This is a genomic window from Pseudomonas sp. B21-056, assembly GCF_026016325.1.
In the GTDB taxonomy this organism is placed as follows: domain Bacteria; phylum Pseudomonadota; class Gammaproteobacteria; order Pseudomonadales; family Pseudomonadaceae; genus Aquipseudomonas.
This window is the reverse complement of sequence record NZ_CP087203.1, coordinates 6,400,584-6,448,716: the sequence shown is the minus strand read 5'-3', so window position 1 is coordinate 6,448,716 and position 48,133 is coordinate 6,400,584. Positions and strand designations below refer to the sequence as shown.

43 protein-coding genes and 1 pseudogene (1 of these 44 running past the window's edge) are annotated in these 48,133 nt (G+C 59.9%); 37 read left to right on the top strand and 7 right to left on the bottom strand.

The window, feature by feature from the left end:
• Nucleotides 1–558: 558 nt before the first annotated feature.
• From rpmH to LOY67_RS28215, 22 genes are all read left to right on the top strand, one after another.
• Nucleotides 559–693: a 50S ribosomal protein L34 gene (gene rpmH, locus LOY67_RS28320; protein WP_003213577.1), complete on the top strand. Its 135-nt coding sequence runs from the start codon at nt 559–561 to the stop codon at nt 691–693.
• Between the two features lie 16 nt (nt 694–709).
• A complete protein-coding gene (gene rnpA / locus LOY67_RS28315) occupies nt 710–1,111 on the top strand; it encodes a ribonuclease P protein component (protein WP_265067844.1) in 402 nt (133 codons plus the stop codon).
• Nucleotides 1,104–1,349 carry a membrane protein insertion efficiency factor YidD gene (gene yidD / locus LOY67_RS28310; RefSeq protein WP_010465488.1) on the top strand — a complete coding sequence of 82 codons (246 nt, stop codon included), beginning with the start codon at nt 1,104–1,106 and terminating at the stop codon, nt 1,347–1,349. The genes rnpA and yidD overlap by 8 nt, the downstream gene beginning before the upstream one ends.
• A 2-nt stretch (nt 1,350–1,351) precedes the next feature.
• Nucleotides 1,352–3,034, top strand: a complete 1,683-nt coding sequence (gene yidC, locus LOY67_RS28305; RefSeq protein WP_265065379.1) for a membrane protein insertase YidC — start codon at nt 1,352–1,354, stop codon at nt 3,032–3,034.
• Nucleotides 3,035–3,113: 79 nt separating this feature from the next.
• On the top strand, nt 3,114–4,484 hold the full coding sequence (gene mnmE / locus LOY67_RS28300; protein WP_265065378.1) for a tRNA uridine-5-carboxymethylaminomethyl(34) synthesis GTPase MnmE: 1,371 nt from the start codon (nt 3,114–3,116) through the stop codon (nt 4,482–4,484).
• Between the two features lie 685 nt (nt 4,485–5,169).
• A complete protein-coding gene (gene mnmG / locus LOY67_RS28295; RefSeq protein ID WP_265065377.1) occupies nt 5,170–7,062 on the top strand; it encodes a tRNA uridine-5-carboxymethylaminomethyl(34) synthesis enzyme MnmG in 1,893 nt (630 codons plus the stop codon).
• 5 nt (nt 7,063–7,067) lie between these two features.
• Entirely contained in the window at nt 7,068–7,703 is a 636-nt protein-coding gene (gene rsmG / locus LOY67_RS28290; protein WP_265067843.1) for a 16S rRNA (guanine(527)-N(7))-methyltransferase RsmG, read from the top strand.
• 18 nt (nt 7,704–7,721) lie between these two features.
• Nucleotides 7,722–8,519, top strand: coding sequence for a ParA family protein (locus LOY67_RS28285; RefSeq protein WP_072397510.1), 798 nt, complete (start codon nt 7,722–7,724; stop codon nt 8,517–8,519).
• Between the two features lie 9 nt (nt 8,520–8,528).
• Entirely contained in the window at nt 8,529–9,401 is an 873-nt protein-coding gene (locus LOY67_RS28280; RefSeq protein WP_265065376.1) for a ParB/RepB/Spo0J family partition protein, read from the top strand.
• A 148-nt stretch (nt 9,402–9,549) separates the two neighbouring features.
• A complete protein-coding gene (locus LOY67_RS28275; RefSeq protein WP_139641401.1) occupies nt 9,550–9,957 on the top strand; it encodes a F0F1 ATP synthase subunit I in 408 nt (135 codons plus the stop codon).
• Nucleotides 9,958–9,973: 16 nt separating this feature from the next.
• A complete protein-coding gene (gene atpB, locus LOY67_RS28270) occupies nt 9,974–10,843 on the top strand; it encodes a F0F1 ATP synthase subunit A (protein WP_215000576.1) in 870 nt (289 codons plus the stop codon).
• Nucleotides 10,844–10,977: 134 nt separating this feature from the next.
• Entirely contained in the window at nt 10,978–11,235 is a 258-nt protein-coding gene (gene atpE, locus LOY67_RS28265; RefSeq protein ID WP_003097235.1) for a F0F1 ATP synthase subunit C, read from the top strand.
• Nucleotides 11,236–11,294: 59 nt separating this feature from the next.
• Nucleotides 11,295–11,765, top strand: coding sequence for a F0F1 ATP synthase subunit B (locus tag LOY67_RS28260; RefSeq protein ID WP_030139033.1), 471 nt, complete (start codon nt 11,295–11,297; stop codon nt 11,763–11,765).
• A gap of 12 nt (nt 11,766–11,777) precedes the next feature.
• On the top strand, nt 11,778–12,314 hold the full coding sequence (locus LOY67_RS28255) for a F0F1 ATP synthase subunit delta (protein ID WP_265065375.1): 537 nt from the start codon (nt 11,778–11,780) through the stop codon (nt 12,312–12,314).
• 21 nt (nt 12,315–12,335) lie between these two features.
• Complete coding sequence (atpA, locus tag LOY67_RS28250; RefSeq protein ID WP_024777788.1) at nt 12,336–13,880, top strand: F0F1 ATP synthase subunit alpha; 1,545 nt, start codon at nt 12,336–12,338, stop codon at nt 13,878–13,880.
• A 50-nt stretch (nt 13,881–13,930) separates the two neighbouring features.
• Nucleotides 13,931–14,791: a F0F1 ATP synthase subunit gamma gene (atpG, locus tag LOY67_RS28245; RefSeq protein ID WP_003187188.1), complete on the top strand. Its 861-nt coding sequence runs from the start codon at nt 13,931–13,933 to the stop codon at nt 14,789–14,791.
• Nucleotides 14,792–14,818: 27 nt separating this feature from the next.
• Nucleotides 14,819–16,195, top strand: a complete 1,377-nt coding sequence (gene atpD, locus LOY67_RS28240; RefSeq protein ID WP_024777789.1) for a F0F1 ATP synthase subunit beta — start codon at nt 14,819–14,821, stop codon at nt 16,193–16,195.
• Between the two features lie 45 nt (nt 16,196–16,240).
• Complete coding sequence (locus LOY67_RS28235; protein ID WP_024777790.1) at nt 16,241–16,666, top strand: F0F1 ATP synthase subunit epsilon; 426 nt, start codon at nt 16,241–16,243, stop codon at nt 16,664–16,666.
• A gap of 114 nt (nt 16,667–16,780) precedes the next feature.
• Nucleotides 16,781–18,148: a bifunctional UDP-N-acetylglucosamine diphosphorylase/glucosamine-1-phosphate N-acetyltransferase GlmU gene (gene glmU, locus LOY67_RS28230; RefSeq protein ID WP_265065374.1), complete on the top strand. Its 1,368-nt coding sequence runs from the start codon at nt 16,781–16,783 to the stop codon at nt 18,146–18,148.
• Between the two features lie 205 nt (nt 18,149–18,353).
• Nucleotides 18,354–19,130, top strand: coding sequence for a DeoR/GlpR family DNA-binding transcription regulator (locus tag LOY67_RS28225; RefSeq protein WP_265065373.1), 777 nt, complete (start codon nt 18,354–18,356; stop codon nt 19,128–19,130).
• Nucleotide 19,131: 1 nt separating this feature from the next.
• A complete protein-coding gene (gene glmS, locus LOY67_RS28220) occupies nt 19,132–20,964 on the top strand; it encodes a glutamine--fructose-6-phosphate transaminase (isomerizing) (RefSeq protein ID WP_265065372.1) in 1,833 nt (610 codons plus the stop codon).
• A 146-nt stretch (nt 20,965–21,110) separates the two neighbouring features.
• Nucleotides 21,111–22,268 carry an ATP-binding protein gene (locus LOY67_RS28215; RefSeq protein WP_265065371.1) on the top strand — a complete coding sequence of 386 codons (1,158 nt, stop codon included), beginning with the start codon at nt 21,111–21,113 and terminating at the stop codon, nt 22,266–22,268.
• Between the two features lie 7 nt (nt 22,269–22,275).
• Here the strand turns inward: LOY67_RS28215 and LOY67_RS28740 are convergent, their stop codons facing one another.
• From LOY67_RS28740 to LOY67_RS28200, 4 genes and pseudogenes are all read right to left on the bottom strand, one after another.
• On the bottom strand, nt 22,276–23,160 hold the full coding sequence (locus tag LOY67_RS28740) for a methyl-accepting chemotaxis protein (protein ID WP_413776236.1): 885 nt from the start codon (nt 23,158–23,160) through the stop codon (nt 22,276–22,278).
• Nucleotides 23,134–24,153 (bottom strand): annotated as a pseudogene (locus LOY67_RS28735) (cache domain-containing protein); the annotation flags it as partial. The gene LOY67_RS28740 and the pseudogene LOY67_RS28735, both read right to left, overlap by 27 nt.
• Before the next feature lie 185 nt (nt 24,154–24,338).
• The gene (locus tag LOY67_RS28205; protein WP_265065369.1) at nt 24,339–25,046 is read right to left on the bottom strand and encodes an NUDIX hydrolase; all 708 of its coding nucleotides are present in this window, start codon (nt 25,044–25,046) and stop codon (nt 24,339–24,341) included.
• Nucleotides 25,036–25,593 (bottom strand): adenylyltransferase/cytidyltransferase family protein, encoded by a 558-nt coding sequence (locus LOY67_RS28200; protein WP_265065368.1) that lies wholly within the window; start codon nt 25,591–25,593, stop codon nt 25,036–25,038. The genes LOY67_RS28205 and LOY67_RS28200 overlap by 11 nt, the downstream gene beginning before the upstream one ends.
• A 183-nt stretch (nt 25,594–25,776) precedes the next feature.
• Here LOY67_RS28200 and LOY67_RS28195 point away from each other — a divergent pair, with 183 nt between their 5' ends.
• From LOY67_RS28195 to nudK, 4 genes are all read left to right on the top strand, one after another.
• Entirely contained in the window at nt 25,777–26,424 is a 648-nt protein-coding gene (locus LOY67_RS28195) for a nicotinamidase (RefSeq protein ID WP_265065367.1), read from the top strand.
• A gap of 9 nt (nt 26,425–26,433) precedes the next feature.
• Nucleotides 26,434–27,663: a nicotinate phosphoribosyltransferase gene (pncB, locus tag LOY67_RS28190; protein ID WP_265065366.1), complete on the top strand. Its 1,230-nt coding sequence runs from the start codon at nt 26,434–26,436 to the stop codon at nt 27,661–27,663.
• Nucleotide 27,664: 1 nt separating this feature from the next.
• Nucleotides 27,665–28,498: an ammonia-dependent NAD(+) synthetase gene (gene nadE, locus LOY67_RS28185; protein WP_265065365.1), complete on the top strand. Its 834-nt coding sequence runs from the start codon at nt 27,665–27,667 to the stop codon at nt 28,496–28,498.
• Nucleotides 28,499–28,562: 64 nt separating this feature from the next.
• Complete coding sequence (gene nudK, locus LOY67_RS28180; RefSeq protein ID WP_265065364.1) at nt 28,563–29,159, top strand: GDP-mannose pyrophosphatase NudK; 597 nt, start codon at nt 28,563–28,565, stop codon at nt 29,157–29,159.
• On the opposite strand, the gene ftrA is transcribed toward nudK, so the two are convergent.
• Nucleotides 29,116–30,156: a transcriptional regulator FtrA gene (gene ftrA, locus LOY67_RS28175; RefSeq protein ID WP_265065363.1), complete on the bottom strand. Its 1,041-nt coding sequence runs from the start codon at nt 30,154–30,156 to the stop codon at nt 29,116–29,118. The genes nudK and ftrA overlap by 44 nt on opposite strands.
• An 88-nt stretch (nt 30,157–30,244) precedes the next feature.
• On the opposite strand from ftrA, the gene LOY67_RS28170 reads away from it, so the two are divergent.
• Nucleotides 30,245–30,988, top strand: coding sequence for a hypothetical protein (locus tag LOY67_RS28170; protein WP_265065362.1), 744 nt, complete (start codon nt 30,245–30,247; stop codon nt 30,986–30,988).
• A 64-nt stretch (nt 30,989–31,052) separates the two neighbouring features.
• Nucleotides 31,053–32,042 carry an aspartate-semialdehyde dehydrogenase gene (locus tag LOY67_RS28165; protein WP_265065361.1) on the top strand — a complete coding sequence of 330 codons (990 nt, stop codon included), beginning with the start codon at nt 31,053–31,055 and terminating at the stop codon, nt 32,040–32,042.
• A gap of 17 nt (nt 32,043–32,059) precedes the next feature.
• On the opposite strand, the gene LOY67_RS28160 is transcribed toward LOY67_RS28165, so the two are convergent.
• On the bottom strand, nt 32,060–34,273 hold the full coding sequence (locus tag LOY67_RS28160; protein ID WP_265065360.1) for an LTA synthase family protein: 2,214 nt from the start codon (nt 34,271–34,273) through the stop codon (nt 32,060–32,062).
• 317 nt (nt 34,274–34,590) lie between these two features.
• On the opposite strand from LOY67_RS28160, the gene LOY67_RS28155 reads away from it, so the two are divergent.
• From LOY67_RS28155 to cfaB, 9 genes are all read left to right on the top strand, one after another.
• Nucleotides 34,591–35,493 carry a LysR family transcriptional regulator gene (locus LOY67_RS28155; RefSeq protein WP_265065359.1) on the top strand — a complete coding sequence of 301 codons (903 nt, stop codon included), beginning with the start codon at nt 34,591–34,593 and terminating at the stop codon, nt 35,491–35,493.
• A gap of 125 nt (nt 35,494–35,618) precedes the next feature.
• Nucleotides 35,619–36,245, top strand: a complete 627-nt coding sequence (locus LOY67_RS28150; protein ID WP_265065358.1) for a glutathione S-transferase family protein — start codon at nt 35,619–35,621, stop codon at nt 36,243–36,245.
• A gap of 152 nt (nt 36,246–36,397) precedes the next feature.
• Nucleotides 36,398–37,591, top strand: a complete 1,194-nt coding sequence (locus LOY67_RS28145; protein ID WP_265065357.1) for a DUF3142 domain-containing protein — start codon at nt 36,398–36,400, stop codon at nt 37,589–37,591.
• Nucleotides 37,578–39,740: a hypothetical protein gene (locus LOY67_RS28140; RefSeq protein WP_265065356.1), complete on the top strand. Its 2,163-nt coding sequence runs from the start codon at nt 37,578–37,580 to the stop codon at nt 39,738–39,740. The genes LOY67_RS28145 and LOY67_RS28140 overlap by 14 nt, the downstream gene beginning before the upstream one ends.
• 239 nt (nt 39,741–39,979) lie before the next feature.
• Nucleotides 39,980–41,908, top strand: coding sequence for a protease modulator HflK (gene hflK / locus LOY67_RS28135; protein ID WP_413776158.1), 1,929 nt, complete (start codon nt 39,980–39,982; stop codon nt 41,906–41,908).
• Nucleotides 41,905–42,948 carry a protease modulator HflC gene (gene hflC, locus LOY67_RS28130; protein WP_265065355.1) on the top strand — a complete coding sequence of 348 codons (1,044 nt, stop codon included), beginning with the start codon at nt 41,905–41,907 and terminating at the stop codon, nt 42,946–42,948. Before hflK (LOY67_RS28135) ends, hflC begins: the two co-directional genes overlap by 4 nt.
• Nucleotides 42,945–43,997, top strand: coding sequence for a protease modulator HflK (gene hflK, locus LOY67_RS28125; protein WP_265065354.1), 1,053 nt, complete (start codon nt 42,945–42,947; stop codon nt 43,995–43,997). Before hflC ends, hflK (LOY67_RS28125) begins: the two co-directional genes overlap by 4 nt.
• Nucleotides 43,994–45,901, top strand: a complete 1,908-nt coding sequence (locus LOY67_RS28120; protein WP_265065353.1) for a heavy metal translocating P-type ATPase — start codon at nt 43,994–43,996, stop codon at nt 45,899–45,901. The genes hflK (LOY67_RS28125) and LOY67_RS28120 overlap by 4 nt, the downstream gene beginning before the upstream one ends.
• Nucleotides 45,902–46,073: 172 nt before the next feature.
• Nucleotides 46,074–47,261 (top strand): C17 cyclopropane fatty acid synthase CfaB, encoded by a 1,188-nt coding sequence (cfaB, locus tag LOY67_RS28115; RefSeq protein WP_265065352.1) that lies wholly within the window; start codon nt 46,074–46,076, stop codon nt 47,259–47,261.
• On the opposite strand, the gene cls is transcribed toward cfaB, so the two are convergent.
• Nucleotides 47,258–48,133, bottom strand: the 3' portion of a protein-coding gene (cls, locus tag LOY67_RS28110) for a cardiolipin synthase (RefSeq protein ID WP_265065351.1). Its footprint extends 564 nt past the window's final position; only the last 876 of its 1,440 coding nucleotides appear in the window; its start codon lies off the right edge, out of view; it ends in the stop codon at nt 47,258–47,260. The two genes, cfaB and cls, sit on opposite strands and share 4 nt — an antisense overlap.

The window sequence follows — 48,133 nt, the reverse complement described above, 5'->3', positions numbered from 1 at the left end:
CCCCTAAGTTGAAAGCCGGTGAGGCAAAAACAAGCGGCCATTGTAGCGAGCAGACGTCCACTTATCCACACGCAGGTTCGCCTTCACCCACGATTTATCAATGCGTTAACCCACAAAAAGACGACGGGCGGTCAGTGGATAAGCTCTGTGGATAACCAGCCCTGAGGTCGTTGTACAAGTGGGGTCGAAACTCGGTGGATAAACGCCCTGTGGATAACATCGCTTTCCACACACAGCTTATCCGACCGTGCAGCACAGGCTGGCCACCGCTTTCCCGTGTAGTTGCCATCCTCTGTACATAGCGAAGTACAAGGCCTTGATGCAGTTATCCACAGACAGCTGGCTGCCTAGTCTTTATAAGCTTCACAGAAAAGCTTTAAATAATTCCCTTCTTTATTTCTATATCTGGCGCTGCGTGATGAATCGCTGGGAGCCTGAGCATCTATTTAAAGGAAACGTTGGTTGGAAATTGACCTATGGACTTGCTTTCTCTAGAATCCCCGGTCTCTTAAAACGGGGGCCATTCCGGCCCGTTGTGGACGAACCAGGTAACACGACATGAAACGTACTTTCCAACCAAGCACTATCAAACGCGCTCGTACCCACGGTTTCCGTGCTCGCATGGCTACCAAGAACGGTCGTGCCGTCCTGTCGCGTCGTCGCGCCAAAGGTCGTGCGCGTCTGGCAGTTTGATAATCCGGCACTGGAGGTGAGTCAGGACTTCAGTCGGGAAAAGCGTCTGCTTACACCCCGGCATTTCAAGGCAGTCTTTGACTCCCCTACCGGCAAGGTTCCGGGGAAAAATCTCCTGCTCCTTGCGCGCAGCAACGATCTCGATCACCCCCGCCTAGGGCTGGTTATCGGGAAAAAGAGCGTAAAGCTCTCCGTGCAGCGCAATCGCCTCAAACGTCTGATGCGCGAATCGTTCCGCCTGAACCAGGATTCACTGGTCGGATGGGACATTGTTATCGTCGCGCGCAAAGGTTTGGGGGACGTAGAAAACCCTGAACTGATTCAGCATTTCGGCAAGCTCTGGAAACGTCTGGCCCGCAACAAGCCAGCAGCCCCAGTCAACACCGAAACTGCAGGGGTAGACAGTCCCGATGCGTAAACTGGCACTCGTTCCGATCCAGTTTTACCGTTATGCCATTAGCCCCCTGATGGCCAGTCACTGTCGTTTCTACCCCAGCTGCTCCTGCTACGCGTATGAAGCCATAGAAAATCATGGTCTTCTGCGCGGTGGCTGGCTGACCTTTCGTCGTTTAGGTCGCTGTCATCCGTGGAATCCCGGCGGTTATGACCCGGTTCCGCCTATCCCTACCTCCCGTTCTTCTTCGATGGCCGAGTAATCATGGATATCAAACGCACGATCCTGATCGTCGCCCTGGCAATCGTGTCTTACGTCATGGTTCTTAAATGGAACCAGGACTATGGCCAGGCTGCCCTGCCGACTCAGAATGTTGCAGCCAGCAATACCGCACCGAGCCTGCCGGACACCGCTTCCGGAAACAGTGCAGCCAGCAGTGATGACATTCCACGTGCGGCGAGCGATACCAGTGCTCCAGCCGAAGCTCCTGTGGCTGCAAGCAAGGATCTGATCCAGATCAAGACCGACGTGCTCCAGCTGGCAATCGATCCACAGGGTGGTGACATCGCCCAACTGACGCTGCCGCTTTATCCGCGTCGCCAGGATCATCCGGACATTCCGTTCCAGCTGTTCGATAACGGTAACGAGCGGACCTATCTGGCCCAGAGCGGCCTGATCGGTACCAACGGCCCGGATGCCAGCCCGGCGGGTCGCCCGGTCTACGCTTCGGAGAAGAAGACTTATCAACTGGCTGACGGTCAGGACCAATTGGTCGTGGACCTGAAGTTCAGCAAGGACGGCGTCAACTACATCAAGCGCTTCACGCTCAAACGTGGCCTGTATGACGTAGTGGTGTCCTACCTGATCGATAACCAGAGCGCCCAGCCCTGGTCCGGTGCGATGTTCGCGCAGTTGAAACGCGATGCCAGCGCCGATCCATCTTCCAGCACCGCCACCGGTACCGCGACTTACCTGGGCGCCGCCCTGTGGACAAGTTCCGAGCCGTACAAGAAAGTGTCCATGAAGGACATGGACAAGGCGCAGCTCAAGGAAACCGTCCAAGGTGGCTGGGTTGCCTGGTTGCAGCACTATTTTGTAACCGCCTGGATCCCGCAGAAGGGCGAGAGCAATATCGTCCAGACCCGCAAGGACAGCAAAGGCAACTACATCATCGGCTACACCGGTCCTGCATTGACCGCTGCGCCGGGTGCAAAGGCTGAAACCAGCGCTACCTTGTATGCCGGTCCAAAAAGCCAGGCCGTACTGAAACAGTTGTCCCCAGGTCTGGAATTGACCGTGGACTATGGCTTCCTGTGGTTCATTGCCCAGCCGATCTTCTGGCTGTTGCAACATATCCACAGCATCGTCGGTAACTGGGGCTGGTCGATCATCTTCCTGACCATGCTGATCAAGGGGCTCTTCTTCCCGTTGTCGGCCGCCAGCTACAAGTCCATGGCTCGCATGCGCGCGGTGGCACCGAAACTGGCCGCGCTGAAAGAGCAACATGGCGATGACCGGCAGAAAATGTCCCAGGCCATGATGGAGCTGTACAAGAAAGAGAAAATCAACCCGCTGGGTGGTTGCTTGCCGATTCTCGTACAGATGCCGGTGTTCCTGTCGCTGTATTGGGTGTTGCTCGAAAGCGTGGAGATGCGCCAGGCGCCGTTCATGCTGTGGATTACCGACCTGTCGATCAAGGATCCGTTCTTCATCCTGCCGATCATCATGGGCGCCACCATGTTCATCCAGCAGCAGCTGAACCCGACCCCTCCGGACCCGATGCAGGCGAAGGTCATGAAAATGATGCCAATCATCTTCACCTTCTTCTTCCTGTGGTTCCCGGCAGGTCTTGTGCTGTACTGGGTTGTGAACAACGTGTTGTCCATCACTCAACAGTGGTACATCACGCGTAAGATCGAAGCGGCGACGAAAAAAGCCGAGGCGTAACTTGCACTGTGGATAACCACACAAAACGCCCCCTAGTGGGGCGTTTTGCTATCTGTCACTTTTGTCTGGATACCGGTTTATGAGCGCACCGCGTGAAACCATCGCCGCCGTTGCCACCGCCCAAGGTCGCGGCGGCGTCGGCATCGTCCGTATTTCGGGACCGTTGGCCAGTGTTGCGGCCAAGGCCATCAGCGGTCGTGAACTCAAGCCACGGTTTGCCCACTACGGCCCATTCTTCAGTGACGACCAGCAGGTGCTCGACGAAGGCCTCGCGCTGTATTTCCCGGGACCGAATTCGTTCACCGGTGAAGACGTACTGGAACTGCAGGGTCACGGCGGCCCTATCGTGCTGGACATGCTGCTCAAACGTTGCCTTGAACTGGGTTGTCGCCTGGCCCGGCCGGGCGAATTCAGTGAACGGGCCTTCCTCAACGACAAACTCGACCTGGCCCAGGCCGAGGCCATTGCTGATCTGATCGAAGCCAGCTCGGCACAGGCTGCGCGTAACGCGTTACGTTCGTTGCAGGGTGCATTCTCACAGCGTGTGCAAAACCTCACCGAACAATTGATCGGCCTGCGTATCTACGTCGAGGCGGCGATCGACTTTCCTGAAGAAGAAATCGACTTTCTCGCCGATGGCCATGTGCTGACCATGCTCGATAAGGTCCGCGATGAGTTATCCACAGTACTGCGCGAAGCGGGGCAGGGTGCCTTGTTACGTGACGGTATGACGGTGGTGATCGCTGGACGGCCAAACGCGGGTAAATCCAGCCTGCTGAATGCCTTGGCTGGTCGTGAGGCGGCTATTGTCACGGAGATCGCCGGCACCACCCGGGACATCCTGCGCGAACATATCCACATCGACGGCATGCCGCTGCACGTGGTGGACACTGCGGGGCTGCGAGACACCGATGATCATGTGGAAAAGATTGGCGTCGAACGGGCGCTGAAGGCCATTGGCGAGGCGGATCGCGTATTGCTGGTGGTCGATGCCACTGCACCGGAAGCGGATGACCCATTCGCCTTGTGGCCGGAGTTCCTCGAGGTTCGGCCGGATCCGGCGAAAGTCACCTTGATTCGTAACAAGGCTGACTTGACCGGGGAAGCAATAGTCCTCGAAGTCAGCGTCGATGGCCACGTGACCATCAGCCTGAGCGCGAAGTCGGCTGGGGAAGGCCTGGAGTTGCTGCGCGAGCATCTCAAGGCCTGCATGGGTTACGAGCAGACCTCGGAAAGCAGCTTCAGCGCCCGGCGTCGGCACCTTGAGGCTCTGCGCCATGCCAGCGCCGCCCTGGAACACGGACGCGCACAGCTGACCCTGGCTGGAGCGGGAGAGTTGTTGGCTGAGGATCTCCGTCAGGCCCAGCATTCCCTGGGGGAAATCACCGGCGCATTCAGCTCTGATGACTTGCTGGGGCGGATCTTTTCCAGCTTCTGTATTGGGAAGTGATTTTTACCGAACCTCTTTGCCAGCCATGAGCTGGCCCAGGGTGCAGCTATCCGGAAATTGCGGATAGCTGCCGGCAGTAGAACTACCTGATCCAAGTTGCCAGCGGCCCGCATATTGTAGAAGACGATTGGTGCCTGCGGGGGTGAGCACTCATATCTGCGCCAGCCTCCTGAGCCCCAAATTCCCTCTATCAAACAAACGATTGCCCCTCATGGCGGATTGTCCGTGGGCGCGGCTTCAGCGTTCGGACGCTACGATGCAGTGGATTAAGCCCTGTGAATAACTGCCCCTGAGCGAGGTTGATAAACCCCCTTCAAAACTGAAGACAATTGCCTCTGTGGATAACAACCCCATTAATCCACAGGCTTACACCGGTTATCCAAGCCCCTCATTGGCACCTGAACACAGGGTTTCGAAACTCTGTACATACCGTAGATTATGGCCTGTAGAGATTTATCCACAGATAGGGTGCTCAGTAAGAATAAACATAAAAACAAAGATTTTATAAATTTCTTTCTTTTTTATTTTTTTAACCGCGAGTTCTCCACAGCTGGTTAAATTTTGTGCAAAGGGTTCTTTAGGAAAGGGGAAGTCCCTATACTTGCCGACCTGGTCCAGAAAACGTTTGGGCCAGGCTCATAACCTATTTCCGAATTACCTGAATTAAGCAGGCACGAGGTGCGTGGTGGATTTCCCTTCCCGTTTTGAAGTGATCGTCATCGGCGGCGGTCATGCCGGTACCGAGGCAGCACTTGCATCAGCACGCATGGGTGTAAAGACCCTGCTGTTGACGCATAACGTGGAAACCCTCGGTGCCATGAGCTGCAACCCGGCCATTGGTGGCATCGGCAAAAGCCACTTGGTCAAGGAAATCGACGCCCTCGCTGGCGCTATGGCGATAGCTACCGATAAAGGTGGTATCCAGTTTCGCGTATTGAACAGCCGCAAAGGTCCCGCGGTACGGGCCACTCGTGCCCAGGCCGACCGGGTCTTGTACAAGGCGGCTGTCCGCGAAATCCTGGAGAACCAGCCGAACCTGTGGATATTCCAACAAGCGGCCGATGACCTGATCGTCGAACAAGACCAGGTCCGCGGTGTTGTCACCCAAATGGGCCTGCGTTTCTTCGCTGATTCCGTCGTGTTGACCACCGGGACCTTCCTCGGTGGACTTATCCACATCGGAATGCAGAACTATTCCGGTGGCCGCGCGGGCGATCCGCCGTCGATTGCCTTGGCTCAACGTCTGCGTGAATTGCCGCTGCGTGTAGGTCGCCTGAAAACCGGTACGCCACCGCGAATTGACGGTCGGTCTGTGGATTTCTCGGTCATGACCGAACAACCGGGTGATACGCCGATCCCGGTGATGTCGTTCATGGGCTCGAAAGAGCAGCACCCGCAACAGGTGAGCTGCTGGATTACCCACACCAATGCCCGCACCCACGAAATCATTGCCGCCAACCTGGATCGCTCGCCGATGTATTCCGGCGTGATCGAAGGCGTTGGTCCACGTTATTGCCCGTCTATCGAAGACAAGATCCACCGCTTTGCCGATAAGGAAAGCCATCAGGTCTTTATCGAACCGGAAGGCCTGACCACCCATGAGCTGTACCCGAACGGGATCTCGACTTCCCTGCCGTTCGATGTGCAACTGCAGATCGTGCAATCGATCCGCGGCATGGAAAATGCCCACATCGTGCGGCCGGGCTACGCCATCGAATACGACTACTTCGACCCGCGTGACCTGAAGTACAGCCTGGAAACCAAAGTCATTGGCGGGCTGTTCTTTGCCGGGCAGATCAACGGCACCACCGGTTACGAAGAAGCCGGAGCCCAGGGTTTGCTGGCCGGAACCAACGCTGCACTGCGTGCCCAGGGCAAAGACAGCTGGTGCCCGCGTCGCGATGAAGCGTACATCGGCGTGCTGGTGGACGATCTGATTACCCTCGGCACCCAGGAACCGTATCGGATGTTTACCTCCCGTGCGGAATATCGCCTGATCCTGCGCGAAGACAACGCTGATCTGCGCCTGACCGAGAAAGGTCGGGAGCTGGGGCTGGTGGATGACGTGCGTTGGGCCGCGTTCTGCAAGAAACGCGAAGGCATCGAACTCGAAGAACAACGGCTGAAAAGCACCTGGGTTCGGCCCGGTACCGAACAGGGCGATGCCATCGCGGCGAAATTCGGCACGCCGCTGACGCACGAATACAACCTGCTCAACCTGTTGAGCAGGCCGGAAATCGATTACGCCGGGCTGGTGGAAGTGACCGGCCAGGGCGCAGACGATCCACAGGTCGCCGAACAGGTCGAGATCAAGACCAAGTACGCCGGCTACATCGACCGCCAGCAGGACGAAATCGCCCGCTTGCGCGCCAGCGAAGACACGAAACTGCCTGTGGATATCGATTACACGGTCATTTCCGGCCTGTCGAAGGAAATCCAGAGCAAGCTCGGCGCAACGCGGCCGGAAACCCTGGGCCAGGCATCGCGTATCCCTGGTGTTACCCCGGCGGCAATTTCCCTGTTGATGATTCATTTGAAAAAACGCGGCGCGGGCCGTCAGTTGGAGCAAAGCGCTTGAGTTCGATGGTCACCTCGCAACACGCCGAAGAGTTATCCACAGGCGCCCGTCAGCTCGGGGTCAACCTGAACGAAGCCCAACACACGCAACTGCTGGGTTACCTGGCGTTGTTGATCAAATGGAACAAGGCTTACAACCTGACTGCCGTGCGCGATCCGGATGAAATGGTGTCGAGGCATCTGCTCGACAGTCTCAGCGTGATGTCTTTTATCGAAAACGGTCGCTGGCTCGATGTCGGCAGCGGTGGGGGCATGCCAGGAATCCCACTCGCGATCCTGTTTCCGGATGCGCAAGTGACGTGCCTGGACAGCAACGGTAAGAAAACCCGCTTCCTGACCCAGGTCAAACTCGAGCTCAAGCTGGACAACCTGCAAGTTATCCACAGTCGGGTCGAAGCGTTCCAACCTGCACAGCCGTTCAACGGGATCATCTCCCGGGCATTCAGCAGCATGGAGAATTTCAGCAACTGGACTCGCCACCTGGGCGATGTCGAAACGCGCTGGCTGGCAATGAAGGGCGTTCATCCGGCCGATGAGCTGGTAGCATTGCCGTCGGATTTCCACCTCGATAGCGAACACGCCCTGGCCGTACCTGGTTGCCAAGGCCAACGCCATCTGCTGATACTGCGCCGCACGGCATGATTGGGAACACAAGCAAGAATGGCTAAGGTATTCGCGATAGCGAACCAGAAGGGTGGTGTGGGCAAGACCACCACCTGCATCAACCTCGCAGCATCCCTGGTCGCGACCAAGCGCCGGGTGCTGCTGATCGACCTTGATCCACAGGGCAACGCCACCATGGGCAGCGGTGTGGATAAACATGGCCTGGAAAACTCCATCTACGACGTCCTGATCGGTGAATGCGATCTGGGCCAGGCCATGCATTTCTCCGAACACGGCGGTTATCAACTGCTGCCGGCCAACCGTGACCTGACGGCAGCCGAAGTGGTGCTGCTGGAAATGCAGATGAAGGAAAGCCGTCTGCGCAGCGCATTGGCGCCGATCCGGGAGAACTACGATTACATCCTGATCGACTGCCCGCCGTCGCTGTCGATGCTGACCCTCAATGCGCTGGTGGCCGCCGATGGGGTGATCATCCCCATGCAATGCGAGTACTTTGCCTTGGAAGGGTTGAGTGACCTTGTGGATAACATCAAGCGCATCTCCGAATTGCTGAATCCGGAGCTGAAGGTCGAAGGCCTGCTGCGGACCATGTACGACCCGCGCCTGAGCCTGATGAACGACGTATCGGTCCAGCTCAAGGAACACTTCGGCGAGCAGCTCTACGACACGGTCATTCCTCGTAACATTCGTCTGGCCGAGGCGCCGAGCTACGGCATGCCGGCCCTGGCCTATGACAAACAATCCCGTGGTGCGCTGGCTTACCTGGCCCTGGCGGGCGAAATGGTTCGCCGTCAGCGCCGCAACCCACGCACCGCTGCCGCCCAGCCAACTTAAGGAAACCCCATGGCCGTCAAGAAACGTGGTCTCGGACGTGGACTGGATGCGCTGCTCAGCGGTCCCACCGTCAGTGCGCTGGAGGACCAGGCCGTACAGGCTGATGAACGCGAGCTGCAGCACTTGCCGCTGGACCTGATCCAGCGCGGCAAGTATCAGCCACGCCGGGACATGGATCCGCAGGCGCTGGAAGAACTGGCCCAGTCGATCAAGGCCCAGGGCGTGATGCAGCCGATCGTGGTTCGTTCGATCGGCAGCGGGCGCTTCGAGATCATTGCCGGCGAACGCCGCTGGCGCGCCAGTCAACAGGCCGGGCAGGAAACCATTCCGGCGATGGTGCGCGACGTATCGGATGAAACCGCCATTGCCATGGCGCTGATCGAGAACATCCAGCGCGAAGACCTCAACCCGATCGAGGAAGCGGTCGCCCTGCAGCGTCTGCAACAGGAATTCCAGCTGACTCAGCAACAGGTTGCCGAAGCGGTGGGCAAGTCCCGTGTGACCGTGGCCAACCTGCTGCGCCTGATCGCATTGCCGGAAGTGATCAAGACCATGCTGTCCCATGGCGACCTGGAAATGGGTCATGCCCGGGCTTTGCTCGGTTTGCCGGAAAATCAACAGGTTGAAGGGGCGCGACATGTTGTCGCACGGGGCCTGACCGTGCGCCAAACCGAGGCACTGGTTCGGCAGTGGCTGAGCGGCAAACCAGCCCCGGTCGAAGCACCGAAACCGGACCCGGATATCGCCCGCCTGGAACAGCGCCTGGCCGAGCGGCTGGGCTCTACAGTGCAGATTCGCCATGGCAAGAAGGGCAAGGGCCAACTGGTGATCGGCTATAACTCCCTCGATGAGCTGCAGGGAGTCCTTGCGCACATTCGCTGAAACAATTGCCCTTGTAGCGTGCAGTCGGAAATCACTACCCGGCAGTTGAATAGGGGCAGAACCGCCCCTATACTCTGCGCGCATTTTGTCGGCACAAATTATGCCAAGTTATTGATTTCAGGCAGCCGACCATTGGAGAGCAAAAGCGATGGAAACACGCACGCCAAACCGCCTGCCATTCCATCGTCTGGCTGTTTTCCCGGTGTTGATGACCCAGTTGGTCGTTGTACTGATCGCCTCATTGGCGCTCTGGCAATGGCGCGGTGTCGTTGCCGGATATTCAGGTCTTTGCGGAGGCCTGATAGCCTTGCTTCCCAATATTTACTTCGCTCACAGGGCATTTCGGTTTTCCGGCGCCCGAGCAGCCCAAGCCATCGTCCGGTCTTTTTATGCCGGCGAGGCGGGGAAACTGATTTTGACGGCAGTGCTGTTTGCATTGACGTTCGCAGGTGTGAAGCCATTGGCGCCGCTGGCTGTATTCGGCGTCTTCCTGCTGACCCAGATGGTCAGCTGGTTCGCTCCCCTGCTAATGAGAACAAGACTTTCGAGACCTTAGGGCGTTTGAGGCAACCATGGCAGAGACAACCGCTTCGGGCTATATCCAGCACCACTTGCAGAACCTGACCTTCGGTCAGCTACCCAACGGCGGCTGGGGCTTTGCCCACTCCGCAGCAGAAGCCAAGGAAATGGGTTTCTGGGCTTTCCACGTCGATACCCTCGGCTGGTCGGTCGCGCTGGGCCTGATCTTCGTTTTCCTTTTCCGCATGGCGGCCAAGAAGGCGACGTCGGGCCAGCCAGGCGCACTGCAGAACTTCGTTGAAGTCCTGGTCGAGTTCGTCGACGGCAGCGTGAAGGACAGCTTCCACGGTCGTAGCCCGGTGATCGCACCGCTGGCACTGACCATCTTCGTCTGGGTGTTCCTGATGAACGCCGTCGACCTGGTACCGGTCGACTGGATTCCTCAACTGGCCATCCTGATCTCCGGTGACCACCACATCCCGTTCCGCGCCGTGTCGACTACTGACCCGAACGCGACCCTGGGCATGGCGTTCTCGGTTTTCGCACTGATCATTTTCTATAGCATCAAGGTCAAGGGCCTCGGCGGCTTCATCGGCGAACTGACCCTGCACCCGTTCGGCAGCAAGAACATCCTCGTTCAAGCGCTGCTGATCCCGGTGAACTTCCTGCTGGAATTCGTGACCCTGATCGCCAAGCCAATCTCTCTGGCTCTGCGTCTGTTCGGCAACATGTATGCCGGCGAGCTGGTGTTCATCCTGATCGCTGTGATGTTCGGCAGCGGCCTGCTCTGGCTCAGCGGCCTGGGCGTCGTACTGCAGTGGGCGTGGGCTGTGTTCCACATCCTGATCATCACCCTGCAGGCGTTCATCTTCATGATGCTGACCATCGTCTACCTGTCGATGGCGCACGAAGAAAACCATTAAGGCCAGTCTCGACTAGTCTGATGTCCTTCCCGGTCAAACGGGAAGGGGCCCGAACAGGCCATGATGAAACGATTTGTTTTACCGCTTTAAATTAAAAAAACCTAAACCATACGACGTAAAAGTCGGGAGGAAAGATGGAAACTGTAGTTGGTCTAACCGCTATCGCTGTTGCACTGTTGATCGGCCTGGGCGCACTGGGTACCGCAATTGGTTTCGGCCTGCTGGGCGGCAAGTTCCTGGAAGGCGCTGCGCGTCAGCCGGAAATGGTTCCAATGCTGCAAGTCAAAATGTTCATCGTTGCCGGTCTGCTCGACGCCGTGACCATGATCGGTGTTGGTATCGCTCTGTTCTTCACCTTTGCGAACCCGTTCGTTGGTCAGATCGCTGGCTAATTACTCGGATTCTTTCGAGTAGTTTGATGTGATGGACAACGTAACTGCGAGGTGTTGGCGTGAACATTAATGCGACCCTGATTGGCCAGTCCGTTGCGTTCCTGATTTTTGTACTGTTCTGCATGAAGTTCGTATGGCCTCCGGTCATTGCGGCATTGCACGAACGTCAAAAGAAGATCGCTGATGGTCTGGACGCTGCCAGCCGAGCAGCTCGCGACCTGGAGTTGGCCCATGAGAAAGTGGGTCAGCAACTGCGCGAAGCGAAAGCTCAGGCAGCTGAAATCATCGAGCAAGCCAAGAAACGCGGTACCCAGATTGTCGACGAAGCCCGTGAACAGGCTCGTGTCGAAGCTGACCGTGTGAAGGCTCAGGCTCAAGCCGAGATCGAACAGGAACTCAACAGTGTCAAAGACGCGCTGCGTGCCCAAGTGGGTAGCCTGGCCGTTGGCGGTGCTTCGAAGATCCTGGGTGCCACAATCGATCAAAACGCGCACGCAGAGCTGGTTAACCAACTGGCTGCTGAAATCTAAGCGAGGGCGATCATGGCAGAACTGACCACGTTGGCCCGACCTTACGCTAAGGCGGCCTTCGAGCACGCTCAGGCCCACCAGCAACTGGCCAATTGGTCAGCCATGCTCGGCCTGGCTGCAGCGGTGTCGCAAGACGACACCATGCAGCGCGTGCTCAAGGCCCCGCGACTGACGAGCGCAGAAAAGGCCGCCACGTTCATTGACGTGTGCGGCGAAAAGTTCGATGCCAAGGCACAGAATTTCATTCACGTCGTTGCTGAAAACGACCGTCTCCCGCTTCTGCCGGAGATCGCCGCCCTGTTCGACCTGTACAAGGCCGAGCAGGAGAAATCGGTAGACGTGGAAGTCACCAGTGCTTTTGCATTGAACCAAGAACAGCAAGACAAACTCGCCAAGGTTCTCAGTGCACGACTCAACCGGGAAGTGCGCCTGCAAGTCGAGGAAGACAAGTCCCTCATCGGGGGCGTTGTCATCCGCGCCGGCGACCTGGTTATCGATGGCTCGATTCGCGGCAAAATCGCGAAACTTGCCGAAGCATTGAAATCTTGAGTTTGAAGGGGCAGCAGAGCAATGCAGCAACTCAATCCTTCCGAAATAAGTGAAATTATCAAGGGCCGCATCGAAAAGCTCGATGTGACCTCCCAAGCCCGTAACGAAGGCACTGTCGTCAGCGTATCTGACGGTATCGTGCGGATTCACGGTCTGGCCGACGTCATGTACGGTGAGATGATCGAGTTTCCGGGCGGCGTCTACGGTATGGCCCTCAACCTGGAGCAAGACTCCGTAGGTGCCGTTGTACTGGGCGCCTACACGACTCTGGCTGAAGGCATGAGCGCCAAGTGCACCGGCCGCATCCTCGAAGTTCCGGTTGGTAAGGAACTGCTGGGTCGCGTAGTCGACGCACTGGGTAACCCTGTTGACGGCAAAGGTCCGCTGAACAACACCGAGACCGACGCGGTCGAGAAAGTTGCTCCGGGCGTGATCTGGCGTAAGTCGGTAGACCAGCCTGTACAGACTGGCTACAAGGCTGTCGATGCCATGATCCCTGTCGGCCGTGGCCAGCGTGAGCTGATCATCGGTGACCGTCAGATCGGTAAGACCGCTCTGGCGATCGACGCGATCATCAACCAGAAAAACAGCGGTATCTTCTGCGTATACGTGGCAATCGGTCAGAAGCAATCGACCATCGCCAACGTGGTTCGCAAGCTGGAAGAGAACGGTGCACTGGCTAACACCATCATCGTTGCTGCCAGTGCTTCCGAATCGGCCGCACTGCAGTTCCTGGCACCGTACTCCGGTTGCACCATGGGCGAATACTTCCGCGACCGCGGTGAAGACGCGCTGATCGTCTATGACGATCTGTCCAAGCAAGCAGTGGCTTACCGCCAGATCTCCCTGCTGCTGCGCCGTCCGCCAGGCCGTGAAGCCTACCCAGGTGACGTGTTCTATCTCCACTCCCGTCTGCTGGAGCGCGCATCCCGCGTTTCGGAAGAATACGTAGAGAAGTTCACCAATGGCGCAGTGACCGGCAAGACCGGTTCCCTGACCGCCCTGCCGATCATCGAAACCCAGGCTGGCGACGTTTCCGCGTTCGTTCCGACCAACGTGATTTCCATCACCGACGGTCAGATCTTCCTGGAATCGGCCATGTTCAACTCGGGCATCCGTCCTGCAGTGAACGCCGGTGTTTCGGTATCCCGTGTAGGTGGTGCCGCTCAGACCAAGATCATCAAGAAGCTGTCCGGTGGTATCCGTACCGCCCTGGCCCAGTACCGTGAACTGGCGGCATTCGCCCAGTTCGCATCTGACCTGGACGAAGCGACCCGTAAGCAACTTGAGCATGGTCAGCGCGTTACCGAGCTGATGAAGCAGAAGCAATACGCACCGATGTCGATCGCTGACATGGCGCTGTCGCTGTATGCCGCTGAGCGTGGGTTCCTGACTGACATTGAAATCGCCAAGATCGGCAGCTTCGAACAAGCGCTGATTGCTTTCTTCAACCGCGATCACGCCGATTTGATGGCCAAGATCAACGTGAAGGGTGACTTCAATGACGAAATCGACGCTGGCCTCAAAGCCGGTATCGAGAAGTTCAAGGCCACCCAAACCTGGTAAGCCGCAGCGGGAGCCGCAAGGCTCCCGCTTGCTAACCTGATAGGTGTTACATGGCAGGCGCAAAAGAGATTCGCAGTAAGATTGCGAGCATCAAAAGCACGCAAAAGATTACCAGCGCCATGGAAAAAGTGGCGGTCAGCAAAATGCGCAAGGCACAAATGCGCATGGCTGCTAGCCGTCCTTATGCGGAGCGCATCCGCCAGGTGATTGGTCATCTGGCCAACGCCAACCCGGAATATCGCCACCCGTTCATGATCGACCGCGCCATCAAGCGCGTCGGTTACGTTGTGGTGAGCAGTGACCGTGGTCTGTGCGGTGGCTTGAACACCAACCTGTTCAAGGCCCTGGTCAAGGACATGGCGGTAAACCGCGAACAAGGCGTCGAGATCGATCTGTGCGTGGTAGGTAGCAAGGGTGCGGCTTTCTTCCGCAACTTCGGCGGTAACGTCGTCGCCGCTATCAGCCACCTGGGTGAAGAACCGTCGATCAATGACCTGATCGGCAGCGTCAAGGTGATGCTGGATGCTTACCTGGAAGGCCGGATCGACCGCCTGTCCGTGGTATCCAACAAGTTCATCAACACCATGACGCAACAGCCGACCGTGGAGCAGTTGATTCCATTGGTTGCGACCCCGGAACAGGAACTCAAGCACCACTGGGACTACCTCTACGAACCGGACGCCAAGGAGCTGCTCGACGGCTTGATGGTCCGCTACGTGGAGTCGCAGGTGTACCAGGCGGTGGTCGAGAACAACGCAGCTGAACAAGCCGCGCGGATGATCGCGATGAAGAACGCTACCGACAACGCCGGTGATCTGATCAGCGATTTGCAGCTGATCTACAACAAGGCGCGTCAGGCTGCGATCACCCAAGAGATCTCGGAAATCGTCGGCGGCGCTGCCGCGGTTTAACGGTTCAAATATTCAGAGGATCCAGCTATGAGTAGCGGACGTATCGTTCAAATCATCGGCGCCGTTATCGACGTGGAATTCCCACGCGACAACGTACCGAGCATCTACGACGCCTTGAAGGTTCAAGGCGCCGAAACCACCCTCGAAGTTCAGCAGCAGCTGGGCGACGGCGTGGTTCGTACCATTGCGATGGGCTCCACCGAAGGCTTGAAGCGCGGTCTGGACGTCAACAACACTGGCGCAGCCATCTCCGTACCGGTCGGTAAAGCGACCCTGGGCCGGATCATGGACGTACTGGGCAACCCGATCGACGAAGCGGGTCCGATTGACACCGAAGAGCGCTGGGGCATTCACCGTCCTGCGCCAACCTTCGCTGAACAAGCGGGCGGCAACGAGCTGCTGGAAACCGGCATCAAGGTTATCGACCTGGTTTGCCCGTTCGCCAAGGGCGGTAAAGTCGGTCTGTTCGGTGGTGCCGGTGTAGGCAAGACCGTAAACATGATGGAACTGATCCGTAACATCGCCATCGAGCACAGCGGTTATTCCGTGTTCGCCGGTGTGGGTGAGCGTACTCGTGAGGGTAACGACTTCTACCACGAGATGAAGGATTCCAACGTTCTGGACAAAGTGGCACTGGTCTACGGCCAGATGAACGAGCCGCCGGGAAACCGTCTGCGCGTAGCCCTGACCGGCCTGACCATGGCCGAGAAATTCCGTGACGAAGGTAACGACGTTCTGCTGTTCGTCGACAACATCTACCGTTACACCCTGGCCGGTACCGAAGTATCCGCACTGCTGGGCCGTATGCCTTCGGCAGTAGGTTACCAGCCGACCCTGGCTGAAGAGATGGGCGTGCTGCAAGAGCGCATCACTTCGACCAAGCAAGGTTCGATTACCTCGATCCAGGCGGTATACGTACCAGCGGACGACTTGACCGACCCGTCGCCAGCGACCACCTTCGCCCACTTGGACGCCACCGTCGTTCTGTCCCGTGACATCGCTTCCCTGGGTATCTACCCAGCGGTAGACCCACTGGACTCGACTTCGCGTCAGCTGGACCCGAACGTGATCGGCAACGACCACTACGAAACCGCTCGCGGCGTTCAGTACGTGTTGCAACGTTACAAAGAACTGAAGGACATCATCGCGATCCTGGGTATGGACGAGCTGTCGGAAGCCGACAAGCAGTTGGTAAACCGTGCTCGTAAGATCCAGCGTTTCTTGTCGCAGCCGTTCTTCGTGGCTGAAGTCTTCACCGGTGCCTCGGGTAAATACGTTTCCCTGAAAGACACCATTGCTGGCTTCAAAGGCATCCTCAACGGTGACTACGACCACCTGCCAGAACAAGCGTTCTACATGGTCGGCGGCATCGAAGAAGCGATCGAGAAAGCCAAGAAACTGTAATCCCGGCGCCCGGAAACGGGCGCTAATTTAGGTTGAGGCAATCAGATGGCTATGACAGTCCATTGCGATATCGTCAGTGCGGAAGGGGAAATCTTCTCCGGTCTGGTCGAGTTTGTGGTTGCGCATGGTGAGCTGGGTGATCTTGGTATCGCCCTGGGTCACGCACCGCTGATCACCAGCTTGAAGCCAGGTCCGATTAGTCTGACCAAGCAGGGCGGGGAAAAGGAGGTGTTCTACATCTCTGGTGGTTTCCTCGAGGTTCAGCCGAACATGGTCAAGGTCCTTGCCGACACCGTGCAACGTGCTGCCGACCTGGACGAAGCCTCCGCTCAGGAAGCCGTCAAGGCTGCCGAGAAGGCCCTGCACGAAAAAGGCGCAGACTTCGACTACGGTTCCGCTGCTGCACGTCTGGCCGAGGCTGCAGCCCAGCTGCGCACCGTCCAGCAGATCCGCAAGAAGTTCGGCGGCTAAGCCGTCTGCTTTCTGTGCGATTGATTAAAAAGGGTAGCCTCGGCTACCCTTTTTTCTTTTCGCGACTCTCATCAGTCGGTCGCAGTCATTGACCACCCAGGATTGGTACCCGTCATGTCTCTTGAAATCGTTATCCTCGCGGCCGGCCAAGGCACCCGCATGCGTTCGGCGCTGCCCAAGGTACTGCATCCGATCGCCGGCAACTCCATGCTGGGTCATGTTATCCACAGCGCCCGTCAACTTGATCCACAGCGCATTCACGTGGTGATCGGCCATGGCGCGGATGCTGTGCGGGAGCGCCTGGCGGCCGATGATCTGAATTTCGTCCTGCAGGATAAACAGCTCGGCACAGGCCATGCGGTGGCACAGGCCGTGCCGTTCATTACCGCCGATACGGTGCTGGTTCTCTACGGTGATGTGCCGCTGATTGAAGTCGACACCTTGCAACGCCTGCTCAAGCACGTTGCCCCGCAGCAACTGGGCCTGCTGACCGTCGAACTCGATGACCCTACCGGCTACGGTCGTATCGTGCGCAACGCCGACGGCCAGGTCACCGCCATCGTCGAGCAGAAGGATGCCAACGAAGCCCAACGGGCTATCACCGAGGGCAACACCGGGATCCTGGCATTACCGGCCGAACGGCTGGGTGACTGGATGAGTCGTCTGTCGAACAACAACGCCCAGGGCGAGTACTACCTGACCGATGTGATTGCCATGGCGGTGGCGGACGGCCTGGTGGTCGCCACCGAACAGCCCCTGGATGCAATGGAAGTGCAGGGCGCCAATGATCGTCGGCAACTGGCCGAGCTGGAGCGTCACTATCAGTTGCGTGCGGCTCGCCGGCTGATGGCCCAGGGCGTGACCCTGCGCGACCCGGCCCGTTTCGATGTTCGAGGTGAGGTCCAGGTGGGCCGCGACGTGGTCATCGACATCAACGTCATCCTCGAGGGCAAGGTCGTGATCGAAGATGACGTGGTCATTGGTCCGAACTGCGTGATCAAGGACAGCACCCTGCGCAAGGGCGTGGTCATCAAGGCCAACAGTCACCTTGAAGGCGCGATCATGGGCGAAGGCAGCGACGCCGGGCCGTTTGCCCGGTTGCGTCCCGGCTCCGTGCTGGAGGCCCGTGCCCATGTGGGTAACTTCGTCGAGCTGAAGAACGCCCACCTGGGGGAGGGCGCCAAGGCCGGTCACCTGACCTATCTGGGTGACGCTGAAGTCGGCGCCCGCACCAATATCGGTGCCGGCACCATCACCTGTAATTACGACGGCGCGAACAAGTGGAAGACGGTGCTGGGTGAGGATGTGTTCATCGGTTCCAACAACTCGTTGGTGGCGCCTGTGGATATCTCCAGCGGCGCGACCACGGCGGCCGGTTCGACCATTACCCAGAATGTGGATAACCGCCAACTGGCTGTAGGTCGTGCACGCCAGAAGAATATCGACGGCTGGAAGCGTCCGGAAAAAATCAAGAAACCTTAAAGTTATCCACACCGTCCTGTGTGCGAGCCTGCTCGCGATGGCGTTGTATCAGTCGATGACTACTTGGCTGATGTACCGCTATCGCGAGCAGGCTCGCTCCCACAGGACCTCATTCTTTCTGAATTTTTCTCCCTTCGCCTTGACGATCGCAGCGCAATAGGTTTTGATTGCTTACGTTATCTTTCGAATCGAAACTTAAGCTGCCATGTCAAAGCGCAACACCCCCCAACGCCGCCACAACATCCTTGCCTTGCTCCAAGAGCAGGGTGAAGTCAGTGTGGACGAACTGGCCAAGCGCTTCGAAACCTCGGAAGTTACGATTCGCAAGGACCTGGCCGCCCTGGAGACCAACGGCCTGCTGTTGCGTCGTTACGGTGGCGCGGTCCCGATGCCGCAAGAGTTGGTGGCCGAAAACGCGCAGAGCATCTCCAGGTACAAGCAAGCCATTGCCCGGGCCGCTGTGAAGCGGATTCGCGAACATGCGCGAATCATCATCGACAGCGGCAGTACCACCGCCGCCATGATCCCTGAACTTGGCCTGCAACCGGGATTGGTGGTGATGACCAACTCCCTGCACGTCGCCAGGGCCTTGAACGAACTGGAACACGAACCGGTGCTGTTGATGACCGGCGGCACCTGGGATCCGCATTCCGAATCCTTCCAGGGCCAGGTGGCCGAACAGGTCCTGCGTTCCTACGACTTCGACCAGCTGTTCATCGGTGCCGACGGCATCGACCTGGTCCGTGGTACCACCACCTTCAACGAACTGCTGGGGCTGAGCCGTGTCATGGCTGAGGTTGCCCGTGAAGTGATCGTGATGGTGGAGGCCGACAAGATCGGTCGCAAGATCCCCAACCTGGAACTGCCGTGGAGCAGCGTCCATACCCTCATTACCGATGATCGCCTGCCCGTAGAGGCCCGCGATCAGATTCAGGCCCGCGGCATCCAGGTGATCTGCGCGTCTGTCAGCCAGGAGAAATAACATGTGTGGAATTGTCGGCGCCGTTGCTGAACGCAACATCACAGCCATCCTGCTCGAAGGCCTCAAGCGCCTGGAATACCGTGGCTATGACAGCGCGGGTGTGGCGGTGCTCACCAACGACGGACAGCTTGCGCGCATGCGTCGGCCGGGCAAGGTCAGCGAGTTGGAACAGGCGCTGGAAGCCGAGCCGCTGATCGGTCGCCTGGGCATTGCCCACACCCGTTGGGCTACCCACGGTGCGCCATGCGAGCGTAATGCCCACCCGCATTTCTCCGGCGACCTGGCGGTGGTGCACAACGGCATCATCGAGAACCATGAAGCCCTGCGCGAACAGCTCAAGGCCTTGGGCTACGTTTTCACTTCGGACACCGACACCGAAGTCATCGCCCATCTGCTCAATCACAAGCTCAAGGAACTGATGGACCTGACCGTAGCCCTCAAGGCGACCGTCAAGGAACTCCACGGCGCCTATGGCCTGGCGGTGATCAGCGCGAAACAACCGGATCGCCTGGTGGCGGCCCGCAGTGGCAGCCCGTTGGTGATCGGCCTGGGCCTGGGGGAGAACTTCCTGGCGTCGGACCAGTTGGCGCTGCGTCAGGTCACTGACCGTTTCATGTACCTGGAAGAAGGCGACATCGCCGAGATTCGTCGCGACAGCGTGCAGATCTGGGATCTCGATGGCCAAGCGGTAGAGCGCGAGACCGTGCAGTACCGCGACGGCGCCGAAGCCGCCGACAAGGGCGAGTTCCGCCACTTCATGCTCAAGGAAATCCACGAGCAACCCGCCGTGGTGCAACGTACCCTGGAAGGGCGCTTGAGCCCGAGCCAGGTATTGGTCCAGGCCTTCGGCCCACAGGCAGCCGAGTTGTTCGCCAAGGTTCGCAACGTGCAGATCGTTGCCTGCGGCACCAGCTATCACGCCGGCATGGTCGCCCGTTACTGGTTGGAGGAGCTGGCCGGTATTCCGTGCCAGGTGGAAGTGGCCAGTGAATTCCGTTACCGCAAAGTGGTGGTGCAACCGGATACGCTGTTCGTCACCATCTCCCAGTCCGGTGAAACCGCCGATACCCTGGCGGCCCTGCGCAATGCCAAGGCCCTGGGTTTCCTCGCCAGCCTGGCGATCTGCAACGTCGGCATAAGCTCGCTGGTGCGCGAGTCCGACCTGACCCTGCTGACCCAGGCCGGCCGCGAAATCGGCGTGGCTTCGACCAAGGCTTTCACCACCCAGTTGGTCGGTCTGTTGTTGTTGACCCTGTCGTTGGGTCAGGTGCGCGGGACCTTGGCCGAGGGCGTCGAGGCGAAGCTGGTGGAAGAATTGCGTCGCCTGCCGACCCGTCTGGGTGAAGCCCTGGCGATGGACAGCACCGTGGAAAAAATCGCCGAACTGTTTGCCGAGAAGAACCACACCCTGTTCCTGGGCCGTGGCGCGCAATTCCCGGTAGCAATGGAAGGCGCCCTGAAGCTCAAGGAAATCTCCTACATCCACGCCGAAGCCTACCCGGCCGGTGAGCTCAAGCACGGCCCGTTGGCCCTGGTGGACAACGACATGCCGGTGGTCACCGTGGCGCCGAACAACGAGCTGTTGGAAAAACTCAAGTCCAACCTCCAAGAAGTGCGCGCCCGGGGTGGCCAGTTGATCGTCTTCGCTGATGAAAAAGCCGGCATGACCAACGGCGAAGGGACTCACGTCGTGCACATGCCGCACATCCACGACAGCCTGGCGCCGATCCTCTACACCATTCCGCTGCAACTGCTGTCGTACTACGTGGCCGTGCTCAAGGGTACTGATGTCGATCAGCCGCGGAACCTGGCGAAGTCTGTGACGGTGGAGTGAGGGGCGCGAGTTTGCCGGAGAGGTTGAGCGACTATAATCGGTCTATAGTCGCTCTATAGTTCTCTATAGTTCTCTATAAATAGCAAATCACGGCGAATAATTGGTCTATAGTCGCTCTATAGTTTCCTATAGAAGAGGCCCTTCCAATGGCTGAAATTTTCTACCATCGCCCTGCTTTGGCTGCCCGCCTTTCAAAACTGATCATGCAGGTCGCCATCGGTAGCGCTGCCAGCTCGGGCGTCTTCCTGGCGGCTCCTCGACGTACCGGCAAATCAACCTTCGCCCGAGAAGACTTGCGACCTGCGTTGGAAGAAGCGGGAGCGATTGTCCTGTACGCCGATCTCTGGAAAGACCAGACAAAAGATCCCGGTCTAGTCATTGTGCAGGCGGTCCGGGAGGCTGTTGGGCGCAGCGAAGGATTCGTGACGCGTCTGGCGAAGAGTGCTGGCATGGAGAAAGTGAGCGTTGGCGGCCTGAGCTTCAGTCTGGACAAGATCGGACTCGGCAAAGATATTGATTTGACCACGGCGCTTGCAGCGCTCTCGGATGAATCAAAAAAGATCATTGTCCTGATCATCGACGAAGCTCAGCATGCGATCACCACCGATGAGGGCGTAGCGGCCCTGTTCGCATTGAAAGCGGCGAGGGACGAGCTCAATAGTTCGAAGCATCATGGCCTGCGCATCGTTTGCACAGGATCGAACCGGGACAAGCTGGCTATGCTGCGCAACAGCAAGGATCAAGCGTTTTTCGGAGCCTCTATGGTGCCGTTCCCAACCCTGGATCAAGACTTCATCAACTGGTTCTGCGCCAATGTTGACCTTCCCCATCCGCTCGATCCCTGCAATGTGTTCGAGTTGTTCAAGGAGAGCGGCTACCGACCTGAGTTGCTCGGTGCTGCCGCAGACGAAATCAGGTTCGATTTCGCATTAGACCCGGAAATCGTCCCACAGCGGTTCGCCCTGCTGGTTCGGGCGCAAGCTGATGAACTCAACGCAGACCTGCAGAAAGTGATTCATAGCCTGACGCCTATCCAGTCCGCCGTCATCCGCGTCATGAGCGCCAAGGGCGAAAGTTATGCGCCCTTCGAAGCTCCTACGATAAACCTGTACGCGAAAGCGATGGCGCAGGCCGGTATCGCAGAGAGTGACATAAAGGTAGAAGTGCCCGGCGTTCAGCAAGCGCTTCTGGCCCTTCAGGAGAAGAAATTGGTCTGGAAGGCTTCGCGTGGAGTCTATGCGGTAGATGAGCAGGTGATCGTGGATCTGCTACGGGATGCAGGCTTGCTCGAAGGCCTGTCCTGAATCACCTTCAGATCTTGAAGGTGTTGACCATCTGTTGCAGGCGAATCGACTGTTTTTCCAGTTCATTGCACGCCTGCAAGGTGGATTGCAGATTGCCGACCGTCTTCTGGTTCAGGTCATTGATGTGGCTGATGTCGCGATCCAGATTGTCTACCACCGAGGTTTGTTCCTCAGTGGCAGTGGCCATGGACAGGTTGATCTCGTCGATCTCGCCAATGCCCCGCAGCACTTGATTAAGCCGTTCACCGGCAAGCCTCGCGGTAGTGACGTTGGTGTCGCTGTGACGCTGGCTTTCCAGCATGGCGTTGACGGCGTTGCCGGCGCCGGCTTGCAACTCCTCGATCATGTTGTGAATTTCCTGCGCCGATTGTTGAGTGCGATGGGCGAGGGTGCGCACTTCGTCCGAGACCACGGCAAAACCACGTCCGGCGTCTCCGGCACGGGCGGCCTCGATAGCGGCATTCAGGGCCAGCAGGTTGGTCTGGTCGGAAATGCCCTTGATCACGTCGAGGATCCGGCCGATTTTCAAGGTTTTCTCATTCAGGCTTTCGATGTCCTGGCGGGTATTGATCACCTGTGATGAAAGCTGTGCCATGGCGCTGATGCTGCGCTCCACCACCTGCTGGCCTTCCTGGGTCTGGTTCTTGGTATCCGAGGCGCGGCTTGACGCATGAGCGGCGCTACGGGCGATCTCCTGGGCGGCGGCGCCCAGTTCGTTGATGGCGGTGGCGATGTTATGGGTCAACGCCGCTTGGGTGTCGGAGCTTTTCAGGGACGAGTGCGATGCCTGGCTGACCTGCGCAGCCAGTTGGGTGAGTTGGCTACTGGAGGTCAGCACTTCGCGGATCGAATGCTGGATGCGTTCGACGAAGCGGTTGAAGCCGCCGGCCATCACGCCAAACTCGTCCTGGGACAGGCTGTGCAGGCGTTGGGTCAGATCACCCTCGCCATCGGCGATGGATTGCATGGCCATGCCCATATTGCGTAATGGCCGCATCAAAGCGTTTATCAACAGACCGAGCAAACCGATGGTGACCAGCACCGCAATCAGCGTCGCAATCAGGGCCGAAGTGCGAAACTCATGGAGCGCGGCGTAGGCTTTATCCTTGTCCACCGACAAGCCGATGGACCAGTGCAACGACGGCAGGCCGTTGATCGGTGTAAATGTGACGATCCGAGTGCTGCCGTTTTCCTGTACTTCATTCAGATTGTCGTTGATAGCCGGAGCGCCTTCGGGGAACGCCTGGGCCAGGGTCTTGGTGACCAGTGCGCTGTCCGGGTGCACCAGGATCTTGCCGTCGTCGCTGACCAGGAAGGCATAGCCGATGCCGTTGAGATCGACGGAGTTGACGATCTTGGCAAGCTTTTCCAGGCTCAGGCTCGCCCCGAATACGCCGGCTGCCTTGCCATCGATTTTGATCGGCACCGCCTCGGTCATGATCAGGTAATCGATGCCGGCACCGATGTAGGGTTCGGTCAGCACCGGGCTGAGAGAGGCAGCCGCCTCCTTGTACCACTGGCGTTGGCGAACATCGTAGCCATCGGGCATCACCCGCTCGGGATAAATGAAGAAACGGCTGTCTTGGAACCCGACATAGCTGGCGATAAAGGTCCTGGTGATGATGTCTTGGGCGAGCATCCTGCCGACGGTCGCCGGTGTGGGGGCGGCGGCGATGGTTTGGGCGGCACCCTCGATCAACAGGAGCCGACCGGCCAGCCAGTTGTCGAGGTTGGCACCGAGCAACTTGCCCGTGGTCTGCAAACTGCTGTGCAATGCGTCGCGGGTGCTTGCTTGTTGTCGATGGTCATTGAGCAGTGAGAACGACAGGAATACTGCCACCGAGATGACACAGGCACCGAGAAGGATCTTGTGACCGAATTTCATACTGATGCCCATGAATCACGCTCGTCAGGTCTTGTTTTTATGAGTCCCCGCCAGGGTGGGGCGAAGATTTGACGAGTGGACAGGTTTTGTCGAACTAGAAAAGATGATGGGCAATCGTAAGAATTTTTATGGCATCAAGTGACGCAGATGCGCGCTTGCCGGGACCTCGGATTCCGGACTGAGCATCACTCCAGAAAACACCGGTCAAAAAGGTAAACGCTACCCGGCTTGAGGTTTTCCACTGTGCGTTGTGGACGGCCACCGTCACCGCTTTTCTTGCGGCCGGTTTCCTGCAGGTAGCCTGCTTCGGTCATCTTCAGCAGACGCTGGCGCATGCTGGTCTTGAGCACCGGACGCTCGAGTACCAGGGAAAAAATCCCCACGGCTTCCGGCGCGCTGAATTCCGGACCCAGGAACATCAGCGGCAGGCTGCTGTAGAGCGCTTTGGAGAACAGTCGCTCCTGTACGGCAGCCACCAGGCTGTTGTGGTCGAAAGGGAGTCTTGTCGTGGCGTCAGCGACGTCTTTGAGCGCAAAGAATCCCTGGTACTCGGCGAGCGGGGGCGTGTCGCTGACAATGGCCAGATAGAACGTCGACGATGACCAGCAACGTGGATCGCGGAATGCGTCGCCGACGGTACCGACCTGTTCGATCCAGGCCAGCGGCATGCCCACTTTGTTCGAGTTGCGCAGGCGCTCCACGGCGTCGTTCAGTGTGAGATCTTCGACCCCTCCGTTCACCACGATCCCAGGCAGCGCCCAGTGGCCGGTGAACGGCTCGGCCTCCCTGCGGTTCAGGAGGATTTCAAGGGCCTGGGCTTCCCGGTTGAAGCGCAGCACACAGAGGTCGATGGTGTGCAGATAATCGCGCGCGGGGGCTGTACTAGTGGGCATGTCGATTTCCGTGGGTAGCGTAAAGATCGTAGTTTAACGGGTTCATGCCGGGAGCCATCCAGTCGGTGGGAAGCGGCTCGCCCAGGGCCAATCGTTCGCGAACCAGCGTGCTGCGCACATGAATCTTTTCCTCCACACAAAGGATGGAAAAGCGCTCCAGTAATTCCTGGCCGCGATAGAAGGTCGGTAACAGATCCGCGACGTCCTGACCCACCACCAGCGCTATCCGCTTGCCGTCCAGAGCCAGGCTGTCGGCGAGGTGAGCAAGCAGGATGTAGCTGTAGATGGCGCCTTCGACGCCACGTGCCACGACCTGCTCGACCCGGCTTGCCTGCACTTGCGCGCAACACAGTGGCTGAACGTGCTCGACGATCGACTCCAGCCATTTCAGGCGGACTTCATAGTCAACCATTCGCTTGCTGTAGGGATGCCGGAGGCTTGGGGCGACCAGCACGCGCCTGGCCTGGAATGACGCCTGGATCATCACCTGGGCGTGGCCGGCATGCGGGGGATTGAAGGCGCCGCCGTAAAGGGCCAGTTCGAACATGGTTTATCCTCTTTGGGTACACGACATGTACCGTATCATCAAAATCGTGTTCGACGAACTGTTCTGATCCGGTTTTATTGTTATTTGGCATTGGGAAAGCATCCGGCAAAATTCTTTTTCACAGTGACTTGTCACAAAAGTACACGTTATGTACTCTCGTTTCCGTGAACAGGAGAAACCAGCATGAATAGCCTGAACCGTAAGACGGCTTCCTTCGATGTCGATGCGCAAAAGAGCTTTACACCGCTTTGCCCTGATGAGCTGCCAGTGCCTGGTGGCGAGCAGATTGGCGATGAGCTGAATTTCATTGCTGCCCTGGCCAGCCTGCGCGTCGGCAGCAAGGATGCCCATTCGCCTCAGGCGCCATGGGTGGTTGCCGAGCATTCCCAGATGCTCGCACCGACCGGGCTCGAGCATGCCGACCTCACTTGGGTCAGCCACTGTGTCCCCGGCACCGAAGGTTTCACCTTGCTGGACGAATTGCCGACCCCTTACGACTACGACTATTTCGTCTGGAAGGGCGTCGAGCCGGATTTGCACCCGTACGGCGCCTGTTACCACGACCTGCACGGCAAGCTGTCCACCGGGGTGATCGAGTACCTGAAAGGTATGGGTGTGGAGCAAGTCCTTGTCGGTGGGCTGGCGCTGGATTTCTGCGTCAAGACCACGGCCCTGCAACTGGCTACCGCCGGCTTCAAGGTGATCGTTCACCTGCCAGCCTGCCGGGCCATTAGCGAGGAGGGCGCCACACAAGCCGTTCAGGACCTGCAGCAAGCGGGGGTCTGGATTGCCAGGACCCGCGAAGAAACCGTCCGCCTGGCAGGCGAGTAAGGAGCACACATGGACAGCGCATTCGATTCAAGCAACGGCGTCATCCAGGGCCTTCTGGATACCGACTACTACACCTTCACCATGATGCAGGCGGTCTTGCACCAGCACCCGAACGTGGAGGTGGAGTATCAGTTCATCGTGCGTTCCAAAGAGCGGCTCGGTCACCTGATCCCGGACATTCGTGTGGAGCTTGAGAAGCTCGCCGGCTTGCAGTTGCGCGAGGGGGAGCAAAGGTTTCTGTTCAACAAGCGTTTTCGCGAGTACCTGACACCGGACTTCGAACAGTTCCTCGGCCTGTTTCGCTTCAATCTGCGCTACATCCACGTGTCGGAGGTCGACGGCCAACTGCATATCCGCGTCCGCGGTCCGATGTTGCACTGCATCATGTTCGAGCAGCCGGTACTGGCGATGGTCAGCGAACTGCGCAACCGCGAGAAGTACCCCGAAGTCGAATTGGCCGACGTTACCCGCAAGCTGTACCAGAAGTTCGAGTGGCTGGAGAAAAACGCCAGTCGTGAAGAACTCGCTGAGTTCCGTGTTTCCGACTTTTCCACCCGCCGTCGGCTGTCCTTCAGGGCGCAACGTGAAGTGGTGAATATTATGCGCAGTGATTTTCCAGGTGTGTTTGTCGGCACCAGTAACGCTCACTTGGCCTACGAGTTCGATCTTCCGCTGATTGGCACGATGGCTCACCAATGGCTGATGGTCCATCAGCAACTGGGGCGCTTGCGCGAGAGTCAGAACGCGGCCTTGGAGAACTGGGTGCGCGAGTATCGTGGCCGGCTCGGCATTGCACTGACGGACTGCATCAGCACCGACTTCTTTCTCAAGGATTTCGACCTGTACTTCGCCAAGCTGTATGACGGGCTGCGCCAGGATTCAGGTGACCCTATTGCCTGGGCTGACAAGGTGCTGGGGCGTTACCGGGAATTGGGTGTCGACCCACGGACCAAGGACCTGATGTTCTCCGATGGCCTCAATTTCGAAAAATGCTTGCCGATCCTGCGTCATGTTCGCGGCAAGGCCAGGTTCGGTTTTGGCATGGGCACCAGTCTGGCCTGCGATGTCGAGGGGGTCGAACCGCTGAGCATTGTCATGAAACTGGTGCGCGTCCACGGCGAGCCGGTGGTGAAGTTCTCCGATGACCCGATCAAGAACGTCTGTGAAGATGTTTCGTTCCTTCGCTATGCCGCCCAAGTGTTCAACGTCGCCCTGATCAATCCACAGCTGGGAGCCTGATATGACTTCACTTCAGCAAGAGCGTATAGCCCGGGAACTGGGCATCGATCGCCAACTCAAACAGGGCGGTGAGCACCTCGAGATTGCCCGTCGCGTTGGGTTTATCAAGCAGGTTCTACGGGAGTCGGGTTGCATGTCCCTGGTGCTCGGTATCAGCGGCGGCGTCGACTCGCTCACCGCCGGGCGCCTGTGCCAGTTGGCCGTGGAGCAGCTGCGGAGTGAGGATTACGAGGCGCGCTTTATCGCCGTGCGACTGCCTTACAAGGCCCAGGCAGATGAACATGACGCTCAAGCATCCCTGGACTTCATCCGGCCTGACTTGATCACCACGAGCAATATTGCCGCGTGTGTGGATGGACTGATGGCCAATATCGCGATCGACGGTTTGCAGCCTTCGGCCGAACTCGCAGACTTTGCCAAAGGCAATGCCAAGGCCCGGGCACGGATGCTGGCGCAATACGCGATTGCCAATATGAGCAATGGGCTGGTGGTCGGAACCGACCATGGCGCCGAGGCGGTGATGGGTTTTTTCACTAAATTCGGTGACGGCGCATGCGACCTGGCGCCGCTGTCGGGGCTGACGAAGACTCAGGTGCGTTTGTTGGCCGACACCATGGGCGCTCCTGCGTACCTGGTGCGCAAGGCGCCGACCGCCGATCTGGAAGACCTGGCACCCGGTCGGTTGGATGAGGTGGCGTATGGCTGCAGTTACAAGGAGATCGATGCGTATCTGATGGGCGAAGAGGTGTCGCCTCAGGCTCGAGAAATCATCGAGCGCGCCTACGGCAAGACGGCTCATAAACGAGCATTGCCTCGCGTCCCGGCGGTATTGTGAACGACATCAAGCAAGCGTGAGCAGGTTTTCAAATGGAACCCTGGTCTCGAATGAAGGGGGATGAATGACACAGGCAATCAGCACCAAGGACCGCGTCCGCATCAAGAACGTCGAAGTCCTCTCGGACAACTGGTACGTGCTGCGCAAGACCACCTATGACTACCTTGGCCGCAACGGCCGGTGGCAAGAGTTGACGCGCGAGACCTATGACCGCGGCAACGGCGCCACGATCCTGCTGTACAGCAAGGCCAAGCAGACCGTGGTGCTGACCCGGCAATTCCGCTTTCCGGCCTTCGTCAACGGACATGATGACCTGTTGATCGAAACCTGTGCCGGCCTGTTGGACAACGACGATCCGCACACCTGCATCCGCAAGGAAACCCAGGAAGAAACCGGCTACGTCATCCAGAACGTGCGCAAAGTCTTCGAAGCCTTTATGAGCCCGGGTTCGGTGACGGAGCGGCTACATTTTTTCGTCGGCGAATATTTCGACGAAGACAAGCGACACGCCGGCGGCGGGCTGGAGGACGAGGGCGAGGACATCGAGGTGCTTGAGCTGCCGCTCGACCAGGCCCTGGGCATGATCGAGACGGGAGAAATCTGCGACGGCAAGACCATCATGCTGTTGCAGTACGCCAAGCTGCATCGGTTGCTGGATTAGTGTCAGCCGTTGCAACCCGGGCCGCTTGCTGGTGGACCTTCGCGCCGCCAAATCTTTCACGATAGGCCGAGGGCGGCAAGCCGACGGCGTTCCTGAACGCCGCCCGGAAACTTTCCACCGAGCGGTAACCACAGGCCTGCGCAATGCCGGTCGCGCTCTGATCGGTGGTTTCCAGCAGCTCCCTGGCCCGGTTCAGTCGTTCCTGTTGCAGCCAGGCTTTTGGCGAAAGGCCGGTGGTTTCGATGAAGCGACGCAGGAAGGTGCGCTCGCTCATGGCCACGCGAGCGGCCATGTCGGACACGCTCAGGGGCTGGTCCAGATGCTCGCGGATCCACTGCAGGACCTGGCTCAGTTCGTTGCGCGGCGACTTGCACACAGGCGCGACGATGAATTGCGACTGGCCACCGGTTCGCTGTGGCGCCATGACCAGGCGACGGGCCACCGAGTTGGCAACGTGGGTGCCGAAATCCCGGGCGATCAGGTGCAGACAGGCGTCGATGCCGGCGGCACTGCCGGCTGAGGTAATGATTTGCCCCGAATCGACATACAGTACATTCGGGTCCACCTTGATGAGAGGAAAGCGTTCGGCAAGCTCATGGGAAAACTGCCAATGGGTGGTCACCGTTTCACCGTCGAGCAGTCCGGTGGCGGCGAGTACGAAGACACCCGAGCAGATCGACAGCAAGCGGGCACCCCGGGCATGAGCGCTTCTGAGGGCATCGAGCAGCGCTTGCGGAGGCGCTTCGTGATAGCTGCGCCAGCCGGGAATGATGATGGTATCCGCGGTTTCCAGCTCTTCCAGCCCGGCGTCGACCGAGATCTGGATACCACCCAAGGCCCGCATGGGGCCCGGATCGACAGCGACGATGCGGTGGGCGTACCAGGCAACGTCCAGCTCCGGACGGGGCAGCCCGAATATCTCCAGCGCAATACCAAATTCGAAAACGCAAAGGCCCTCATAAACGAGAATTGCCACTGTTCCTGGGTGGGTGTGCATTTGGCGTAAAACTACCGTTTGTTGTCGTCTGCTGCACTGTAGCGAACAGTTCTGTCGTCCTACAATCGGACCATGGATGGAGCAATGAATGAGTAATCGAAAAGCAGGCCTGGTCTTGGCGGATGTGGAGCAGCAACTTTCCAGGCACTTCCTGGGTTTCCTGAACAATGACATTCGGATGAAGCAGGTTCGTAACGCGTTTCATCGAGATGGCTATTTCCACTTCAAGGAATTTTCATTTTTACCCGGCGCAATGCCGGAAGAGGTCCATGCCGAAGTGCATGGGTTGCTCGATGAATATTCGGCAGATCACGATGCAACCGTCCTGTTTATCCATGACCCCTACCGCAAGATCCATGTGATCCCTCAAGCGGAAATTGCCGAGGGCGGGGCAGTGATCCCGGCGCTCTACCACTCCGAGTCGCTACGCCACTTCCTCAGCAGCATCGCCGGCGAAGACTTGGCGTCCTGCCAGGACCGCGGGCAGTACCTGATCAGCAGGCTGAATCATCCAGACGATACCCACCGTTGGCATTGGGGCGATTACCCCTACACCCTGGTCTGGATCATCGAGGCCCCTGAGGACCCGGATGGCGGCGACGTACTGCAATGCGTGCCCTACAGCAACGGGAACCAGGATGACTTGCACGCATGGGAATACAGCCTGGAAAGCCCCGGCAAGGCCTGTCACCACCTCAAGGGTGATGTGTATTTCCTCAAGTCCGGTACCACCCTGCACCATCTGGTGCCGATTCAACGAAACGCCACGCGCATCATCCTCAGTACCAGTTGGAGGGTGGCTTCGGACGGCGAAGCGATGCCCTGTGCATAAGTAACCCTGATGACTCACCGTTTAGCGCCGCGCGGGATGCGTGCGGCTGGATAAGGAAATTGAAATGAAGAAAGTCGCGGTAGTGGGTTGCACCGGTGCGGTGGGCATGACCATGTTGCAATTGCTTGAGCACACCGATTACCAAGTGGTGTGCATGGCCTCCGAGCGTTCGGCGGGCAAGGGGTTGAAGGTGGGTGACACCGAGCACTTGATCGAACCCTTTTCGGTCGAAGGCTGTGCCTCGTGCGACATCGTTTTCCTCTGTGTGTCCGGGGCCTTTGCCCTGGAATACGGCGAGCGTCTGGCCGAGCACTCCCATGTCATCGATAATTCGTCGGCCTTCCGTTATCACCCGCAGATTCCACTGCTTGTACCGCCGATCAACGGCCGGCGCTACAAGGGGGAAAAACTGATCGCCAACCCGAACTGCTCCTCGGCCATTGCATTGATGGTACTGGGGCCGCTGCATGAGGCCTTCGGGCTGGAAAGCGCGATTATCTCCACCTACCAGGCCGCCAGTGGAGCAGGTCAGCCGGCGATGCTGGAGCTGCGGGAAAAGGCCAAGGCTTTCAGCGACTATGGCGATCAGGACCGCAGCGAGAATTTCGCCCACAACCTGGCGTTCAATGTGATCCCCCAGGTCGACTCGTTCGAAGACAACGGCTACACCCGGGAAGAAATGAAAGTGGTCTGGGAGCTGCGCAAAGTCCTCGACGAACCGGCGCTGGCCATCAGCACCACGGCGGTGCGGGTGCCGACCTTGCGCTCCCATGCCGAGGCCTTGAGCCTGCGTTTCCAGAAGCCTGTCGAGTCCCTCGAGCAAGTGCGTGAACTGTTGCGCAGCGCACCGGGTGTCGAAGTCGTTGATGAGCCCGCACTAGGCATTTACCCGATGCCCATGACCTCGACCCACAAGCACGCGGTGGAGGTCGGACGGATTCGCTACAACCTGATCTACGGTCAGCACGGGCTGGACCTGTTCATCAGTGGTGATCAACTGCTACGTGGTGCAGCGCTGAACGCATTCGAGATCATGCAATTGATCAACGATTGACCGGAGCTGCGTATTTTTCAGCTGGACTGGACCTGGCTGTCCTCCTGCATATCGTCCAGGTATTCGGGTTGGTCCGCCTGCTCCGGCAGTTCGGTCACGACGCTGAAGTCGCTGATCTCGATGGCACCCACCCCATGGCCCAACAGATGGAAGGAGAAGGCCTTGCGCGCTTGCGGGTTATCGAAACGGATGTTCATCACCAACGGTTGTTCGGGCGTCACCGCTACATCGGTCGGCAGTTCCATGGGCACATCCTGCTCGAACTCCTTGGCCTTGAGGGAAATGTAGGCCGTGTGGTCCGCCTCGATGGCGCGGATGCTCAGGCTGACGCGGGTCTGTGAACCCTTGGGCATTTCCAGGTACTGGGCGCCGATCAGGTTGTCGGTCCAGTCATTGGAAACCTGGGCCGGAAGCGGGATTTTTTCGGCGCTGCCGAACTGATAATGCTGGTTCAGCGGTGTATGCAGCAGGGTCTGGTCCAGGGCGGTTGCCCGGGCGCTGATCAGTCTGGCCCGCTGGCCGCTGTAGTGCCCTCCGTAGGTGGCGCGGTCGGCGATGAAACCTTTGCTGGCGTAATAGCGGCAACGCTGCAGGAAATCGCATTCGGTGAAGGTGCCCTTGCCGTCGTGGTAGCGCAGCATGCCATTGGTGAACGACATGATCTCCCGGCCCGTTGCGTAGTCCCTGAACATCGAGCGGCCGGACAACGACGCCGGCACCGGGAAGCCGAAGTAGTCGAGGATCGAGGCCGTGAGGTCCACGTGACCGTAGGTCCCCGACTTGATGCGGGGCAGGGGTTCCGGCGCCAGCGTCAGGTTGAATCCCCAGGATGACGCCAGGCGTACATCGTCGATGCCATGGGATTCGTCTGAAGTGACCACCACCAGGGTATTTTCCAGGACGCCCTGGCGTTCCAGGTCCGAGAGGAAATTATCCAGCGCATCGTCCAGATAACCCACGGCGGCCTGTTTGGCGGTGTCATAGCGTTGCAGGTAGTCATCCGGTGCGGAGTAGGGCTGGTGTGTGCCCACGGTCAGCAGGGTGAGCATCCAGGGTTTGTCCGTTTGTTGCAGTTGCCCGACGTAGTCCAGCGCGCCTTCGAAGAACGTCTTGTCGTCCTTGCCCCAGGGAAATTCCAGGTAAGCGGGCCGGGTGAACCATTCCATGCCCAGGGTCGTGTCGAAGCCGATGTGCGGCATGATCCGGTCCTTGGCCATGAACCGCAGGCCCGCACCCTGCAGGAAATGCGTGGCGAAGCCCTGCTGGCGCAACTGGGCCGGCAGGCAGGCCTGATTGCGCTGGGCCTGGTTGAGCATCTCGACGCCCTTGGGCGTGCCGTCGTCGAGTTTGTCGTAGTCGCCACACAGCATCGCGTACAGGCCGCGGATGGTCTGGTGGCTGTGCAGGACGTAATCGGGCGTGTTCATGCCGCGCTCGGCCCAGACACTGAGGCGCGGCATGGGGTTTTCCTGATAGCGGCTTTCCAGGGCCTGACGGTTGGCGCCTATGTAGGCACCGGGGATGCCTTCCAGGGCGATGACCAGGACGTTGCGTGCCTGGCCCGGCGCGGCCAGCAGTTTCTGTCCATCGAGGTCCAGCCGGGTAAGGCCTTCCATCGGCGGAACCTGGGCGTGCGCATCACCTTCCAGCCAATGCTGGATTCGGTCCTGTCCGGTTGCGACCGCGGCGGTGGCGAGTTGATGGGGCAGATTGAACACATTCCACTGGTCCGCCTCGGTGGGTCGCCAGGATTGCACGGTGCCGTGGACCAGCAGGAACAGCGCAGGCAATGCCCACGCATGGCATGGCAAGGGCGGTGCGTGGCGTGAACGACTTGCCCACTGGACCATCAGCCAGAGCGCTAGCGCTGTCAGTTGCAGCGCGGCCAACCAGGGATGGGCGAAGCCGCCGCTGCTGGAGTTTTCGACGAATTGCGGATCGGTCAGGTAATGCAGGTCCGAGGGGTTGGGCATTCGCCCGACGGCGCTGATCAACTCGATGTTGGCCAGCGTCAGCGCGGTCCAGGCCAGCAGCACAGGCAAGGCCAGCCAGAAGGGACGACGGTAAAGCAGCGTGAGCAGCAACCCGCCGATGCCCAGGTCCGACAGGTAGCCCAGCGGATCGGACCAGCCCAGTGCGAGACGCAGGGCGAGGGGACCGACCAGGAGCAGGCCGGCCAGGGTGATCAAGGGGGCGAGGGGATGGATGAATACGCGGTAAAGAACGTTCACAAAAACAGGCCTTGTACTGATCTACAACCAGCACAAATCCATGTGGGAGCGAGCCTGCTCGCGATTGCGATGGGTCAGTAATAAGGATGGCGACTGATTCACCGCTATCGCGAGCAGGCTCGCTCCCACAGGATTCTCTGCTGTTTATAGGTCATCGAATGTAATGATGGGCGCGATGGTACCAAGCCTGGTTGTCCGTGGCGGACCGGCCGGCTGCGCTACGCTGAGGTTCGCTTGCACAAGCCTCTAAGATAGCCGTGCAGCATGGCTTTGCGGCGTTTGGAAAACTTGTATCAGGATTTCTCACCGGGGGATGGATGGACAGGTTTCAGGAAATGCAGGTGTTTATGGCCGTCGCCCAGGAGTCGGGTTTTTCGGCGGCGGCGCGGCGTTTGGGTCTGTCGGCGGCCAGCGTTACCCGCGCAGTGGCGGCGTTGGAGCAACGCATCGGCACGCCTTTGCTGGTTCGTACCACCCGCAACGTGTATCTGAGCGAAGCCGGCCAGCGTTTCCTGGAGGATTGTCGGCGGATCCTCGGTGATTTGCAGGAGGCCGAGGATTCGGCGGCCGGCAGCCATGCCCAGCCCAGGGGGCAGTTGACGATCACCGCACCGGTGCTGTTCGGCCAGTTGTTCGTCACGCCGTTGCTGGTGGAGTACCTGCGCCAGTATCCCGAAGTCAGCATCAATGCCTTGCTGCTGGACCGAAATGTCAGCATGGTCGAGGAGGGCATGGACGTTGCCGTGCGCATTGGCGAGCTGCCCGACAGCAACCAGCACGCCGTCCGCGTCGGCGAAGTGCGGCGGGTCGTCTGCGGCTCTCCCGCGTTCTTCGCTCAGCATGGCCGGCCTCGACATCCGCAGGAACTGGAGCGGCTGCCGGTAGTGGCCTCCTCGGCCATCGGCCAGGTCAGAAGCTGGACCTTCGTCGACGCCGGACAATCCCTGGCGGTGCGACCGGTGCCTCGGTTGGTGGTCACCGCCAATCAGGCCGCCATCACTGCCGCCAGCCAGGGCCTGGGAATGACACGTGTGCTGTCTTATCAAGTCGCGGGGGAGGTCGCGAGTGGAGAGCTGGAAATCGTCCTGGCCGATTTCGAACTGCCGCCCCTGCCGATTCACGTGGTTTACCAGGGTGGGCGCAATGCGCCGGCCCGGGTGCGCAGTTTTGTTGATTTCACGGTCAGTGCGCTGCGTAAACACCCAGCCTTGAAAGGCTGAGGTATTGTTTCGGTGAAAGAAATAATGGATTGCATTTACGGGTGATTCTCTAGCTTTTGACTGAGGGGGAAGATGACGCCATCGATGCCGTTCTGCTGACGGCGTCATTTCCAGCGGAGTCGACCATGAACCCCATCAAGCTTTATCACTTCCCGCTTTCCGGACATGCCCATCGCGTTCAACTGATGCTCTCGCTGCTCGAGCTGCCGGTTGAGGTGATCTTTGTCGATCTGGCCAAGGGTGCGCATAAGCAGGCGGACTTCCTGGCCATCAACCCATTTGGTCAGGTACCGGTGATCGACGATGACGGCGTGGTGCTGGCCGATTCCAACGCCATCCTGGTGTATCTGGCGCAGAAATATGGCAAGGGCCGCTGGCTTCCGAGCGACCCGGTGGGGGCTGCCCGGGTGCAGCGCTGGTTGTCGGTGGCGGCCGGGCCGATCCATGCCGGGCCCGCTACAGCGCGTCTGATTACCGTGTTCGGCGCGCCTTACAATGCCGAGGACGTCATCGCCCGGTCCCACACTCTGCTGAAAGTCCTCGATCAACATTTGAGCAACCGCGACTGGCTGGCGGGTGATGCTGCCACCATCGCCGATGTCGCCGGCTATACCTACATTGCCCATGCACCGGAGGGCAACGTGTCGCTGGACGACTACGTCCATGTTCGTGCGTGGCTGGCGCGGATCGAGGCGTTGCCCGGGTTCGTGGGCATGCCGCGGACGGTTGCCGGTTTGCAGAAACACATCTGAGCGTAACCTGTAGTCCTTGGAAGGGGCCGTTTGGCATCCGGCGGCCCTGATCCTTTTGTGACACATGAAAACTTCGGCGCAACGTCCTGGCCCTATGCCCGTCCGCCGCAAGACACGGTAATCTGCCGGGTTTCAGCGGGTGATGAAGGTTCATGACTTTTCTTTTCCGGACATCCCTGGTGCTCGTCGCGTTGCTTTTGCAAGGCTGCGAGCAACCCCCCGCCGCGCCTCTCGATCAGCAGCTCTACATCTGGCAACGCCAGTGGACACCGGCCCACGAATCGGCACTGCGCCAGAGTCATCAGGACTTCTCGGGCTTGCGGGTGTTGGCCTTGCAGGCTTTTCCCGGTGCGGGCTGGAGCCGTGCGCGGATCGATCCGGCCTTGCTCAAGGCCGACGGCCGGCCGCTGATCGCAGTGATCCGCCTGGACGGGCAGCTCAAGACGCTGGATCAGGACGAGGTCATTGCGCAGATCCAGCAGGTGTTGGGCGACTGGCAAGCCCAAGGCCTGGTGCCGGTGGGCGTGGAGATCGACCATGATGCTGGTAGCGCACGGCTGTCGGCCTATGGGACATTCCTGAAGCAGTTGCGCCAGACTTTGCCGGCCACGTTGTGGCTGAGTATCACGGCCTTGCCGGCCTGGCTCGACAGCCCCGCGTTGCCCGGGCTGCTGGAAAGCGCGGACAGCAGCGTGTTGCAGGTCCACGCGGTGAGCGACCCACGCCAGGGTCTGTTCGACCCGAAACAGGCCCGACACTGGGCCGAGCGCTGGAGCGACGTTACCACGCGGCCGTTCTACCTGGCCCTGCCGGCTTATGGCGTGGCGCTGTTGACCCAGGAGAACGGCGCGCCGGTGGTTGAAAGCGAAGTGTCCATCGACAGGGCAGGCGAGCGGCGGGAGCTGCTAGCAGACCCGCAGCAAGTGGCCGGGCTGGCCGCGGATTTACGCGCCAAACCGCCGAAACACCTGGCTGGCTTGATCTGGTTTCGGCTGCCGCTGGCAAGCGACCGACGTGCCTGGAGCCTGACCACGCTCGGCGCCGTGGCTCGGGGAGACAAACTGGACAGTCGTCTGGCCCTGGAACTGGAGGACAAGGACAATTTGTACGATATCCGCCTGGTCAATCGAGGCAATCTCGACAGTCCCTGGCCCCAACGCGTGACGCTTGCCGTGGGCGCATGTGATGGGGTCGATGCCTTGGTTGGCTACACGTTGCAACAAACGCCCGGACTGCTTACCTTCACCCGCATTCAGGAAGGCCGCCTTGCCGCTGGTGCCCAACGGGCCATGGGATGGGCGCGTTGTACAAAAATTGAACAAGGAGCTTTCAATGTCTACCCGTAACTGGCCTCGTCGTCTGCTCTGCCCGGTGTTCTGTGTAAGCCTCGGCTTGCCGTTGGGCCAGGCCCTGGCCTGCGGTCCGGAGTTCCCGATGCGCCTGCTGGATAATCGCGCCCAATCATTGGCCGAATTACCCGAAGGCAGCTTTCGCTTCGAGATCAAGCGTCTTGGCCATGCCATTGCCGGACTCAAGCCGGCCAGCGAGGCGACGCGCAACCCGGATTACAACTACGACGATTCGTCTCCCTACGTGACACAGCGTAACGAGGCCGAGCGGATGGGCCTGACCCCGCCGCAGCAAGCGTTGGTGGAGCGGTTGCGGGCGTTGAGTAATATCGACGAGGTCGCTGCGCAGGCGGCGAACCTGCCTGCCGAACTGCGGTTGTATGCCATCGGCGCGGCTGCTTTTGGCGCCGGTGAAAACCAGAGGGCTGCGCAGGCGTTCCAGGAGTTGCTGGCATTGCCGGCCGACCAGCGCCCATTACGCAGTACCTGGGCTGCTTATTCCCTGGGGCGGGCATTGTTTGCCATGAGTACCGAGGCGGGCAACGAAGATCCGGCGGCGTCGCGGGATCAGGCCCGAGCGGCGTTTCGCCAGGCCCGTGAGCTGAGCGTTGCCGGTTTCAGCGATCCGCTGGAGCTGGGTATCGCCAGTCTCGGCGAAGAAGCCAGGGTGGCCTACACCGCTGACGATTGGAACAGCGCCATCGGGTTGTATGCGACCCAGTCCCTGCACGGCTCGCAGGTCGGTTACAGCTCGTTGTTGTACCTGGCGACGGACCTGAATGGGCAGCCGGACGATCGCCTGAGTGAATTGCTCAAGACCGATGCCGTGCAGCGGTTGCTGACGAGTTACTTGCTCAGCCGCGTCGGCTGGTGGGATGGGGAAGAGCCGTCCGGCGAGAAAAGACTGGTCAAGCTGTTGCAAGCCAGCAGTCATGGCAATCTCGAGGATGCCGATCGACTGGCGGCGGTGAGCTATCAGCACGGTGATTACGCCAGCGCCAAAGCCTTTGTGGAAAAAGCCGGCGACACAGGGTTGGCCTGGTGGCTGCGGGCCAAACTGGCCGTGCGTGACGGTGACAAGACGGCGGCGGCTGCGGCCTATGCCAAGGCGGCCCAGGCTTTTCCAAAGGACGAATCCTGGGGCGGTCGCCGCACGCCGGATTGGGATTACGAGGCGGTTCAGCCCAAGTGCCGGGTCGAAGGCGAGAGCGCGATCCTGGCCCTGCAACGGGGCGATTACCTGCAAGCGTTCGATCAGCTTTACCGCGGGCAGAGCAACTATTGGTATGACGCCGCTGCGGTTGGCGAGCGGGTGCTGACGGTCGAGGAATTGAAACAGTACGTCGACGCACAGGTCCCGGCTCCACCGCCGTTGAGCCAGCAGGATCGCGACAACTACGTGCAACTGCCGGTAGCCGCGCAATTGCGTAACCTGCTGGGCCGCCGCTTGCTGCGTGAAGGGCGTTATGACGAGGCACCGGCTTACTTCGATAACCCCGATCTGCAGAACAAGGCCCGTGCCTATGGGCAACTGCGTCAGGAGGCCGAGTCCAAGTGGTGGCCGACCCGCCGGGCCGAGGCGTACTTCAACGCATCCGGGATAGCACGCAAATGGGGTATGGAGTTGCTCGGCTACGAGATGGCGCCGGATTACGCCGTCATGGGGGGCGGCTACAGCCTGGAGCCAGTTGAGCTGAAGGTCGGGCCGTTGGTGGCAGAAGGGGAGGTACAGCGCCAGCAGGCCAGCGCCGCGCAACCGAACGAGCGCTATCACTATCGCTTTGTCGCCACGGCCCTGGCGAGCCAGGCGGCGGACAACCTGCCCCATACCAGCCAGGCGTTTGCGGCGGTGTTGTGCAACGCGGTCGGGTACAACTCGAGCCTGGAGGAGCAAAGCGCGTTGTACCAGCGTTATGTGAAGGAAGGCCCCTATGTGACTTGGGCCGGGGACTTTGGTCATCAGTGTCCTTATCCGGACTTCAACAAGGCTGACAAGCGCTATGTCACCCAGGCCCTCGACCCGATTCGTTCCGCGTTGCGTCCCTACAAGCGTTGGGTGCAGATCGGTGGCGTGGTGCTGGTGGTCGCGGTCGCGCTGGGGTTGATCAGTCGACGTCGGCGCAAGGCTCGGGTGTCGGCCGGCTGACCCTGCCTCAATCGATCAGACAGCTGCTCCCTGTGGCGAGGGAGCTTGCTCCTGCTCGACTGCGTAGCAGGTGCATATGCGGCGCCAGCATGAAGAATTAAAAACAGAAATTTCACAGCTATCGTTATAAGGTAACGCCATATAACGAAGCGGCTGTGGAGTCTGTCCACGTGCCCGGTTTTTGATCGCCACAAGTGCTGGGGTGGTATGCAAGTCGATCTTGATGTCGAGGGGCGCAGGTGGCCGAGCGGCCACGCTTTCAGCAGGCACAGTCCCAAGGGCGACGCCTCAGGCGGATCGCTGTCGCGCTGGCCGTCCTGGCGGGTGTGGGGCTGGTGTCCGGGTTTTTTGTCGGGCTGTTTTCGCCGCAATCCATGTGGCCGGCCTTGTTGGCGAGTCAGAGTGCGGCGTTGCTGGTGCTGGTGGCCGGTCTGCAATCCGCCTGGTGGGTGACGCAATGGCGCAGCAGGGCATTGCTGCCGACGGCGGTTATCCCAACCGCCGAGCATGAACCGGTCGATCAATCCGGCTGGTACGAACGATTGCTGGAGCGCATCAGCGCGCGCTGGATCGGCCTGCTGAAACAGATCGGCGCGCCGACTTTATGGCTGGCCGGTTGGGCAGGGCTGGTGCTGCTGAGCCTGGAGCAAGCCTGGAATCTGGCATTGCCGGCAACCACGCTTGGCCCATCGGCCAGTGTGGGGGCTGTACTTTCATTGTTGTTGGCGTTCGGCTTGTTGGTACTTGAACGCCAACTGGCTCAGCAATCCACCGTTGAATGGCCGGAAGCGCTGCCGCTGGCGCAACTGACCCGTCTGGCGATTATCGTGCTGGTGCTCGGTGGGCTGTGCCTGTTGTTTGCCGGCGAATCGTCCATCTGGCCGGTGCGCCTGGCAGTGCTGATAGGACTGTTGCCAGGGCTGGCGGCGGTGGAGCTGTTGCTGCGGGCATTGCTGTCATTGTTCAGCCCGCGTCGGGATTCCCTGGAACCGACCTTGCTGGGCCGCAGCGTCATCGCCGACCTGCTGCGCTGGCCGCCGCAGCCCTTGCTGGCCCTGCAGCATGAACTGCACAACCGCTTCGGCATCGACCTGCGCCAGATCTGGGCGTTCAGCTACATGCGCCGCGCCTTTTTGCCGGTGCTGGCGCTGGTGTCGCTGGTGGGCTGGCTGCTGACGGGCGTACATGAAGTGCCACTGCAAGGGCGCGGCATCTACGAGCGTTTTGGCAAGCCGGTGGAGGTGTTCGGTCCTGGCCTGCAGTTTGGCCTGCCCTGGCCGTTGGGCCGGGTGCTGAACGTCGAAAATGGCATCGTCCATGAACTGGCCACCAGCGTGGGCGAAAGCCGGGTGAGCACGGAGGCCGACTCGGCGGAAGGTCCGGCACCGGCGATTGCCAATCGGTTGTGGGACGCCAGCCATGTGAACGATAAATCCCAAGTGATTGCCAGCCGGCGTGCCGATCAGCAGAGCTTCCAGATCGTCAACATGGACGTGCGCTTTGTCTATCGCATTGGCCTTTCCGACGAGGCGGCGCTGGCGGCCACCTACAACAGTGCCGACATCCCCACACTGATTCGCAGCACCGCCAGCCGAGTCCTGGTGCATGAGTTCGCTTCGCGCACGCTGGACGGTTTGTTGGGGGCGGATCGGGTCAGCCTGGCCGATGAAATCGGTCGGGCTGTGCAAACCGATTTGCAGACCCTCGACAGCGGCGTGGAAATCCTGGCGACCGTGGTTGAAGCGATCCATCCACCGGCGGGGGCGGCCAATGCCTACCACGGTGTGCAAGCGGCGCAAATCGGTGCCCAGGCATTGATTGCCCGGGAACGCGGTGCGGCGGCGGAGCAGACCAACCAGGCACAGTTGCAAGCCAGTATTGCTCACGACCAGGCCCAGGCCACCGCCCGGGAAATCAACGCGACCGCCCAGGCTTCCGACTTGCGTTTCAGCGCCGAACGCAAGGCCTACGCCACGGCCGGCCACGCCTTTATGCTGGAGCAGTATCTCAGTCAACTGAGCCGAGGCCTTGGCAAGGCCCGGTTGTTGATTCTCGACCATCGTCTGGGTGGCAGCGGCAACGCGCCGACCATCGACTTGCGCACTTTCACGCTTCCGGCAGATCCCGCATCGCCGCGTAACCTTGTCCAGCCAGGAGCTGCCCATTGAGCCAGTCTTCTTCCCACGATCATCACGATCACGCCGGTCATGATCACGGCCATGCCGGCCACCATCATCATGGTCATCATCACCACCATCACGGCGACCCACAGGAAGCCGGGCCATTTCCCTGGCGGCGGATGGGCTGGGCGGCGCTGCTGGTAGCGTTTGCCGTCGCGGCCGCGAGCCTGGTCCAGGTGCGCTCGGGGGAGGCGACCGTCATCACCCGCTTCGGCAATCCGGCACGGGTACTGTTGCAGCCTGGCCTGGGTTGGCGCTGGCCGGCACCGTTCGAGGCGGCGATTCCGGTGGACTTGCGGCTGCGCACAACGTCCAGCGGTCTGCAGGACGTCGGTACCCGGGACGGGCTGCGGATCATTGTCCAAGCCTATGTGGCGTGGCAGGTGCAGGGAGATCCAGACAACGTCCAGCGCTTCATGCGTGCGGTGCAGAACCAGCCGGACGAGGCCGCCCGGCAGATTCGCACGTTCGTGGGATCGGCCCTGGAAACCACCGCTGCCAGTTTTGACCTGGCGAATCTGGTCAACACCGATGCCAGCCAGGTACGCATCGGCGATTTCGAAGCGCAGTTGCGCCAGCAGATCGAACAGCAGTTGCTCACTACCTATGGCGTGCGGGTGCTGCAAGTGGGCATCGAGCGCCTGACCTTGCCTTCGGTGACATTGACCGCGACGGTGGATCGCATGCGTGCCGAGCGGGAAACCATCGCCACCGAACGCACCGCTATCGGTAAGCGCGAAGCCGCGCAAATTCGTTCCGCCGCCGAACGGGATGCGCGGATCGTGCAGGCGGATGCCACGGTGAAAGCCGCCGATATCGAGGCTCAGTCCCGGGTCGAAGCTGCGCAGATTTATGGCAGGGCCTACGCCGGTTCACCCCAGCTCTATAACTTGCTGCGTTCGCTGGACACCCTGGGCACGATTGTCAGCCCTGGCACCAAATTGATTTTGCGCACCGATGCGGCACCGTTCCGGGTGTTGGTTGACGGGCCGCCCTCCGTGGAACCCAAAGGTGGAACACAACCATGAGTTTGGTTCCACGTGGAACAAATGAGTTGTCCAGCCCTTGGATTCAGGCAGGGCGCGTAGCGTTTCTGGCGCTTTATGCCGTCACGATCCTGGCTGCATTGGCTTGGGTTTTTTCCAACGTTCGGCAGATTGATCCACAAAATCGAGCCGTGGTGCTGCACTTTGGCGCGCTGGATCGCATCCAGAATGCCGGGCTTTTGTTGGCCTGGCCGCGTCCCGTGGAACAAGTGATCCTGCTGCCGGCAGCGGATCGGGTCCTGGAGCGCCGCGTGGAGAACCTGCTGCGCTCGGACGCGGCCTTGCAGGCCGATCGCGTCGCCAGCTTTGCCTCGCCGGTCAGCGATGCCCTGGCCGGCTCTGGCTATTTATTGACCGGTGACGCCGGGGTGGTGCAACTGGATGTACGGGTGTTCTACAAAGTCACCGAGCCCTATGCGTTCGTCTTGCAGGGTGAACATGTCCTGCCGGCGCTCGATCGGCTGGTCACCCGTAGCGCCGTGACCCTCGCAGCGGCTCGGGACCTGGACACGATTCTGGTGGCGCGTCCCGAACTGATCGGCAGTGACAATCAGGCCGCCGAACGCCGCGAACGCCTGCGCGGCGACCTGGTGCAAAGCATCAATCGACGATTGGCCGACCTTGCCGCAACGAGGCAGGGGTTGGGCATTGAGGTAGTGCGGGTCGACGTACAATCGAGTTTGCCGGGCCCTGCGGTGAATGCGTTCAACGCGGTGCTGACGGCCAGTCAGCAAGCCGATAAAGCTGTTGCCAATGCTCGCACCGAAGCCGAGAAACTGACCCAGACCGCCCGCCAGGATTCCGACCGCGCCCTGCAAGTGGCCCACGCCCAGGCAAGCGAGCGGCTCGCCAAAGCCTCGGCCGACACCGCCACGGTGCTCAGCCTGGCGAAGACCAAAGACGCTGACCCGCAAATGCTGCTGCGCCTTTATCGCGAGCGCATGCCCGCCATTCTCCAGCAGGCCGGTTCAGTGACCACGGTTGACCCGAAAGACGATTCCCGCCTGATCATTCAGGGAGCTGAGCAATGAGCGCTCAAACTGCCGCCGTTCCGATGTTGTCTTCCGCCGAGCAACGCACGGCCGCTCGACAGTTGACCCTGGCGATGCTCGCCCTCGGTCTGCTCGCCTTGGGGTTGGTATGGCGCGCCTGGTCACCGGAGCAGACCGGGGTCAGCCAGTTGCTGTTGGGGGTTGCTTCGCTGCTGGTGGCCGTGCCGGTGATGCGTTCGGCGTGGTACAGCCTGCGCTATCCGAGCCTGCATGGCATCACCGACCAACTGATCGCCCTGGCGATGCTGGGTGCCTGGGCCACGGGGGATCTGCTGACGGCGGCGCTGCTGCCGATCATCATGATCTTCGGCCATGTGCTGGAGGAGCGCAGCGTCATCGGCTCCCAGGAAGCCATCCATGCGTTGGGTCAACTGACCCGCAGCCTGGGGCGCAAGGTGTTGGCTGATGGTTCGATCGTTGAAGTCGACAACGCCACGCTGCGACCCGGCGATACGGTAGAGGTGCGTGCCGGTGATCGGGTGCCGGCCGATGGTCGGGTGTTGTCCGGCCAGGCCAGCCTCGATACGGCGCCCATCACCGGTGAGTCGGTGCCGCTGGAAGCGGTGGTGGGCACTGAGGTGTTCGGCGGTGCGATCAATCTCGATGGTTTGCTGCGTCTGGAAGTGACCCGCACCGGGCACGAGTCGACACTGGGCAAGGTCATCGCCCTGATGCAGAACGCCGAACGTTCAAAGCCGCCCATCACCCGGTTACTGGAGCGTTATGCCGGCAGCTATCTGGTGTTGGTGTTGCTGCTCGCGGCGGTGACCTGGTTCATTACCAACGATGCCCAGGCGATGCTGGCGGTGCTGGTGGCGGCATGTCCTTGCGCGCTGGTGTTGTCGGCGCCGGCGACCGCCATTGCCGGGATCGCGGTGGCAGCGCGCCATGGCATCCTGATCCGTAGCTCGGCTTTCCTGGAGGAGCTGGCAGACCTGACGTCACTGGTGGTCGACAAGACCGGGACCCTGACCTATGGCTCTTTGCGCCTGCAATCCATCGAAAGCGCGGGCAGCGATCAGCCGTCGCTGTTGCCGTTGGCCGCGAGCCTCGGCTCTGCCAGCAGCCATCCGGTCAGCCGGGCGTTGGCGGGGCTGGTGGAGCAGGAAAGCTATCTGCCGCTGACGGAGATTCATGAGCGTCAGGGCCTGGGCGTAGTGGCAATGACCCGCCAGGGCGAAGCGGCCCTCGGCCGTCCTGAGTTGTTTGCCCAGCTGGGCATCGAAACATCAACGGTGCCCAATCATGACGGCCCGATTGCCGGGCTGGCCCTGGATGGACAGTTCCTCGCCTGGTTGCTGCTGGCCGATAGCGTCAAGCCGGAAGCGCAGCTCGCCATGGCCGAGCTGCGCACGCTGGGCCTGGGGCGACAACTGTTGCTGACCGGTGACCGCCAGAGCGTGGCCAACACGTTGGCGCGGGAAGTGGGGATCGCCGACGTACAGGCCCAAGCGTTGCCGGAAGACAAACTCAAGCGGGTCATGACGGAAATCGACAACGGCTTCCGGCCCATGGTGGTCGGCGATGGCATCAACGATTCGCTGGCGCTCAAGGCCGGCGTGGTGGGCGTCGCGATGGGGGCGGGCGGTGCGGACATCGCCCTGGCATCGGCGGATATCGTCCTGATCGGCAGCGACCTGAGGCGACTCGGCACATGTGTAAGGCTCAGTCGCCAATGTCGGCACACATTACAGGTCAACGTGATCATCGGCCTGGGCTGGACGCTGGCGATTGTCGCCTTTGCCGCGTTCGGTTGGCTTGGCGCGGCGGGGGCGATGATCGCGGCGCTGCTGCATAACCTGAGCACCTTGCTGGTGTTGGGCAACGCCGGAAGACTGCTACGCTTTCAGGAGCCATTGCTGAAAGTCCGGGAGCCGGGGTAGAACTTGTGCGCGGAACTGGCAGTCCATGGTGGAAGAGGGTGTAACAGTTGGCGGTACCGGCTCAGGGAGCGAATTCGGGCGACGATAGAGAAAGGCTATAAATTCGATAGCCTGCTATTTTTCTATGATGGTCTACCCTCATTTCGGACGTCTGAAACAAGGGGGTATTTTCATGCTCGCGCAACTTCCACCGGCCTTACAGAATCTTCAACTGTCGCTTCGGCTGCGACTCTGGGACGGCCATGAATTCACGTTGGGTGCCGATCCCAGCGTCACGATCGTGGTCAAGGACCCACAAATGGTCGCGCAACTCACCCATCCCAGCCTGGACGCGCTAGGGGCGGCGTTTGTCGAAGGCAAGCTCGAACTCGAAGGCTCGATCAGTGAAGTGATCCGGGTCTGCGACGAGTGGAGCCAGGCACTGTTGGACGAAGAGGGCGATAACCAGCCGGTACGCTCAGTCCACGACAAGGAAACCGACGCCAAGGCGATTTCCTATCATTACGACCTTTCCAATGCGTTTTATCAGCTGTGGCTCGACAGCGACATGGCCTATTCCTGCGCCTACTTCGAGACGGGCAGCGAAACCCTCGAGCAGGCCCAACAAGCCAAATTCCGTCACCTGTGCCGCAAACTGCGCCTGCAGCCCGGTGAGTACCTGCTGGATGTCGGCTGCGGCTGGGGTGGGTTGGCGCGTTATGCGGCGCGGGAGTTCGGCGTCAAGGTGTGCGGTATCACCTTGAGCAAGGCGCAACTGGCCCTGGGCCGGGAACGGGTCAAGGCGGAGGGCCTGGAAGGCCAGGTGGAGTTGCGGTTATTGGATTACCGAGACCTTCCGCAAGATGGCCGCTTCGACAAAGTGGTCAGCGTCGGCATGTTCGAGCACGTCGGTCACGCCAATCTGGAGCAATATTGCAAGACGCTGTTTGGCGCGGTGCGTGAGGGTGGGCTGGTGATGAACCACGGCATCACGGCCAAACACACTGATGGCCGTCCGGTCGGTCGCGGCGCGGGCGAGTTCATCGAGAAGTACGTTTTCCCCAATGGCGAGCTGCCGCACCTGTCGATGATTTCAGCGCAGATCAGCGAGGCGGGGTTGGAGATTGTCGATGTGGAGAGCTTGCGCCTGCACTACGCGCGCACGCTGGATCACTGGAGTGAGCGGCTCGAAGACAATCTGGAGGCTGCGTCGAAAGAGGTGCCGGAGCAAGCGTTGCGGATCTGGCGGTTGTACCTGGCCGGATGCGCCTATGCGTTCGCCAAGGGCTGGATCAATCTGCATCAGATCCTGGCAGTGAAGGCTTACGCCGATGGCAGCCATGATCTGCCCTGGACCCGCGACGATATCTACACGCCTTAAAGTATCGGCGAAATAAGCCGGGCGATCCGCATGCCGATTTTTCGTACGCGGTGGGTTTCCCGGTTTTCCTGTTGGGCGATTTCGTGGGCTTGCGCAAAGTCCTTTTCAAGCATCCGCTCGACTTCGGTGGCGAACGGAATATCCACCGTCAGCAGCATCACTTCGAAATTCAGCCGAAAAGAACGGTTGTCCAGGTTGGCGCTGCCGATGGCGCTGATTTCCCGGTCGATCAGTACCACTTTCTGATGCAGGAACCCCGGCTCGTAGCGAAACACTCGCACACCGGCCCGCACCGCTTCGAACGCATACAGGCTGGAGGCCGCGTAGACGACCTTATGGTCCGGTCGTGAAGGCAGGAGGATGCGCACGTCCACTCCGCGCAGCACCGCCAGGCGCAAGGCAGCGAATACCGACTCGTCAGGAATGAAGTAAGGCGTGGTGATCCAGACCCGTTCACTGGCCGCATGAATGGCTTCGACGAAAAAGAGCGAACAGGTTTCCTGGGCATCGGCCGGCCCGCTGGCCAGCAACTGGCAGAGCACGCCGTCCTCGGGGTAGGTGTCTGGCAGGATCAATGGCGGTAGGGAGCGGGCGGCCCAGAACCAGTCTTCGGCAAATGACTCCTGCATGCTCGCCACCACGGGGCCACGTACTTCAACGTGGGTATCGCGCCATGGCGACAGGGGCGGCATCTGCCCCATGTATTCGTCGCCCACGTTGTGCCCGCCGACGAACCCCAGCACACCGTCCACCGCGACGATCTTGCGGTGGTTGCGAAAGTTGACCTGGAAACGATTGAGCCAGCCACTGCGGGTCGCGAACGCTTTCACATGAACGCCCCCATCGCGCAACGCCTGGACATAACGATGGGG

Excerpts from the sequence above, each read along its gene's own strand:
- rpmH (WP_003213577.1), top strand. The coding sequence starts at position 559 with ATGAAACGTACTTTCCAACCAAGCACTATCAAACGCGCTCGTACCCAC.
- yidD (WP_010465488.1), top strand. The coding sequence starts at position 1,104 with ATGCGTAAACTGGCACTCGTTCCGATCCAGTTTTACCGTTATGCCATT.
- yidC (WP_265065379.1), top strand. The coding sequence starts at position 1,352 with ATGGATATCAAACGCACGATCCTGATCGTCGCCCTGGCAATCGTGTCT.
- mnmE (WP_265065378.1), top strand. The coding sequence starts at position 3,114 with ATGAGCGCACCGCGTGAAACCATCGCCGCCGTTGCCACCGCCCAAGGT.
- rsmG (WP_265067843.1), top strand. The coding sequence starts at position 7,068 with ATGGTCACCTCGCAACACGCCGAAGAGTTATCCACAGGCGCCCGTCAG.
- LOY67_RS28285 (WP_072397510.1), top strand. The coding sequence starts at position 7,722 with ATGGCTAAGGTATTCGCGATAGCGAACCAGAAGGGTGGTGTGGGCAAG.
- LOY67_RS28280 (WP_265065376.1), top strand. The coding sequence starts at position 8,529 with ATGGCCGTCAAGAAACGTGGTCTCGGACGTGGACTGGATGCGCTGCTC.
- LOY67_RS28275 (WP_139641401.1), top strand. The coding sequence starts at position 9,550 with ATGGAAACACGCACGCCAAACCGCCTGCCATTCCATCGTCTGGCTGTT.
- atpB (WP_215000576.1), top strand. The coding sequence starts at position 9,974 with ATGGCAGAGACAACCGCTTCGGGCTATATCCAGCACCACTTGCAGAAC.
- atpE (WP_003097235.1), top strand. The coding sequence starts at position 10,978 with ATGGAAACTGTAGTTGGTCTAACCGCTATCGCTGTTGCACTGTTGATC.
- LOY67_RS28255 (WP_265065375.1), top strand. The coding sequence starts at position 11,778 with ATGGCAGAACTGACCACGTTGGCCCGACCTTACGCTAAGGCGGCCTTC.
- atpA (WP_024777788.1), top strand. The coding sequence starts at position 12,336 with ATGCAGCAACTCAATCCTTCCGAAATAAGTGAAATTATCAAGGGCCGC.
- atpG (WP_003187188.1), top strand. The coding sequence starts at position 13,931 with ATGGCAGGCGCAAAAGAGATTCGCAGTAAGATTGCGAGCATCAAAAGC.
- atpD (WP_024777789.1), top strand. The coding sequence starts at position 14,819 with ATGAGTAGCGGACGTATCGTTCAAATCATCGGCGCCGTTATCGACGTG.
- LOY67_RS28235 (WP_024777790.1), top strand. The coding sequence starts at position 16,241 with ATGGCTATGACAGTCCATTGCGATATCGTCAGTGCGGAAGGGGAAATC.
- glmU (WP_265065374.1), top strand. The coding sequence starts at position 16,781 with ATGTCTCTTGAAATCGTTATCCTCGCGGCCGGCCAAGGCACCCGCATG.
- LOY67_RS28225 (WP_265065373.1), top strand. The coding sequence starts at position 18,354 with ATGTCAAAGCGCAACACCCCCCAACGCCGCCACAACATCCTTGCCTTG.
- glmS (WP_265065372.1), top strand. The coding sequence starts at position 19,132 with ATGTGTGGAATTGTCGGCGCCGTTGCTGAACGCAACATCACAGCCATC.
- LOY67_RS28215 (WP_265065371.1), top strand. The coding sequence starts at position 21,111 with ATGGCTGAAATTTTCTACCATCGCCCTGCTTTGGCTGCCCGCCTTTCA.
- LOY67_RS28740 (WP_413776236.1), bottom strand. The coding sequence starts at position 23,160 with ATGGCCGGCGGCTTCAACCGCTTCGTCGAACGCATCCAGCATTCGATC.
- LOY67_RS28205 (WP_265065369.1), bottom strand. The coding sequence starts at position 25,046 with ATGCCCACTAGTACAGCCCCCGCGCGCGATTATCTGCACACCATCGAC.
- LOY67_RS28200 (WP_265065368.1), bottom strand. The coding sequence starts at position 25,593 with ATGTTCGAACTGGCCCTTTACGGCGGCGCCTTCAATCCCCCGCATGCC.
- LOY67_RS28195 (WP_265065367.1), top strand. The coding sequence starts at position 25,777 with ATGAATAGCCTGAACCGTAAGACGGCTTCCTTCGATGTCGATGCGCAA.
- pncB (WP_265065366.1), top strand. The coding sequence starts at position 26,434 with ATGGACAGCGCATTCGATTCAAGCAACGGCGTCATCCAGGGCCTTCTG.
- nadE (WP_265065365.1), top strand. The coding sequence starts at position 27,665 with ATGACTTCACTTCAGCAAGAGCGTATAGCCCGGGAACTGGGCATCGAT.
- nudK (WP_265065364.1), top strand. The coding sequence starts at position 28,563 with ATGACACAGGCAATCAGCACCAAGGACCGCGTCCGCATCAAGAACGTC.
- ftrA (WP_265065363.1), bottom strand. The coding sequence starts at position 30,156 with ATGCACACCCACCCAGGAACAGTGGCAATTCTCGTTTATGAGGGCCTT.
- LOY67_RS28170 (WP_265065362.1), top strand. The coding sequence starts at position 30,245 with ATGAGTAATCGAAAAGCAGGCCTGGTCTTGGCGGATGTGGAGCAGCAA.
- LOY67_RS28165 (WP_265065361.1), top strand. The coding sequence starts at position 31,053 with ATGAAGAAAGTCGCGGTAGTGGGTTGCACCGGTGCGGTGGGCATGACC.
- LOY67_RS28155 (WP_265065359.1), top strand. The coding sequence starts at position 34,591 with ATGGACAGGTTTCAGGAAATGCAGGTGTTTATGGCCGTCGCCCAGGAG.
- LOY67_RS28150 (WP_265065358.1), top strand. The coding sequence starts at position 35,619 with ATGAACCCCATCAAGCTTTATCACTTCCCGCTTTCCGGACATGCCCAT.
- LOY67_RS28145 (WP_265065357.1), top strand. The coding sequence starts at position 36,398 with ATGACTTTTCTTTTCCGGACATCCCTGGTGCTCGTCGCGTTGCTTTTG.
- LOY67_RS28140 (WP_265065356.1), top strand. The coding sequence starts at position 37,578 with ATGTCTACCCGTAACTGGCCTCGTCGTCTGCTCTGCCCGGTGTTCTGT.
- hflK (WP_265065354.1), top strand. The coding sequence starts at position 42,945 with ATGAGTTTGGTTCCACGTGGAACAAATGAGTTGTCCAGCCCTTGGATT.
- LOY67_RS28120 (WP_265065353.1), top strand. The coding sequence starts at position 43,994 with ATGAGCGCTCAAACTGCCGCCGTTCCGATGTTGTCTTCCGCCGAGCAA.
- cfaB (WP_265065352.1), top strand. The coding sequence starts at position 46,074 with ATGCTCGCGCAACTTCCACCGGCCTTACAGAATCTTCAACTGTCGCTT.